Below are 57,671 nucleotides of genomic sequence, written 5' to 3' on the forward strand. Positions count from 1 at the left end.
CGAAATCTGTGTAGAAAAGAGAGGGGATTTTCAATGTTGACGAAGTCTAGGCTTCTGCGTATATAATAACCTTACTCCTCTCTTTTGTCTTTTCTGTTTATTTATCTAATTTAATGAATTGTAAACTTAAGACGTATATAATTTATTGCTTGGTTCTCGCCAGCTTACGAAAATCCTCGCGGATTTTCTATTCGGTTTTTATTTGCTAAATTAAGTGCTTAAACCACCCAACTAACCATTCACAAAACCGATAAGCTAACCTGCCAAAATTCCTTCAAAATAAAATTCGGAAACCAATAAGCGAAGCATTACTTTTGCCAAATGGTTTTAAGCGACTACACTAAAGAATTTAAATACAACTGGACACTAGCTGCTCCTGTAATGTTAGGCATGCTTGGTCACACTTTTGTGAGCTTTGTAGATAATATTATGGTTGGTCAATTGGGTACAGCAGAATTAGCTGCTGTCTCTCTAGGAAACAGTTTTATGTTTATTGCGATGTCGCTTGGTATTGGTTTTAGTACAGCAATTACTCCTTTGGTTGCAGAGGCAGATGGTGCAAATAACTTTAAAGAAGGCAAGTCGGCTTTTAAACATGGTTTGTTTTTATGTTCGGTTTTAGGTGTACTCTTATTTTTGCTCGTTTTTTTTGCCAAACCTTTAATGTACTTTATGAAACAACCTGTTGAGGTTGTAGAATTAGCCATTCCGTATTTAGATTTAGTAGCATTTTCGTTAATTCCATTGGTTATATTTCAAGGTTTTAAACAATTTAGTGATGGCTTATCGCTAACTAAATATCCTATGTATTCCACTTTACTCGCAAACGTGGTGAACGTGGTTTTAAACTATATTTTAATTTTTGGGAAATTTGGTTTCCCAGAATTAGGAATTGTTGGTGCAGCCTATGGTACATTAATTTCCAGAGTTATAATGGTAGGTCATTTGTGGTGGTTGCTAAAAGGTAGAGAAAAATCGAAAGCCTACGTTACCAATATTAAGTTTTTTGAGCTTAGTAAAGCGATGCTTAATAAAATAATAAATTTAGGTGCTCCAAGTGCCATGCAAATGTTTTTTGAAGTCGCCATATTTACAGCAGCTATATGGTTAAGTGGTTTGTTAGGTAAAAATCCGCAAGCAGCCAATCAAATTGCTTTAAACCTAAGCTCAATGACTTTTATGGTTGCCATGGGAATTGGTGTAGCATCTATGATTAGAGTAGGAAACCAAAAGGGATTAAAACAGTATTTTGAGTTAAGACGTATTGCCTTTTCGCTCTTTTTTATGGGTTTTATTTTTGCTGTAGTTTTTGCGCTTCTGTTTTTAATATTTAATAATTATTTGCCACGAGTGTATGTCGATTTTGACGATGTTGTAAATTTTGACGATAATATGGAAGTGGTCAGTATTGCTTCAAAATTATTGTTAGCAGCTGCTATTTTTCAAATTAGCGATAGCATACAAGTTATAGTTTTAGGTGCTTTACGTGGTTTGCAAGACGTTAAAATCCCAACAGTAATTACATTTATTTCCTATTGGTTAATAGGTTTTCCAATTAGCTGGTTTTTAGGTAAGGAAGACGCTTATGGCAGTTTTGGTATTTGGCTTGGACTACTTGCTGGCTTATCTGCAGCTGCTATATTGTTGTATATCAGATTTAATTATTTAACTAAAAAGTTGATTTTACAAAAAGAGACTAAATAGTATCTGGTTGAGCGCAGTCAAAATCTAAAATGTATTTAAATACTATTTATTTTTGGGTTTAGCAGCAATTAAGTTGAGTTGTCCTTAAGAGGCAACACCGAAGCATCTCTATATTTTTAGATTCTTCACTTCGTACCTTATTCTGAATAACATATTATTTATATTTGTAAAAAGTAAACTAAAATGACACTCCCAAAATTTATATTAGGCGACAATACCGATTTTCCAAACGCTATTTTCATAATCCATACAGAATTTCCAATGTTTATTATTAATTTGGAAGATGATGAGGTAGAATGGTTAGAAGAATTTGACCAACACGATCAAAAAGAGTTAGAAATGGAAACCGAAAATTTAATTGAAGAAGCTACTGCTTTTTACGATAGAGAAGTGTCGCGTTACGACGATTAATAAATAATTATTAAATGCTAGAACAATTAATAGAATTAGATAAAGAATTATTTTTATATCTCAATGGGTTGGGAACAACAAATTGGGATGCTTTTTGGCTATTTTATACAGATAAACTGCATTGGATTCCCTTATATGCAGTGCTTATGTATTTAATGTATAAGCGCTTAAATACTAAAATGTTTATACTCACTTTAGTTGTTATTGCTTTAATGATTACGTTTACAGACCAAGTGACTAATTTGTTTAAAAATGTAATAGCAAAACGTCCAAGACCATGTCACGAAGACGAGTTAGTACAAGTTATGCGCTTGCTTAAATCCTGGTGTGGTGGTAAATATGGGTATTTCTCTGGACATTCTAGCAACTCCATGGCTGTTGCTATTTTTTGTGGCACATTATTACGCTACAAATACAAATATTTAATATACATACTTATAGTTTGGTCACTTGCTATGGCTTACAGTCGTATTTATATTGGAGTACATTATCCTTTAGATATTTTAAGCGGAATGCTATTTGGTGCATTATCTGGTTTTCTATTTTACAAATTAGATAAATACTTGCAATCCAGATTTCAGTTAAAATAATTTACTTTTTAGTCAGTAAATAGTAGTTGCTAAACAATCTCGAATTGTATTGTTTAGAGTCTTTACTCGCTTGGTTTAAATCGTAAGCTCTTAACTTTTTAATGGTATAATGTTGTTTTAAATAGGCTTGGTCTTCAGGATTAATACCGTTTGCAAGCATTCCAAATTCTTCATCTAAAGGAAGCTGTAATGTCTTACCTACGCGTTGTATTGCAGGAATCTTATCACCATATTGCCAAATCGTTTCTGGAGCAATATAATTCAAACCATAGATGTTAATGCCTTTTTGAGTGTTATACTCTGCTAAAGCATCAATTGGTTTATAATTGTCACTAGTTAACGTTTTATAAATAGGTAAACCAAACAAAAACACACTCATAAAAAAAGCAATAGTTAGAAAAAACACATGTTTTATATGCTTTTTTTTCAGTTTAATTAAAATAAAAACACCCAAAGTAAATAAAACTATAGATAGTAGTAAGAATTGAAAGCTATGTGCTGAAAATTCATTTTTAAACATAAAATACAGAACTAAAGGAGCAGCAATACCAATACTTGCAATAAGTCCAAAGTTGAAATATACTGGCCAAGTTTCGCGTTTATCTTTTAAATTTTTAAATTTTCGGAAGAGATAATTAATGTAAAAACCAATAGTAATGGCTAAAGGAATTAATACTGGCATTAAATATCTCGATTTTTTTTCAGGAATAATAGATAATAAAACCACAGCAATTATCGTCCATAAAATAGCAAGTCTGTAGCCTTTGTAGTGATTTACTCTTCGTTTTAAATAAGGATACATTAAACTTATAAACGCAGGAATAGTCCAAATACCACTTTGTGTAAAAAAGCTCCAATAGTAGTAAAAGGGTCTTGTGTTGTAGCTTGTCCAGTTGCCAGTTTCTTTACTTGTAATGGCTTCAAAAGTTGCAGGATCTTCAATCCTAACATATAAATACCACCAACCACCAAGTACCAATGCAATTAGTAATGTTATGAGTACAGGAAGCCTTTTAGGTTTAAAATCTCTGTAGCCATAAGCAATGCCATAAGCTATTAAAAACGGAAGTAATAAGGCATAAATAGATACTGGACCTTTACTTAAAATAGAACAACCAATGGCTAAACCAGCAAAAAGGCTGTGTTTCCAAAGTTGTTTATTGGTTTTAAAGAGTTTAAATAAATGGAACACACCAATCATCATAAAACCATGAGTGTAAATATCCCAAGGTGCTTCTGCAGTAATACCAACCACATAAAACGAAGTAATTAATATTAAAGCATTTACCATACTTTGCGCTCTACTTTTTACCATTGCTCTAGAAAACTCATACGTGTAAGAGGCTAAAACCATTAGCATTAATATAGCTGGTAATCGCATGGCGAATACACTTTTAACACCAAAAACTAATCCAGAAAGAGCAGAAAGCCAACTTGGTAAAGGTGGTTTTTGGTAACGTGCTTCGCCATTCATGGTGGTTAATAACCAGTTATCATGCAGAATCATTTCTCTGGCAGTAATAAAATTTCTGGCTTCCATTATAGTAACCTGTAATGTGTCTAAATTTGGTAAAAGCATTAGTGCAATTAGCAAACATAGGCTTAATAAAGGGTAGTTTTTAATAGATTCAGGCATTTTGTTTTTTTAATAAAATAAGGTTTCTAACATAAATAATGGCACCTAAAGTATGACCAACCAATAAAACAGGATCTTGCCTTAATACTGCATAAGTAAGTATTAGTAGTGACCCTATTAAACTTAAAGCCCAAAACCCAAACGGTAAAGAGGACGATTTATTTTTCTCAGAATACAGCCATTGGTACACAAAACGTAAAGTAAATACGAGTTGCGAAACAATGCCAAGTAGTAATAACCACAACGGAATAGCTTCGTTTTTAAACAGCTTATTCACATCAATTTCGTTATTATTAAAATAGAAAATAGTTACAAACAAAGGCATAAGTAATAATATCCATCGTACACTTACGTAAAATTTTTGCCATTGGTTTTGTAGCTGTAAATTTCTAATATAAATATAATAGGTAAGACCTTGACCTAGCATAATTGCAAAATCGTCTCTAAAATAACCATATATAAAAAGTAGGAAAGACGCCATTAAACTCAGCGTCCAGAATAGAGTAGGAGTTACTACGCGTTTATGTTTTTCGCTTGTAATCCATTGGATTACTAATCGCGAAGAAAACAGAATTTGCGCTAAAAATCCAATGCTATATACTATCCAGTCGCTCATTATTTGCGTTTAGCAACTTCGTAGTTAATGTATTTTTTTTTCATCCATAAATAAGCGAAACAATCCATTAAAGGACCTAAAAGCCTATTCCAAACACCAAATTTAGCTTCGCCAGCAACTCTTGGAAAATGTTGCACAGGAATTTGCTTAATTTTACCGTTTTGCAATAAAATCATCGCAGGTAAAAAACGATGTAACCCTTTAAACATAGGAATGCGTTTGGCATATTCTGTTTTAATAACTTTAAGAGGACAACCAGTATCGTCCATACCATCGTGTGTAAAACTTCTACGAATACCATTTGCGATTTTGGAGCTCATATTTTTTACAAAACTATCCTTACGGTTGGCACGAACTCCAGTCACTAACTCGTGCGTGCCTATATGATCTAAAAGTAAATTAAAATCTTGTGGAGCAGTTTGCAAATCGGAATCTATGTAACCAACCAATTCGGTTTCAGTATAATCAAAACCAGCTTTAATAGCAGCACTTAAGCCTCTGTTTTCTTTAAATAAGATATAATCGAAAGCATCGTGTCTGCTACAAATCTCTTCAATTAAATGTTGGCTATTATCTTTAGAACCATCATTTACAAACAAAATTTTAGTGGTTTTTGAAGCTATTTTGGTATAAGCCAAAAGCTCTTTTTCAACACGTAAAAGATTATCTTCCTCATTGTAAACAGGAACAACAATGGTAAATTGGTATGTCATAATTGGCTTTTAATGCATTACAAATGTATTGTTTTTTATAGAATTGAAATTAGTATCGAAAAAAAATATGTTTCTTTGTAAAACAGAATCACATTTATGAAGATATTAGTAACTGGAGCATCAGGTTTTATTGGCTCTCACACAGCAGAGCGTTTAGCAAGTTTAGGGCACGAGGTTATAGGTTTAGATAATTTTAATGATTACTACAGTTTAGCACTTAAACAATTAAACCAAAAGGCTTTAGCCGAAAAAGGAATTGCAATTTTAAAACACGATTTAAGAGATGCTAATTTAGCGGAAGCATTGCCAAAGGATATAAATTATATTTTTCATTTTGCTGCACAACCAGGTATATCATCGACTTCTACTTTTGAGGATTACTTTACAAATAACATACTAGCCACAAAAAATTTAATAGATTATGCCTTAACACTTAGTGATTTAAAGCTATTTGTAAATATAGGAACCTCTTCCATTTATGGATTAGAGGCTACTTTTCCAGAAAGTATAGCTCCAAAACCAGCATCGCATTATGGTGTGACTAAATTGGCTGCAGAGCAGTTAGTGCTTCAAAAAAGTAGAGAACAACTCTTTAAAGCGTGTTCTTTACGTTTGTATTCTGTAATTGGACCTCGCGAACGTCCAGAAAAAATGTACACCAAATTAATTGCTTGTGCTTTTAATGATAAAGCATTTCCTTTATACCAAGGTAGTGCGAGCCACTTGCGTAGTTTTACTTATGTTGGCGATATTGTAGATGGTATTGTAAGTGTAATTACTAATGAAGCAAAAGTAGATGGCGAAATTATAAATCTTGGAACAGAAGTAGAGCATACTACACAAGATGGTATTGAAGCTGTTGAGCAGGTAATTGGTAAAACAATACACCTAGATCATGTTGCAGCTAGAGCAGGAGATCAATTGCGTACTAAGGCGAATATAGATAAAGCTAAAAAACTTTTAAATTATAATCCACAAACCACTCTTTTAGAAGGTGTTAAAGCGCAAGTAGAGTGGTATAAAGCTAATTTTTTGTAGTTGGGTTTTGTGAGTTTTTGGAGTTCGTTTAACGGTCTCGGCTATGAGTAGTTGCGTGTTTAGTGGTTAATTTAGTTGAAAATTACTATTTTAAAAATCTGTCAAGAATTTCTAGACAAACCCACGCTCCGTAATTGCTTATAGCCAGTATTGGCTTTAGTTTTTTATAGGTTGACCATCAATTTCGTTCAGTTTATCAAAAGATTTTTTAAGTCTTGTTGTCAGTTTGTCTAAATCAGATGTTTTTCCAGTTAATTTCATCTCAAAGTTGTTAACGCGAACTTTCGATTTATCAATTTCAGAATTGTTTACGTATGCAAACGCAAGAGTGATTTCTTGTTCAGCATCATTTTCTGCAAACATTTCTTCAACCATATTCCAGTCAAAGTTTTTCAATTCTTCAAAATTTTCCGTTTTCACTTTTAATTCAGTCACGGCAGTCTTTGTTTCTGTTTTTTCACTCCTTTCAGTCTGCGCATAAGTTACAAAAGTCATTAGAGAAAAAATTCCGAGTAAAATGTTTTTTGTTTTCATAATTTTCGTTTTTATGTTTAAATTGATACCAATACACTCTTAATATCAAACGTTTTAATGTTTAATATCAGTCGTTAAACGAAGCTAGTAATTTTTAAGTTTAGAAGCAAACCAACTTATTGGTCGTTATCATTAAATAAACTCTTTTATAAAAGGTATCTGAATTTTGTGGATTTTATAAAAAAAATAATTAAAGAAGTATAGCGAAATTGTTATAAGACTCCTAAAAACTCAAAAGACCTCTCCATTTTAAAACATACAATATAAGTGTTGTAATTGCACCACTTATCATTATAACAAAGTGCCAATAATACATTCTTGATCCCCAACTTTTTCGAGCTTTAGTACTATATTCTCTTTTGTAAATACTATTAAAAACTTTTCTTACAATAAAAGTAGTTAGTATAAATAATACTATGGCTAGTGTTATAATTTTCCACATCTGTTATTTGTTTTTTTAGTATTGTAGCTTAGTAATGTTATTAAACGAAACTAACGATTATTTGTGGTTATTACAAAAGCGAAAATTATATTAGCAGTCTTGTGTTAATTACGCTAATCCTAACAAATACTCTGCAGCCACAAAAGGTGTAGTTTCATTATTTTCAATTAAATTCAATTGCTTTTTAAGTTCTGTTTTAATTTTAGGAGTATTGAAAAAATCACTTTTTAGTTGCGCTTCAATAGTTTGTATTAACCAAAACTTATTCTGTTCTCTGCGCTTTTTGTCAAAATAGGAGTTTTTGGAAGTCAGTGATAAATACTCTTTTATTATAGTGTAGATTTTATCAATCCCTTCGTTATTAATTGCGCTACAAGTAGTAACTTTAGGTTGCCAGCCTGTTGCTTTTTCAGGATATAAATGTAAGGCTCTATTAAATTCTACTTTTGCGAGTTTGGCAGCTTTACTATTTTCGCCATCGGCTTTATTAATAGCAATAGCATCTGCCATTTCAATAATACCACGTTTTATACCTTGTAATTCGTCTCCAGCTCCTGCGAGTTTAAGTAATAAAAAGAAATCGACCATACTGTGAACAGCAGTTTCGCTTTGTCCAACTCCAACAGTTTCAATTAGTATAGCGTTGAAACCTGCAGCTTCGCAAAGAATAATGGTTTCGCGAGTTTTGCGAGCCACACCACCAAGCGATTCTCCAGAAGGCGAAGGCCTAATAAACGCATTTTCGTTTTTAACCAAATCTTCCATTCGGGTTTTATCGCCTAAAATACTTCCTTTGGTTAAGGTACTACTTGGGTCAACAGCAAGTACAGCCACTTTTTTACCAATTGTGGTTAAATAAGTGCCAAACGCTTCAATAAAAGTACTTTTACCTACACCTGGAACTCCAGTAATACCAATTCTAAAAGAGCTATTGGCATGTGGTAAACAGGCTTTTATAATGGCATTTGCTTTTTCAAGATGTTTTGGGTTTTTACTTTCTACTAAAGTTATGGCTTGACTTAAAGCTGTAATGTTTCCTTTTAAAATAGAAGCTATTAACGCTTTTGTGGTGAGCTGTTTTTTTCTGCTTTTTTTAATTTTGGAAATAGCGCTAGCACTTGTTATTTCCTGTGAGGAAACACCTTTTTTTTCTTCTAAAGCAGATTTGTTTTTCTTTGCCACAAATAAGAGATTGTTACTCTAAGGTAAGACTATTTTTTTAATGCTTGTAATTTACTGGCTTGTTGTAATGGCACTTCTATTTTGGTATTGTCCCAAGCCATAGTGAGTTTTAGGTTATCTGTGGAGTTATCAAAAGCGATTGTAAATTGCTCTACAGTAGTGTTTATCGCTTGAGTTTCGACTTCAATTTCAACCACATCAAAGTTTGGATCCCACATTGGTTCCATTTTTTCGTTAACGCCCCATTTATAGTGTTTGGAGTTAAACATTACTTTCCAAGATTTTTCTCCAGGAACTGTCCAAACTGTATATTTTCCTTTTTCTAATCGCATGTTGTTAATCACCAAATCCTTATTAGTTTCAAAAGTAGTGGCTTCATTTGCTCCTGTTCTCCATACTCTATCATAAGGCACTAAAGCACCAAAAACCTGACGCTCGCGTTTGGATGGTCTGTTGTAAAACACTTCAACTTCTAAATCCTCAACTTTAAAACTTACTGTTTTTTTAGGACTCAATGGTTTATTAAAAATGCCATCGTTAAAATAAGAATAGCAAAAAACACTAATGGCAACTGCAAATAATGCAAGCATAAGCCATTTTAAAAATTTATTCATAAGGTTAATTATTAACTGTGTAAAGATACTGTAAATAGACTAATTTAATAATCCAGAAACGTACATTTATAATGCCAAATTATATGTCAAATATATTTTTTTTGTTTTTTTTTAAAAACTTTAAACACATCATTGACTTTGCAGCGAGTACAAATCAAAAGCTAAATAGTAAAAATTGTAGTTCTAAATAAGAGAGAATGGTGTAAACAAAACGATTATGACTAATGCAAAATATAGCAATACCATTACGCAATAATTAATTACATTTGAGTTTAATTTTTTATTAAAATGAATGCTTCTTTTTTAACATCTCTTTTATCCGAAATTCCTTCCGAAGGCGTAACAGTAATAGATGCTACAATTAGCAAAAAGGATTATGTTGCGATAGATTTATCCAAAAATAACACAGATTTAAACCAGTTTGATATTGCATCGTCCAAAGCTTGGGAACAGTATATCAATTCCTATTTGCAACATAAAAATGCAAAAGTCGCTTTTGGTGGCTATTTAGAGCATAGAAACCTATACACTCGTAGCGCATATTTTACCAAGCAAGAGCCAGAACACCAACGTAAAATCCATTTAGGTTTAGACTTGTGGTGTGAAGCAGGAACAACTGTTTTAGCTGCATTTAATGGCAGAATTCATAGTTTTAAAAACAACACTAATTTTGGAGATTATGGACCAACAATTATTGTAGAGCATAAAATTAAAGGAACTATTTTTTATACATTGTATGGTCATTTGAGTTTAGAATCGCTATCTAATTTAAAAATAGGACAAGATATTAAACAAGGCGAAACAATAGCTACTTTGGGAAAAGCTGAAGTTAATGGCGATTATGCGCCACATTTACATTTTCAAATTATTAAAGATTTACAAGGTAATTTGGGTGATTATCCTGGAGTTTGTAGTGCTAATGATTTAGCGTTTTATACAGAGAATACTGTTAATCCTGAGTTAGTTTTGAGTTTGGTTTAATATTGAAAGTATTTGTTTTTTAAATTTGTTTTGTTCATCAACATAAAACACTATAGTTTTAAAGTGGCGTTGAATACCATATAACCCAATAAGTGTGTACTGTTTTTTTAAATGAAGGATACAATTATGGCTTTCTAATTCTCCTAAAATTGAAAGTTTTCGAGTGTCATTGTTAAGCACAATATCTTTAGTATTAAGCTCTAGACTATCAATATCTTCAATGTTTATGGTTACTTCGTTCATTATGCCGTAGTTGAGAACTAATGCTTTAGTATTAATAACAATTGGTCTTTTAAGCATTGATTTTAAAAACCCAAAAAGTTGTATTCCAGAATAGAGACTTAAAAAGGTAAAACTCCAAGCAGCAATTACACTCCATTTAGATAGTAATGGATGTAACACAACAGTTTCTACAGCTATAATAATAATTAAAGCAACAAGTAAGCTAAGGGTTCCGCTATTTTTATGATAAGAGAACTCATTGACTTTTAGCTCTCTTTTTTTCCAATATATAAACCCATAATAAAAAACAGCAATTTCAGTAACTATTGGCATCACAATACCTTTAGGAAATATATCGGAACAGGTATGTTTTAAAGTCGTAAAAAAATCTGAAGTCGTGTCTTTTTTAAGCTTGTATGTACGTAAAGCTTTTCTAACTTTATAAATTACAAACGTAACAACCGATAACTCAACAATTGGTAGCATCCAAGTTTTAAAAAGTGATAAATAGTATTGGTTCTCTTTAGGTAATATTACAGTACAAATAATTACACCTAATATTAAAAATGGAACAACTGTAGTTTTGGGAATACTCGTTTTTCTAATAAGTAAATAATAAATAAAAGGGACTATTAATAAAAGATCGAAAGTGATACCAATAGCTAGTTTATCAGGATTTGTCTTAAAAATTGATGACTTTGCAATAATAGCCATTAGACCAATAATTAATAATGGAATTCCAAAAATTAAAAGTTGTCTTTGTAAGCGGATTGCTTTTTTCATTGGTTTTAGCTTGTAGTGTTTTTTATTAGGGTTCGTTTAATGGTTTTGTGTATGATTTCGTTGCGTGTTTAAGTACCTAATTTAGCAAATAAAAACCGAATAGAAAATCCGCGAGGATTTTCGTAAGTAGGCTAGAACCAAGCAATAAATTATATAAGGTGTTGTGTTTAGTTATTTAATTCAGTTAATATTTTTTCTTTGTCTTTATTCCAAATCGTATATGTAAATGTTCTTTTATTATGGAAAAACATTTCATCTTCTAATATTGTCGTACTTGATAATACATAAAAAACTATACTGAAAAGCTGAAGTAAATTTTTTATGAAAGAAGTCAAAAATGATGGATTTTCTCCAAAGTCATCAATTACTCTCATTCCGAAAATATATTTTCCAAATGTTCTGCCAGTCAAGGATTCGAATATCGGATTTATAATAAATAAAGCTAAAAATGCTAACACGTATGGATATATACTTTTTTCGATTAAAATTCTGTCAATCAAATAAAATATTCCTAAATAAAAACCATAGTCAAATACTTTGGCAAATAATCTTATCCAAAATTCGTCTAAATTCGGATTAAACGGAAATTCATATTCAAAATTTTCTCCTCGTCTTGTGACCGTTTTATAAGTTTTAGCATTAGATATTCTTTTCGTTTTTTTCTTTTGTAGTTCGTATTTGATTATGAATTTGGATAAATAGTACAGAGTAAAATATGTAAGTATTAATACTCCAATAGCCATTAATTCAAATGTAAAGTCGTTCGTCATAATTAAACACAAAGTATTCTTGCTATCAAACGTTTTATATTTAATACCATTCGATAAACGAAGCTATCATTTTTTAAGTTTAGAAACAAACTAAACTAAAGTTTCAAATCACCTTATTCTGCGCCAAAGATTTACCAAATAAAAACCCAATAAGTACTCCTAATCCATCGCAAATGGTGTACCAAATAGGAGAGGGAATCATTATTAACATAGCTACAGTAGCCAGTAGCATTACACCTCCAACTACATAAGCTGGTATCATTGAGGTTTTAGAGATTAAACCTGCAACAAACATTCCAACCACAATGCCAACTCCATGCGCTATTATAACACTAACCATTGCGCCTTTTGGTATTAAATTGGTGTTGTTTTTTAACCATTCCATATCTTGTGGTTGTGCACCTTCTGGATAAGGGAATAGCATAATGCCTAATTTTTCGATTATAGTAATGGTAAGGCTTGCTGCAACTAAACCTATTATGGTTGCTAGTATATTTCTAAGCATGATTTATAGTTTTTGTTGTATTAAAACTACGAAATAAAAATGAATATGTCTTTGCATGTAGTAACAACGAAACGACGTGGCACTCTTTTTATTAGCTTTTAAAAGCACGTACATAATCCTTATTGTGCTTATATATTATGGTACAAAAAAAATCCCGAAGCGATTAACTTCGGGATTTTATAGGTGTAAGATTCCTGTTTTAAACAGGAATAAGTGTTACTCCACTAAAACCCATTCGCCTTTAGCAATTAAAGGTTCTGCTTGTTTATATTTTACTGTTTTGTTTTCACCACTCATAACATGTTTAATAGTTACTTTGTCGTTACGTCCAATTTTTGGAGCATCGCGTACAATAGTTTCTACAACTTGTCTTTGTTGTTGTGTGTTTCCTGCAGCTCTGTTTTGTGCAGAACGCTCGTCTAAATTAGGGATTTCGTCTTTTTGAGTTTTTAAATTCTCTTTTTTACGCACTTCCCTAGCTTCAGAAATAGCATCTGTAGTTTCTGTTGGTAATTCGCCTTTAAATAAGAAGGAGATTACCTCTTTGTTTACATTATCTATCGTTGATTTAAATAACTCGAAAGATTCAAATTTATAAATTAATAAAGGATCTTTTTGCTCGTGGACTGCTAATTGTACAGATTGCTTTAACTCATCCATTTTACGTAAATGGGTTTTCCAAGCATCATCTACAATAGCCAAGGTAATATTTTTCTCAAAATCGTGGATTAGTTGTTTTCCGTTAGTTTTATAAGCAGTTTCTAATTCGGTAACCACTTGTAACGTTTTTACACCATCTGTAAAAGGAACCACAATGCGCTTAAACTTATCGCCTTGGTTTTCGTAAACATCTTTAATTACTGGAAAAGCAATTTCTGCATTACGCTCCATTTTTGCTTTGTAATGATCAAATGCTGCTTTGTAAATTCTGTTTGAAATCTCTTGAACAGATAATTTGTTAAACTCTGTAGCATCAATAGGCGAACTCATTGAGAAATAACGAATTAATTCAAATTCGAAATTTTTAAAATCACTCGCATTTTTATTAGTTTCAGTAATGTTTTCCGACGTATCATAAATCATATTGGCTAAATCTACACGAAGTCGTTCACCATTTAAGGCGTTATAACGACGCTTGTAAACTACCTCACGTTGCGAGTTCATTACATCATCATATTCTAACAAACGCTTACGAACACCAAATTGGTTTTCTTCTACTTTTTTCTGTGCACGCTCAATAGATTTTGAAATCATAGAATGCTGAATTACTTCGCCTTCTTTTAATCCCATTTTATCCATCATTTTAGCAATACGCTCAGAACCAAACAAACGCATTAAATTATCTTCTAAACTCACATAAAACTGCGAGCTTCCTGGATCTCCTTGACGACCAGCACGACCACGTAACTGCCTATCTACACGACGCGAATCGTGACGCTCTGTACCAACAATGGCTAAACCACCAGCAGCTTTTACCTCGTCACTTAATTTAATATCTGTACCACGACCAGCCATATTGGTTGCAATAGTTACTTGTCCTGGATTACCAGCATCTGCAACAATATCTGCTTCCTTTTTGTGGAGCTTTGCGTTTAATACATTGTGAGGGACTTTTCTAATCGATAACATTTTACCTAACAACTCACTAATTTCTACATTGGTTGTACCAATTAATACAGGACGGCCAGCTTTAGATAAACGTGTTACCTCATCAATTACTGCATTGTATTTTTCGCGTTTCGTTTTAAACACTAAATCCTCTCTATCGTCTCGTGCAATGGGTCTGTTTGTTGGAATTTCTACCACATCTAATTTGTAGATTTCCCAAAATTCGCCAGCTTCTGTTACAGCAGTACCTGTCATACCAGACAGTTTACGATACATTCTGAAATAATTTTGAAGCGTTATCGTTGCAAAAGTTTGTGTCGCATCTTCAATTTTTACATTTTCTTTAGCTTCAATCGCTTGGTGTAATCCATCGCTATAACGACGACCATCCATAATACGACCTGTTTGCTCATCTACAATCATTACTTTATTGTCCATAACCACATATTGGTTATCTTTTTCGAATAAAGCATAAGCTTTTAGTAATTGGTTTAACGTATGAATACGCTCCGATTTAATACCAAATTCTCTAAATAAATCTTCTTTTTCTTCTGCTTCTTGCTCTTTTGATAAACCTTTAGCTTCAATTTTTGCAACTTCTAAACCAATTTCTGGCATCACAAAAAATTCTGGATTATCCTTACCAGATATATGCTCAACACCTTTATCTGTTAATTCTATTTGATTGTTTTTTTCTTCAATAACATAGTATAACTCAGCATCAACCTTTGGCATCTCACGATTGTTATCTGCCATATACGTATTTTCTGTTTTTTGAAGTAATTGCTTTATACCTTCTTCACTTAAAAACTTAATTAAAGCTTTGTTTTTTGGGATACCTCTATAAACTCTTAATAGTAAAAAGCCACCTTCTTTAGTATCTCCTTGAGCAATTAATTTCTTTGCTTCGGCTAAAACACCAACTAAATATTTACGTTGAATACTTACAATATCTTCAACTTTAGGTTTTAATTCTGTAAACTCATGCTCGTCACCTTTTGGGATTGGACCAGAAATAATTAATGGTGTTCTGGCATCATCTATTAAAACAGAATCCACCTCATCTACAATCGCATAATGGTGTGGACGTTGTACTAAATCGCCTGGAGCATTTGCCATATTATCGCGTAAATAATCGAAACCAAATTCGTTATTTGTACCATAAGTAACATCTGCATTGTAGGCTTTACGTCGTGCATCGGAGTTTGGTTTGTGGTAATCTATACAATCTACAGTCATACCATGAAACTCAAAAATAGGAGCCATCCACGCACTATCTCGCTTTGCTAAGTAGTCGTTTACGGTAACCAAGTGAACACCTTTGCCTGCTAAGGCATTTAGGTAAACAGGTAAAGTTGCGACAAGGGTTTTACCTTCTCCTGTTTGCATTTCGGCAATTTTACCTTGGTGAAGTGCAATACCTCCAATAAGCTGCACATCGTAATGAATCATGTCCCAAGTAATTGGTTTACCTGCTGCATCCCAAGAATTTGCCCAAATGGCTTTGTCACCATCTAGCGTAACATACGCTTTTTCTCCAGAGAATGTTCTATCAGATTCGTTTGCAGTTACTGTAATTTCTGTATTGTGTGTAAAACGTTTTGCAGTTTCTTTAACTACTGCAAAGGCTTCAGGTAGGATTGTATTTAAAACGTCTTCTGTAGCTGTGTACGATTCGTCTTTAATACCATCAATTTCTTGATAGATGTCTTCGCGCTTATCAATATCTTCAGTCGCATCTGCTTCTGCTAATAAATTGTCTATACGTTCTTGGAAAGGCGCTCTTGCTTTTGCGATTTCTGCTTTAAATTGAGCTGTTTTTGCTCTTAACTCGTCGTGAGATAAGGCTTCAATAGCTTTTTCAAAGGTTTTGATTTCGTTTACTAATGGTGTTATGGCTTTAACGTCTTGCTTAGACTTATCGCCAACAAACACTTTTAGTACAGAATTTAAAAAACTCATGTGTTGTATGTTTTATAGTTATTGAAACCTTTGGTTTGTAATTAGGTGTCAATAATTTTTGATTGTTATTTGTATTTATAAAACCTTATAAAAAGGTTCTCAAAGATACGTTTTGTTGTTGTTTTATATCGAATTAAAACACAAAAAAAGCCTCTAATTGAGACTTTTTTAATGCAATAGTTTATTTTTTAATACTCATCCTCGTTCCAGAGGTAGTCTTCATCTGTTGGATAATCAGGCCAAATCTCTTCGATAGAGTCGTATGAGTCTCCTTCATCTTCTATAGATTGTAGGTTTTCAACAACTTCTAAAGGAGCTCCTGTTCTAATTGCGTAATCAATTAGTTCATCTTTAGTTGCTGGCCAAGGTGCATCACTTAAATACGATGCTAATTCTAATGTCCAATACATTTCTTTGTGCGTTTAATTTTTGCAAAAATAAATTTTTAGTTTAAATAGTCAAGAAAAAAGTGAATTATTTTTTCAATAAGTTGAAAGAACGTTTCTTTTCACTGAAACTACTTGATAATAAAGTGTTTTGCAGTGTTAATAAATCACAGATTAAAATAGTTTTTTTTAAAGGATTACGTTTTTTGCGGAATCCATTTTACCTCATCTGCTTGCAAATCATAAGACAATTTTCGTGCCAACACAAAAAGATAGTCTGATAAACGATTTAAATAGGTAAGAGCTTCTGGTAAAAAAGGTTCTAACTCATTAAGTGCAGAAGCCAAACGCTCTGCTCTACGGCAAACACAACGTGCAATGTGACAGAATGACACTGTTTGATGTCCTCCTGGTAATACGAAATGCGTCATTTGAGGCAAGCTTTCGTTCATTGTATCCATTTCCTGTTCTAATAGCGCAATGTCTTCCGCAGAAATTTTTGGAATATTTAAACGTTCTTTCCCGCTTTTTAATGTTGCTTTTTCAGGATCTGTGGCTAAAATTGCGCCAACAGTAAACAGCTTATTCTGTATGGTTATTAAACTATTTTTATAGTCTTGGTTAATGTTTTGATCGCGAATAAGACCTAAATGAGAATTCAATTCATCTACAGTGCCATAGCTATCTATACGAATGTGGTGTTTAGGAACGCGTGTGCCACCAAAAAGTGCTGTAGTGCCTTTATCTCCTGTTTTTGTGTAAATTTTCATAGTATTAAAATTATAAAGCTCATTTTCGTTTCGATAAAATTCGTCAATTCGAGTGAATTTTAGGATTGAAAATGAATAAATTTTAGAAAGTAAATGCGATTTGTTTGTTTAAAGGGTTCTCGATACAATTTTTCGTGCCTCAAAATCACTCGAAATGACGCGTATTATTTTTGCTTTTTATTGTTTAAAATCACAAATATATAGCCAAGTACTAAAGCAATAAGTATCCAATAGAATCCCATGTTATACTCTAATTGTAAAATGCTCTTTGGCTTGTTCTTTTCTAAAAAAGACTATTCCCCAAAAAAAGGTATCAATAGTTACGGTTACTTTTGGATGTTGTTTTATAGTTTCCCAAGCTTCGGTCATGCCTTTAGACCAATAAATATCGTCGAAAATAAAAACCGAATCGTTATGCGCTGTTTTTAAAAGGGTATTAAAATAGTTAAGCGTAGCTTCTTTTTGGTGATTGCCATCAAAATACACCAAATCGTAAGTGTTTGAAGCTAGTGTTTTTGTAACTTCATTAAAATCACCTGTTGTAATGGTTATATTTTTAAGCTGAAACCTCTCGAAAGTTTGCGCTGTAAATGCTGAAATATTTGGACACCCTTCTACAGTAGTAATTTGTGCTTCAGGATTACCAAGATGCATAGCATGAGTGGCAATTCCCATTGAGGTGCCTAATTCTAAAATAGTTTCAAATTTAAAATACTTAACAACTCTAAAAAATAATTTTGCTCTGTGAGAAGTTGTTCCTGCACTTTTAGCAATATTAGAAACAATTCTGGTATTACTTTTCATCACTTGCGAGCCTACTCCTAAATCTGTAACTTCTATAGAAGTGTCATTGTTTAACAAGTCCGTTTTGTAGTTTGCTAACTGTTTATAAGTATCGTATTTAGTTTTATCATAAAAACATTGCGTCACAAAATCATATACAAAAGGCGATTGTACGCCATGTTGGTTTTTAGACTTTAACCAAAATTTTATGTATGCAGATATTAGTTTTCGCATTTAATTGTCCATTTTTTCTGAGAGTTCTAACCAGCGCATTTCTTTTTCTTCAATACTATCTATAATAGTTTGAAGCTTTAGTGAAAGTTCTTGGATTTTGTCTTGCTCTAGTTCTGGATTGTTAAACTTAGCTTCCAATTCTTTTTTATCGTACTCTAAGGCTTTTATTTTACTCTCTAGATTATTAAATTCTTTTTGCTCGTTATACGATAAACTAACGTTGCTATCTTTTTTCCAGTTTTGCTTTTCTTTTTTGTCTTCTGCGTGTTCAGGTTCTACAGATTTGCTATCGTCGTAAGCTCTAAAATCACTGTAATTTCCTGGAAAATCTTCAACAACACCTTCGCCTCTAAACACAAATAAGTGATCTACAATTTTATCCATAAAATAACGGTCGTGAGAAACAACAAGTAAACAGCCAGGGAAATCTAAGAGGAAGCTTTCTAAAACATTTAGCGTTACAATATCTAAATCGTTTGTAGGTTCATCTAAAATTAAAAAATTTGGGTTTTGAATAAGGACTGTGCATAAATAGAGACGTTTGCGTTCTCCACCACTAAGTTTTTCTACAAAATCGTATTGTTTTTTTCTATCGAATAAAAAGCGTTCTAAAAGTTGTTGTGCACTAATCTGACGTCCCTTTTTTAAAGGAATATAATCTCCAAAGTCTCTAACCACATCAATTACTTTTTGTTGTGGTTTTGGTGTAATTCCTGCTTGTGTGTAATAACCAAATTTAACCGTTTCTCCTTTGGTAATTTTGCCAGAATCAGGTTGGTCTGTTCCTGTTAATATGTTTAGAAACGTTGTTTTGCCTGTTCCGTTTTTGCCAATAATACCAACACGTTCTCCTTTTTGAAAGGTATAATCAAACTTATTTAAAATCACCTTGTCTTTATAGGCTTTGGAGACTTTATGGAGTTCTAAAATTTTGCTACCTAATCGCTCCATATTTAGCTCTAGTTGCACTTGATGGTCTTTTCTGCGTTGGTGAGCTTTGTGTTTAATTTCTGTAAAATCGTCTATCCTAGATTTAGATTTTGTGGTTCTTGCTTTAGGCTGCTTACGCATCCAATCTAATTCTTTTTTATAAAGTTGTTTTGCTTTACCAGTTTCTACAGTTTCTTGTTCTATTCTAGCTTCCTTTTTTTCTAGGTAATACGAGTAGTTTCCTTTATAACTATATAATTTTCCATGATCTAGTTCTATAATTTCATTACAAACACGCTCTAAAAAGTAGCGATCGTGTGTGACCATAAACAGTGTAATGTTTTCTTTTGCAAAAAAAGATTCTAACCATTCTATCATTTCTAAATCTAAATGGTTTGTAGGCTCATCTAAAATTAAAAGGTCTGGTTTATTAATAAGTGCATTGGCTAAAGAGAGCCGTTTTTTTTGTCCACCAGACAAACTACTTACTTTTTGTTGTAAATTATCTAATTTAAGTTTAGAGAGAATTTGCTTGTATTGCGTCTCAAAATCCCAAGCGTTATTAACATCCATAAGCTCAAAAGCTGTTTGGTAAGCTTCTGTATCTTCTGGGTGTTGTAATGCATCTTCGTACTGCTTAATAATATCTAAAACAGGGTTGTCTGCATTAAAAATAGTAGCCTCAACTGTAAGGTTTTGATCTAATACAGGTTCTTGAGGTAAAAAAGAAACCTTTACGTCTTTTCTAAAAATAACATTACCAGCATCAGGTTGGTCTAGTTTGGCTAATATATTAAGTATAGATGTTTTGCCAGTCCCATTTTTAGCCACAAAGGCAATTTTTTGATCTTTATGGATACTAAACGAGATGTCTTTAAAGAGTGTTAACTCTCCATAAGACTTGGCAATATTTTCAACAGTTAAATAATTCAAGTGTTCAATTTTTTCACAAATAACGGATAAAAAACCAAAAAATCCGATAAAAGTTTTGTTATTCACGATGAAAGGCTATATTTGTGATCAAACTGTGACCCAAAAATGAGACAATTAATCTTTTGTATTGCTATAGTAATCAGTATCTTAAGTTCCTCTTGTATTACTAACAAAGATGTTGTGTATCTTCAGGATAAAGGAACTGTTGTTAGTGACTCACTATTATTAAAGGAATTATCTAAGCCTTATCGTGTTCAAATTAACGATATTTTGAGCATTAATGTTAAAGCTTTAGATAAAGAATTAACAGAAATATTTAATCCTGTTGAAAATCAAGGTACTGGTAGAGGACAAGAAAGCTTATATTTTAATGGCTTTACTGTGGATTTACATGGAAATATTGAGTTTCCTATTCTTGGCGAAATTAATGTATTAGGATTTACTATTGAAGAAATTGAAGAAAAAGTAAAAGCCGAGTTATTAGCACAATATTTTAAAGAAACTGCTCAAATTTTTGTCACTGTAAAACTTGCAGGATTACGTTATACAGTTACAGGAGAAGTTGGTAGTACTGGTGTTTTAACGCTATATCAAGACCGAGTAAATATAATTGAAGCCTTAGCAAATTCTGGAGATATAAAGCCTACAGGAGATCGAACAGATGTTCTAATTATACGTCAATATCCTCAAGGACAAAAAATACACCATATAGATTTAACAGATATTGCCGCTTTAAAATCGCCTTATTATTACATACAACCTAACGATATTATTTTGGTAAAGCCTCTAAAACGTAAAGCGTTAGGAGCAGGAGAAACGGCTACACAAACATTAACTACAATAGCCTCGATATTTTCTGTATTAGTATCTACCTATTTCTTAGTAAAAAACCTATAAACATTTCATTATGAATGACGAATTTGAAAGTTTAGAGTCTAAAACGGCATTCGATGTTAAGTCGTTTCTGTTTAGAAGTTTAAGTTACTGGAAGTTTTTCTTAATCTGTATTGGAATAGGTGTTTTTATTGTGTATCAACAAAATATCAGACAGCAAAAAAAATATAAACTTGGGACTCAAATTTCTATAGAAGACGATAAAAACCCATTGTTTACTTCAAATACCAGTTTAATTTTTAATTATGGAGGTGTTTCGGCTAAAGTAAAAACAATGATAAATACTTTAAAATCGAGATCTCACCACGAAAAAGTAGTAGATAGGCTTCAGTTTTATGTCACCTATTTAAAACAATCTCGATTTAGAAAAGACGATATTTATACAGCAGCACCTTTTAGGCTGTATCCCGAAAAGGATTTTCAGCAGGTTTTAAACACACCTTTAAAAGTCACTTTTTTAGATGATGAAAGCTATAAATTATCTGCCACTTTTACCGAAAATTTAGTCTCAACTCAAAATTTTTTAACCAAAAAGAAATCTACTTTAGATATTACACCTGGAGAATTTGAGCAAACATTTAAGCTAGGCGACACTATTAGATTGCCATTTTTAAAAGGAGTAATTGATTTAGCCGAAAAAAGAAAGGCTATTCCTGGAGCAGAATATTTTGTTCAGTTTAACGCTTTTAATACTGTGGCTAGTAAGTACAAATCTAGCCTAGTAGTAAACAACCCTAAAAATTCACCTATTCTAAACCTTAGTATGGTGGATTATAATAAAGCGAAGATTGTAGATTATTTAAACACAACAGTTACTATTTTAAGTGAAGACCAACTAGATCGAAAAAACCAGTTTGCAACAAATACAATTAAGTTTATTGACGACCAATTGCAACGTGTTAAAGACCAATTAACCGAAAATTCAGACGAGTTAAACGATTATAGAAAGAAAAATAAAATTTTTAATATCGATGAAGAAAGTGTGAAGTTAACCGAAAAACTTTCGAATTACGATATAGAAAAAGAAGATATAAACCGAAAGCTAGCGTATTATGCCACTTTAAAAAGATACTTAGAAACAAGTAACACCTTTACAGATGTTCCTGCACCTTCTATAGCAGGAATCGATGATGGAAATATTTTAGGTAATGTTTCAAAAATTAATCAGCTTTCTGTACAAAAAGCAAAATACGAATCGACAGTAAGAAGTAATGCTTCGATTTTTGACGATTTAAATAGGCAAATAGAAAGTTTAAAAACAGTATTATTAGAGAATATTAGCTCGTCAACCAATGGATTAAGGCAAGAATTAAAAAGTATAAACTCTAAATTATCTAAAGCAGAGTACCAGTTTAGTAGGCTTCCAGAAGACCAACAAAAACTATTAAATATAGAACGTCAATACTCCATTAGCGAGCAACAATATAATGTGTTTTTGGCAAAACGTGCAGAAGCAGACATTATTAAGGCTTCTAACGTGTCAGACATTATAGTTGTAGATCCAGCAAAGGATACTGGAGGAGGAGCAACAGGACCAAATTTAAATTCAAGATATGTTTTTGCAGTATTTGGTGGTATGATTTTACCATTACTACTTGCGTTTGTAATGACGTATTTGGATAATAACTTACACAGTCCGTTAGAAATTGAAAAACTGTCTAATATTCCAATTTTAGGAGTTGTAGGTAAAAACACAACACCTAATAATTTAGCAGTACATACTAAGCCAAAATCTGCAGTAGCAGAGTCGTTTAGAGCCATTCGATCGAGTTTGCAGTACATGTACAAAAAACACAATAAAGAAGGTTCTAAAACTGTAATGGTAACCTCGTCTATTAGTGGAGAAGGAAAAACGTTTTGCTCCATAAATATTGCAACGGTTTTCGCTTTAAGCGGAAAGAAAACGATACTAGTTGGATTAGATTTAAGAAAGCCAAAGATTTTTGGGGATTTTGAAATTAAGAATGATATTGGAGCAGTAAACTATTTAATTGGACAAAAAACTATAGAAGAAGTTACTCAAAAAACACTAGTCGATAATTTAGATGTTATAACTTCTGGTCCAATACCACCAAATCCTTCCGAGCTCTTAATTAGTGAACGAATGGATGTGCTAATAGAGACCTTAAAACAAACTTACGATTATATTGTTTTAGATACTCCACCTGTTGGTTTAGTGGCAGATGCTATGGAATTGTTAGAATATGCAGATGCTTCAATTTATGTGGTGAGACAAGATTATACTAAAAAGGCAATGCTTAATCTAATTAACGATAAGCATAAGAAAAATGAAGTTAAAAATATTAGTTTCATTTATAACTATTATGACCAGAAAGCAAAATATGGCTATGGTTACGGTTATGGCTATGGTTATGGCTATGGTTATGGATCGTATGCTAATGGTTATCATGAAGATGCTAAAAAGAAAAAACCATTTTTGGATCGCGTAAGAAAGATATTTAGAATATAATTAGGAGTGGAAAATAGCTAATGATTTTAAAAGATAAAATAACAGTAATAGGATTAGGTTATGTTGGTTTGCCGCTCGCAGTTGAGTTTGCAAAACAATATTGCGTTGTTGGTTTTGATATTAATGCTGAAAGAATAAAGGCTCTGCAATCTGGTATTGATACTACTTTAGAAGTGGAAGAAAGTGAATTAAAAGCAGTTTTAGTTTCTGATTTTAATGAAGCAGAAACAGGACTTTTAATTTCTAATAATCCAGAAGATATTGCAGACTCTAACATTTACATCGTTACAGTTCCCACACCAACAGATGCCTCAAATAAACCTATTTTTACACCTTTACTAAAAGCAAGTGAATCTGTAGGAAGCTATTTAAAGAAAAATGATATTGTTATTTACGAATCTACTGTATATCCAGGTGTTACCGAAGAAATTTGTGTACCAGTTTTGGAGCAACATTCGGGTTTAGAATTTAATACTCACTTTTTTGCAGGTTACTCTCCAGAACGTATAAATCCAGGAGATAAAAAGCATACCATTACTAAAATATTAAAAGTGACTTCTGGCTCAACACCAGAAATTGCAGAACGAGTAGATAAACTATACCAATCTATAATTACTGCAGGAACACATAAAGCACCATCGATAAAAGTTGCCGAAGCTGCAAAAGTGATAGAAAATTCGCAACGCGATATAAATATTGCTTTTGTTAACGAGTTATCTAAAATTTTCAGACTCTTAGATATTGATACCAAAGCGGTTTTAGAAGCTGCAGGTACAAAGTGGAATTTCATCAACTTTACTCCAGGATTAGTAGGAGGACATTGTATTGGTGTAGATCCTTATTATTTAGCTGAAAAAGCCATACAAAGTGGTTATAATCCAGAAATTATTTTGGCAGGACGTAAGATGAATGATAGTATGGGAGCTTACGTAGCTCAGGAAACTGTAAAATTAATGATTAAAAAAGGGACAGCAATAAACACCTCTAGAGCATTAATTTTAGGTGTCACTTTTAAAGAAAATTGTCCTGATATTAGAAACTCTAGAGTAATCGATATTATTGAAGAATTAAAAACCTTTAATGTAGCCATTGATATATACGATCCTTGGGCTTCTAAAACTGAAGTAGAAAAAGCCTATAACTTGCCATTAATTACTTCAGAAAAAGCTTTAAACAAAAACTATGACGCTATTATTTTAGCAGTAGCACACCAACAGTTTTTAGAATTAGATATTTCGGCTTTAAAGTCCAAAAACACTGTTGTTTTTGATGTTAAAAGCCTTTTAGATAAAAATTTAGTAGACGGAAGATTATAATGTATAGCAACAAATACCATAACAAACCACTATCAAATCTAAACTTTCTGGTTACAGGAGGCGCAGGATTTATAGGCAGTAACATAGTAGAGTATTTATTAAAAAATGAAGCAAAAACCGTCCGTGTTTTAGACGATTTTTCAAATGGACATAGAGAAAATATAGCTTCCTTTTTATCACATCCAAATTTTGAGTTAATTGAAGGTGATATTAGAGATTTGCAAACATGTAAAACCGCAATGGAAGGTATAGACTACGTAACGCATCAAGCAGCATTAGGTTCTGTACCACGATCAATTAACGATCCTGCAACGTCCAATGCAGTTAACGTGTCTGGTTTTTTAAATATGATGATTGCTCTAAAAGACAGTAAAACCGTAAAACGCATGGTCTATGCCGCTTCAAGCTCAACCTATGGAGACAGCAAAGCTTTGCCAAAAGTAGAAGACACAATTGGGAAACCATTATCGCCTTATGCTGTTACTAAATATGTCAATGAATTGTATGCAGATGTTTTTGGAAAAACGTACAATACAGATGTTATAGGATTACGATATTTTAATATTTTTGGACCAAAACAAAGTCCGAAAGGTGCTTATGCAGCAGTAATTCCATTATTTATGCAAGCGATAAAAGATAATACTCCTGCAACCATAAATGGAGATGGAGAGCAAACACGAGATTTTACTTTTGTAGAAAACGCAGTGCAAGCAAACATAAAAGGGTTTTTTGCTTCAAAAGAAGCAGGAAATGAAGTCTATAATATTGCCTGTCACGAGCGTATAAGCGTTAATTATTTATGGAAAGTTTTAAACGAAGCTGCCAATAAAACTATTAAAGCCAATTACGGACCAAATAGACCTGGAGACGTAAGAGATTCGTTGGCAGATATTACAAAAGCGAAACAAAATTTAGGCTATCAACCAGAATTTACCGTTAGAGAAGGATTAAAAATAACTTGGGATTATTTCAACAAATAAGTGAATAAACAAACACTACAAAAGGATTGGTTATATACCATTTCGCCAAAACACAAACTAGTAGATCTAAATTTTAAAGAAATTTGGCGCTATCGCGATTTGCTCTTCTTATTTGTAAAGCGAGACGTAATAACTATGTATAAACAAACCATTTTAGGACCTTTATGGTACTTTATACAACCACTTTTTACGTCGGTAATTTTTACATTGGTCTTTAATAATATAGCCAATATTGATGTTGGAGATGGCGTACCAGCATTCCTATTCAATTTAGCAGGAATTACCTGTTGGAATTACTTTTCTACCTGTTTAACAGGAACTAGTGATACCTTCAAAAAAAACCAAAACATTTTTGGTAAGGTGTATTTTCCAAGAGTAATTATGCCAATGTCAACTGTAGTGTCAAACATGTTAAAATTCGGCATCCAATTATTAGTATTTATCTTTTTCTATCTGTATTTCGCTTTCTTTTCAAATAAGGCAGGTAGTGCAATGCCACAAATAGAATTGCTTTTATTTCCATTAATTGTAGTGCTTATGGCATTGTTAGGCTTAGGTTTTGGAATGGTAATTTCATCCATGACTACAAAATATAGAGATTTAGGATTCTTAGTTGGATTTGGAGTACAACTCGTTATGTATGGCTCTGCAGTAATGTATCCATTATCATTAATTAAAACCAAAGTGGCAGAAGGTAAAATACCTGAATTCGCAGGTTATTTAATAGAGTACAACCCTATGACAACCATTATTGAGTGGTTTAGATACATGACCTTAGGTGTTGGAGATTTTTCAACTTCAAAATTAATATATGCAACTATAATTAGTGTGGTTATATTTTTAATAGGATTAATGGTTTTTAATAAAACTGAAAAAAGCTTCATCGATACAATATGATCAATAGAAAAAAGAAAATTTATTTATTTTGGTGGTCATCAGTTAAATTTGAAAATAGACCTAAAGAAAATTTTGGAGATATATTATCTAAATATTTAGTTGAAAAAATTTCAAAAAAAACTGTAGTATGGAAACAACCAAAAAAAGTAATCTTCGGAATTTTTAAGCAACCAATTTATGTAGTTATTGGAAGCATATTAGCTCATGTTAACGAAAATTGTATTGTTTGGGGAAGTGGTATTATTTCTAAAAAGGATAAGGTGAAAAACGCTAAATTTTTAGCTGTAAGAGGACCTGAGACTTATAAATACTTAAAAAACAAAGGTTTTGATGTTAAACCAGTATTTGGAGATCCTGCAATATTACTTCCAAGGTATTTTAATCCTAAAACTATATCAAAATATGAATTTGGAATAATACCACATTATATAGATTTTGAAAATGTCAATTCAATATATTCTACATCTTCAGAAATTAAAGTTATAAATTTATTAAATAATAATGTAGAGGAAGTAGTAAAAGAAATTTTAGAGTGTAAAAAAATAATATCGTCCTCCTTACATGGAATCATAGTATCACATACATATAATATTCCATGTATTTGGGTAGAATTTTCTAATAACCTTTCTGGAGATGGAATTAAGTTTATTGACTATTTTAAATCTGTTGGTTTAAATACATACAAAGGGAAATATCTGAGAGAAAAATTAAATTCTAAAGAGATAAATGAACTTTTTTATGATTTTCCTTATTTACCAGCTCCTGATGTAATTAATAAATTAGGTAAAAAACTATTATTAAATTGTCCTTTTAACAATGAGTAAAAAAGTAATTTTAAGACTTACCGATATTTCCAAACAATATAGATTAGGGCTAATTGGTACAGGTACAATAAGTCATGATCTTAATCGTTGGTGGCATAAAGTACGAGGCAAAGAAGATCCTTATTTAAAAATAGGTGAGTCAAATGATAGAAGCACTAAAGGAAAATCTGATTATGTTTGGGCTTTAAAAGACATTAATTTTGAAGTTAAACAAGGCGAAGTTTTGGGTATTATAGGTAAAAATGGAGCAGGAAAATCGACGCTTTTAAAAATACTATCTAAAGTTACAGGTCCAACAACTGGCGAAATTAAAACACGAGGACGAATAGCTTCACTTTTAGAGGTCGGAACGGGTTTTCATGGTGAAATGACAGGTCGTGAAAATATATACTTAAATGGAGCGATTCTGGGCATGACGAAATCCGAAATCACTACAAAATTAGACCAAATTATTGCTTTTTCAGGCTGCGAACGCTATGTAGATACACCAGTTAAACGTTATTCTTCTGGTATGACAGTGCGTTTGGCATTTGCAGTTGCTGCTTTTTTAGAACCAGAAATTTTAGTGATTGATGAAGTTTTAGCGGTTGGAGATGCTGAATTCCAGAAAAAAGCTGTAGGTAAAATGCAGGATATATCCAGAGGAGACGGAAGAACAGTACTGTTTGTAAGTCATAATATGGCATCAATCCAAAATTTGTGTACAAGAACTATAGTAATTGAGAATGGAACTATAATTTTCGATGGAGATACTTCAGACGCAATAAATTTTTATTATAAGAGAAGTCAACATTATTTTAATAATATTAACTTAAATGAAGTTAGAAGACCAAAAGATCTAGGTAATGAACTACGAATTACAGATGTAATATGTAATATGGATAAATCTAAACAAAATTCAGATGCAGTTACCGGAAAACCTTATTACTTTAATTTTGTATTAAAAAATTTAACAGGTTTAAAATACAACGAAATTTCTTTAACAGCATCAGTATATAATCGTAAAGGGAATTTTTTATTTTCATGTAGAAGCGATAGTATTAATAAAACGTTTTCTCTAAAAAAAGGAGAAGATACTTATATTTGTTGTATTCCAAAATTACCTCTAAATAGTGGCGAATACTATTTAAATGTTAATTGCTCTATAGGGCACAGTATGTTTGATTATATAGAAGAAAGCATTAATTTTAATGTGCATGGAGGTGATTTTTATGGTACTGGTAAATTGCCTGCCAAAAAGAGAAAAGGAGTGTTTATTGATTATAATTGGCTGTAGAACCTCATTAATTTATGTTTAAATCAATCGTTAAATATTTTCTAGGTCAATTTTTATTTTTTTTTAAAAATTTATTACAACCAAGTAATTTTTCTAAAAAAAGTATAAAAACTATTATATACACTTCAAGAATTAATTTAGATAGAATTAATCAAATAAAAAAAAAAGGATTTAAAAATTATATATTTATTTTTAACAATAGTGCTTTCAAAAGTAACAAAGAGAAAAGGATTTTATTTAATGAGAATAATATTTTACCAAATTCTAATGCTGAACTACTTATTATTGATAGTATTTCAATAAATCCAATTATAGTTTCTAATAATAAACCCAATTACGTTTTTGTTTCTTTATTCACATTATTGAATAACCCTTTAATACTTATTAAATATTTTTATAAGAATAAATACTTTTTTACTTCAATAAAAACATGGTGTAACTTAGGTTTTGTTTATGAAAAGAAAATTAAATCTAAGGATTTAACTTCAAGACGATATATACCATTTGAATTCACTAGAATAGAGTTTTTAAGAATGCTTAAAAATACTACTATAGATTATGTTGTACTAAGATGGTTTGATGAAATTGAAAACATTAAGGATCTTAATGAGGATATAGATATTTTAATATCCGATTCAAGTATTCCTATTTTTTCAGAGTTGATTGATGGTAATGTAGGTGTATTACCATTAGATGTTTATTCAAGCTCGGGAGAAGACACTACTAGTTACGCTGGCTTACCATATTATCCTCGAGAAATTGCTTATAGTATTTTAGAAAATAAAGTTTTACACAACAATGATTTTTACGTGCCTGATAATAAACATCATTTATTATCATTGACATATCATGTTGTTTTTCATAAGTCTTTGAGAAGTGGACTAAATATTTCTAATAAAGGAAAATTAAATAAATATTCAAGTAAGAGAAATTATGAAAGTGTTTTAAATCAATTGTTTGAAATTAATAAGTTATCAATAAAAGAAGTAGATTTAAAATCTCTTTACGTATTTCTCAAAAAAAACAATTTTTTACCTGAATATGATTTATTATTAAAATTAAAAAATTTAAGAAATGATACTTTTTACGGCTTTTTAGTTAATGATTTTCGTAACGATTATTTAATTGAATATAATTATATAGAAGGGTTATCTGTTTTTTTGTTAAGAGATTTAGCAAATACAAATAATAATATTAAAAAAATAATAAAATATTTTGATGAGTATGGCTTTGATTTGATTTTTCATTCTTTAATACCAGAAAAATTTTTAGAAAACGCACAAAAGAATATTAGAGGCGGTAAATGGGACAAGGGTGATTTTAAAATTAATGCAGGTAAGCCAGTTTACTATTTTATAATTTTCGATGAATTATCCATTAGACCAAAAGGAAAATACAAAACATTATACCCAAATTTAGAAAATGTAAAAGCCACAAAACTTAAAATAGCTTTAAGAAACTCAATAAACAAAGAGTCAGATAAGTCATTAAATGCATTACATTCGTCTGATGATTTTTTTGAAAGTGTTTTCTATTTAAAACAATTAGGTTTTAGTGAAAAACATATAAAGTACTTAAATTTAGAGCTTTTTAATAAAAAAAAGCAAATAGAAACTAATTATGTAGTTGTAAAGGATTTGTCAAGACACGGTTCCAGAGCAAAAGTAGAACTCATAAAATATAAAAATTCTTTAGCTGTAAAAAAAACATTTAAAAAAACAAAATTAGACTTTTTGAATCGAGAAATTTGGTTTTTAAAAATAATGGCACAATACAATTTTACACCAAAATTATTAGATTATTCTGTTAATTATTTAATTACTGAATTTATTGATAATGATAGAAATCAAGATAAAATTGAGTTTAGCATAAAAAATATTATACAATTTCGATCTTTTTTTGAAATTTTATACAAGAAAAACATTACAATACTAGATGTGAACGAATCAAATATAATAATAGATAAATTTGGTAATTTGAAGATTATTGATTTTGAATTTGCACAGAAATATAAAAAGAAACCTAAAAGTATTTGTGAAATATACGAGTTAGGTAAAATACCAATTAAAGAAGTTGAAGTTTTTCCTTTTGGCCATGAACTATATAAAAACGCATATAATTTATTTTGGAAAAATAAAATATTGTTAACTAAGCGTCAATTTTTTAAAATTAAACAACCAAACTTAATCAAAGTTTTACGTCCAATAAATAAATTGCTTTTTAATATTAATGACCTTAATTTTAAAATATTTAAAAAACTTAAAAAGAAATGCAAAACTTATTTTTAAGTTTTTATAATATTAATTATTACTCAAAAACTGTCCATTCGCAACATGAGAAAAGGAGATAATGTAACACGAGATAAACTATTAGAGCTCGAAGCCTGTTCGCATCGTGTGATTATTCCGTTGTACATTCCTAATGAAAAAGACTATTACGAGAATGCCTTTAACATTTTTAAAATGTGTGTGCTTTCGGTTCAAAAAACAGCACAATCGCCTTTAAAAATTTCAGTAATTAGTAATGGGAGTTGTGATAGTGTACATGAAAAACTCTTCGGTTTACAACAACAAAACCATATACACGAACTTATTATTGTTAAAGAAAACATTGGTAAAATAAATAGTATTTTAAAAGCATTACGTACTGCAAACGAGCGTCTTATTACCATTACAGATGGAGATGTATTGTTTGTTAACGGTTGGGAGCAAGCTGTTGTAAATGTGTTTAAAGCGTTCCCAAAAGCAGGTATGGTAAGTCCAGTTCCTGTTTTTAGAACACAGTTACGTTTAACTAGTAATATTTGGAGACGTTATCTGTTTTCGAGTCAGTTAAAATTTAGACCAGTAAAAAATGTAGAAGCCTTAACACGATTTGCAAATAGTATTGGTTGGAGACGATTAAACGCTAATTATAAAGATGTTTTTGCTACTTTAAAAGCCAAAGACGATACGATTGCAGTAATCGGAAACTCACACTTTGTTGGCACTTACAAACAAGAAGTTTTTAGTAAATTACCAAAAGAGCAAAGCGCTTATAAATTGGGCGGAAATAGCGAAGAATTATACACAGACACACCAGTTTTAAAATTTGGAGGTTACAGATTAGCCACTTACGATAATTACGCTTACCACTTAGGAAACCTTTTAGAGCCTTGGATGGAAGAGCAGTTTAAAAGTTTAAAAACAGAACCAAAAGTATTTAACGATTATCAAATGCTTAACACTTTAAAACCCAATAGTTGGAGCTATTTTGTGTCGGAACGTGTGTTTAAAAAACTATTTCGTTTACAGGGATTTAAAACCTTTGTTTTTAAAAGAAAAGGATTAAATAAAGAACAAATTAAAAGCCTATCGTGATTACCATAATCCTCACATATCGCAACAGAGCATTGCACATTGTAAAAAATAGTTTAGAGGCTTTAGCCCAACAAACCAACACTAATTTTAAGGTGTTGTTAGTCGATTATGGAAGCTTGCCAGAGTACAAAAATGGTCTAGCAGAATTAACAGCCAACTACGAGTTTGTAACGCGTATTACTTGCGACACGCAACAGCAATTATGGTGTAAATGCAGAGCTATAAATATTGCCTTAAAACAGGTGCAAACGCCTTATGTTTTTGTTGGTGATATGGATATGATTTACCATCCAGAATGTGTGGATTATTTTTTTAAACTGAAAAGTAACACCAAAGTCACCTACTTTCAAGTTGGATTTTTAAACGAAAAAGAATCTACTCAAAGTAAAGCTTTTGCAGATTATACAATAGAATTTAAATCTCAAAAAGAAGCCACAGGAATGACTTTGTTTCCAACTGAAGCTTTAGAGTCCATAAATGGCTACGACGAGTTTTATAATGGTTGGGGAAGTGAAGATACAGACGTCCACGTACGACTACAAAACGCTAATATTCCCGTAGAATTTTATACTGAAACTATTTTAATGCTACACCAATGGCATCCAAAAAACTACAGAACTAAAAACGATGTTACGCCTTTTCACACAAATTTAGAGCAAATTAATCAGGAGTATTTAAAGCTAACAGCATCTACAAAAAAAGTAAAAGCAAATACTAATTTTGACTACGGAAGCTATAACCCATCCAATTACGAAGCCTTAAGCAAAGTCGCTTCAACGTTTAAACTCACAAACAAAGAAGCCGAAGTCAAAGCCTTTATAAATAACGTGTTGCTAACGGTTAAAAATGAGGTAATTCAGTTTCAAATAAAAGAACATTCAGGCTATAAATCGATTAAACAGAGTGCCAAATTAATGTTAGGAAAAAAAACCATTTCGTTTTTAGATTTACAAACTATAAATAATATGCTGTTAGAGGTTATTATTTCTAATTTACGAGATAAAGCCTATCAGTTTTTTTACAATACAAAAAACCAAACCATTATAGTAACCATAAAGTTATAAATTAACAAAGAATGAAAATCCTCATGGTATCCATGCCTTCATTACATTTTTTCAGGTGGACAGAACAGCTTGAGGATTCTGGGCATGAGGTATTTTGGTTCGATATTTTAGATAGTGGTGGATCTTCGCGTTTACATTGGGTAACACAATTTACCAACTGGAAACTTAAATATCCTAAATTAAAAGGACGCCATTTTGTTAAAAAACACGTGCCAAAACTGTATAAATCAATACGTACAATTACCGAAAATAATGCTGCAGACGCTTTCGAAAAAGTGCTTTTAGAAGTGCAACCAGATTGTGTACACAGTTTTGTGCTTCAAATTAGTGGTTTGCCTATTTTGGAGGTCATGAAAACACACAAACATATCCCTTGGATTTATTCATCTTGGGGAAGTGATTTGTTTAATAAAGCCAATAAACCTAATTACGAAGCAGATTTAAATTCAGTGTTAAACAACACTAATTTTTTGTTTACCGATAATTTAAGAGATTATAACATTGCTAAACATTATGGGTTTAAGGGTAAATTTCTTGGCGCATTTCCTGGAGGAGGAGGTTTTAAAGTAGAAAACACCGATTGGATTACACCAATAGCAGAGCGAAACACCATTTTAATTAAAGGCTATCAAGGTGCTTTAGGTAGAAGTATTGAAGTTTTAAAAGCGATAGCTTCAATTGAAAACGTAATAAAAAAATATAAGATTGTAGTTTTTGGATCAGATGATGAGGTTGTGAATTTTATTAATCAAACCGAAGTATTTTCAACATTAAACATCGAAATACATAATAAACAAAACTTTTTAGCTCACGATGCTATTTTGCAACTTATGGGTAAATCGCTAATTTATATTGGTAATAGCGTAAGTGATGGTATGCCAAACACCTTGTTGGAAGCTATTACAATGGGCGCATTCCCTATCCAATCTAATCCTGGAGGAGTGACTAAAGAGGTAATCACACACCAAAAAAACGGATTGCTAATCGAAAATTGTGAGGCTGTCCACGAGATAAGTCAGCAAATAAAGACAGCGTTGACAAATCCAGAATTAATAAAGTCTGCATTTACAATCAATCAAAATAATATAAAACCTAAATTTGAATATCAATTAATAAAAAACAAGGTATTACAAGCATATAATAGCATTGCTCAATAAAATGATAATTTACCAACCAGAAATAACGACTACAGAAACACACTGTATCCTAAACACCACTTTTGAGAGCTTAGGCAAAACAGAAACGCTTTGGTATAAAACAACTTTAGAGTATCAGTCGTTTTTAGTAACCGAAACTGCAGATGCTGCGTTGGTTGGTTTGTTGGTTTTGGCAATGAAAAATGGTGAGGATATTAAAATTAAAGCAAAGGTTTCAGCCAAATTGCTGTACACATTAAATACGTACTTGATTCCTGCATTTGCGTTGTCTAATCCAGAATATCAACCAATAAAAATTACTTCGGAAACAGTAAGTCATGCTATGTATGTCACTAATAAAGTGGCAGCTACTGGGATTTCTTGTGGTATCGATTCGTTTTCAACACTGGCAACACATTTAGACAATACTTCTGGACACGCAGTACAATATCTTACCCATTTTAATGCTGGTTCTCATGGTTTATTTGGTGGTGAAATTGCCGAGCGTATTTATAAGGAACGTTTAAATAGAATTAAAGATTTTGCTAAACGAGCAAATTTACCATTAATAGAAGTTGATTCTAATGTTTTAGATGTTGTTGGTGAAGACTTCCAGAAACTACACAGTATTTACCATTTGTCTTGCGTTTTGGCATTGCAAAAAGGCATATCTGTTTATTTTTATGCTTCGGCATTTAGGTTTGATTATTTTAAACTCAACAAAAACGACACAAGCGATTGGGATACTTTTTTACTTAAAATGATTGAAACCGAAACCTTGAGTTTCTATTCATCTATGGCACAATATTCTCGTTTTGAGCGCACAGAAATTGTTTCAAAATATAAACCATCATATCAATTTTTAGATGTGTGTATTGCACCAATTCATGCAGAAAAAACAAACTGTTCGAAATGCGAAAAATGCTTACGTACACAAGTGACTTTAGAACTTTTAGGCCAATTAGAACTCTATAAAGACGTGTTTGATTTAGAAGTGTACAAAGCACATAAAAACCAATATATAAGTAGGTTAATTGCCAATAAAGATGCCAATCAAATTAATAAAGATATTTATTTAAAGCTGAAAGAAAACAACGAAATTACCTCAAAACATTACGTTTTGAATTGTATTCCTGCTCTTAAAAAGACGCTTTATAAACTTAAAAAGAAACTAAGGTAATACATGTTTAGTATTGTTATAAGAAATAAAAATGAAGCAGAATACCTTGAGAAGGTACTAAACACCTTGCGCACTATTTATAAGGAAGATATTGATGAGATTATTTTGGTGGATAACAACTCTACAGACCAAAGCCTAGAAGTTGCTAAACGCTACAATTGTAAAATCGTAACTATTACTAATTTTAGTTATGGCAGAGCGATTAATATGGGAATTGAAGCTGCTAAAAATAACTATGTGTTGCTTTTAAGTTCGCATAGCGTTCCTGTTGGCACCTACTTTTTTAAATCTACTTTAGCGTTTTTAAATAGTAAACCCAATGTTGCTGGTTTACGTTATATAAACTCTTATCAGAATTACGAACGCGCTTTACAAAACAATTTTTTAGTAAAAGAACCCTTAAAATTTGGCTTAATGGCTGCATGTGCTGTAGTCGTAAAAAGCGTTTGGGAACAGCATAAATTTAATGAAGAATTAGGTTTTAGTGAAGATAAAGAATGGTCACAACGCGTTACTAATGCTGGCTTTAATATTTTTAATATGAATGAAACCTTCTTTTATTTTATAAAACGAAATAAAGCAGGTTTGGTTAATAGATTTAAAAGTGAAACCTTAGCCTATCATCAACTTTTTAATGTAAAATCACCAAGTAAGTTAAAAATTATTGGCTCGTTTTTTAAAAAGGCACTCATAACCAATACAAAGACTTATTTTGGACAGCTTATAACAGATTTTAAAAAGGCTAAAGCGAAATTAGAAATTCATAAAAAATTAAAATAGAAGACTATTTTGGATTCAACAAAAAACAAATATTTACATACTACTAAAATTCACAATATGTCTGCGCCAAGACACATAGTCGAGGTGTGCTCAAAATTTATTACACCAGATAGTGTGGTCGATTTTGGCTGTGGATTAGGAACTTTTTTAAGAGCATTTAAAGAAAAAGGAGCGACTACAATTTATGGTTTGGATGGCAAATGGACTAATACAGAGTTATTGTCTAAAAATATTGACTTATCCGAATTTAAAATGGTCGATTTAGAGCAAGAGATTATTTTAAATAAACAATACGATTTAGCCATTTCATTAGAGGTTGCAGAACATTTAAGTCCAGAAAGCGCTTCTGTTTTTGTAAAAAATTTAGTGCATGCTAGTGATGTGGTTTTGTTTTCGGCAGCCATCCCAAATCAAGGTGGTCAAAACCATATAAACGAGCAATGGGTTAACTATTGGCAAGAAAAATTTGCAGTGCATAATTACGTGTTTTTAGATGTACTTAGACCTTTGCTTTGGGAAGAAGAAGAGGTAAATTGGTGGTACAAACAAAATATGTTTTTTGTAGTTAAAGCCTCTGCTTTAGCTAGTTTTGAAACAGTTGAAAACAGTAAAAAGATTTTAAATTTAATTCATCCAGACCATTATTTAGAGAAATATAAAGCGCATATAGATTTTCGTTTAGGTAAAGGGAGAACAAAGCTATATTTAAAACTGTTTTTAAAATCTATTTTATATAAACTGAAGCTTATTAAATAGTGTTATGAAACACGTCGATAACCAAGAAGGTATTAAAAACACCATTATAACTTTGGAACAGCAATTTCCTGTTAGCCAATGGAAAGTTAGTGGTATCCATATTTGGCCTTACGTTAGGATTATTATTTATATGCATTTGCTTACGCGCGAAAAACAGTCTGAAAACACTACTGTTTCAGCTGAAAAAATAGTTACTAACCCTGTATTCTTCAGAAAAATAAAACTACCATTTCAGCTTATAAAAGCTTTAATTAATCAGAAGCTATTCTTCTCAAAATTAAAGCAAAAGAAATTATTGTTTTTTGGGTCTCACATTCATCGTGTGCAACAAGATGGTCTTTATTTTAATCGGTTTTACGATGCTATAGTCGAAGAGTATCAACTTCACGACGCTGTTTATATGTTAGAATATCAACGTGTTTATGCAAACAATTATAATAAAAAAGCAATAATTCCATTAGCTACAAACTTAAACGATTATAAGCTGTTATTAAAATTAAAAGGAAAGCCTAAAGTAGACCCAAATACAATACAATTAGAGGAGTATGATGCATTTGTTTCAGCTTTAAAAAGGTTGGCTATTAATGCAAATCAATTAAAAATAACTCAACAACATATTTTAAAATGGGTTCAAAAAATTGTGACTTTAAAACCCTTTTTTAAATCTTTTTACAATAAAACAGAACCTCAAAAAGTAGTGTTTTTAGGCTACTATGGATTGGACGATTTGTATGCAGCACTAATTACTGCAAATGAAATGGGAATTACAACGGTCGATTTTCAACATGGTCCACAAACCAACGTCCACATGGCTTACGCACATTGGCTAAACGTGCCAGAAAATGGGTTTAATACCATGCCAAGCCAATTTTGGAATTGGGATCAACCCTCTAAAACTAATATTGAAAGTTGGTCTAAAAACACCAAAACAGTTAAAAGTGTATTATTTGGACAGCCTTATATTAACTACTGGCTAAAACAGTCTGAAGGTGCTAAAACTAACGAAAAACTTATTTTTTATAGCATGCAAACGTCTCCTTTAGATTTGTTTACAGACGTTTTAATTGAAGCCATTAAAAGCTCCAATTATAAATGGATATTGCGCATGCATCCAAGAAACAAAACCACTTTAGAGGAGTTTGAAGTGTTTTTGAAAACAAAAGGGATTTGGGATAAAACAGAACTTCAAGATGCGTTTTCAACACCATTACCAGAAACGCTAAGTCGTTGTGCTTTGCACGTTACCAATTATTCTGGCTGTGTTATCGAAGCACGAATGATGGGAATACCAACATTATTAGTACACACAATTGGACTAGAAATGTTTGAGAGTTATTTAGATAACGAAACTGTGGTGTATTTAGATCAAAAAAAATCGGCATTTGTTTCAACATTTCAAGAATTAACCACTCAACTCATTGAGCGTAAAAACACAACTCAAATTGTTCCTATGGCTAATCCTTTAGCATAACTTATGTATTTTAATTCCATAGATTTCGCGATTTTTTTACCAATAGTCTTTGGATTATATTGGTTAGTAAACAAGAATTTAAAGTCACAAAATATAGTATTAATAATTGCTAGTTACATTTTTTATGGCTGGTGGGATTGGCGATTTTTATCTTTAATATTATTTAGTTCGTTACTTGACTATACTATAGGTTTACGGTTAAAAAAAGAAAAACAGCAAGCTAACCGAAAGCTATTATTATGGATTAGTATTTTTGTTAATATTGGATTTTTAGGGTTTTTTAAATATTATGATTTTTTTGTAGATAATTTTATTGACGCTTTTTCTTTTTTCGGAAATAAAATACAGCCAAATACCTTAAATATAATACTGCCAGTTGGTATTAGTTTTTATACATTTCAAACGCTAAGTTACACCATTGATGTTTACCGAAAAAAGTTAACTCCAACTTCTAGTTTGTTTTCTTTTTTAGCATTTGTAAGTTTCTTTCCTCAATTAGTTGCAGGACCAATAGAGCGTGCAACAAACCTTTTGCCACAATTCTATAAAACAAGAAAATTTAATTATAATGTGGCTGTTGATGGATGTAGGCAAATTCTTTGGGGATTTTTTAAAAAAGTTGTGATTGCAGATAATTGTGCAGAGTATGCAAATCAGATATTTAATAATTCTGAAGATTACTCAGGAAGCACATTGCTAATAGGCGCTTTGTTTTTTACTTTTCAAATCTATGGTGATTTTTCTGGATATTCAGATATTGCTATTGGAACATCAAGATTGTTTGGTATTAATTTAAAACAAAATTTTGCATTTCCTTATTTTTCAAGAGATATTGCAGAGTTTTGGAGACGTTGGCACATTTCACTTTCATCATGGTTTAAGGACTATTTGTATATTCCTTTAGGCGGAAGTAGAGGAGGTACTTTATTAAAAATTCGAAATACTTTTATAATTTTTTTAGTCAGTGGATTTTGGCATGGAGCTAATTGGACTTTTGTTTTTTGGGGTTTACTAAATGCACTGTATTTTCTTCCAATATTACTTGCAAATCGTAATAGGTCTCATTTAGATGTGGTTGCCAAAAATACTATTTTACCAAGTGTAAAGGAAGCTATTAATATGATGCTAACTTTTTATTTAACCGTTATTGCTTGGGTGTTTTTTAGAGCAGAAAATTTAAACCACGCATGGTCGTATTTAAAAGGAATGTGTGATAAAAGTTTATTTTTTTTACCAACCATTAGACCAACTAATTTAATACTATTAATACTATTTTTTCTAATAGTTGAGTGGTTTGGAAGACATCAATTATATGCTATAGAAAACGTATTGATTAAAAAAAGCAGACCAATCCGTTGGACGTTTTACATGCTTTTAATAGTACTAATATTTGTATTTAGTGCAGAGTCTAAACCCGAATTTATATATTTTCAGTTTTAAAATGAAGCGTTTTATAATAAACTTAATTGTATTTTTTATTAGCTTTTTTGTTATAGAAAAAGTGAGTTGGTTTTTTATATACAATATGGCAAATATTGAGTATGACAAACGATTAGAAAATGTTATTGAAGGTAATTTTGATAAAGATTTAATTATTATTGGTTCCTCAAGAGGAGCAAATAATATTTTAGCAAGCCAATTAGAGCAAGAAACAGATTTAAAAAGCTATAACCTTTCTTTTGAAGGCTCTAATATAGTATTTCATGAATTTATTTTAAAAACGTATATAAAACATAATACAGCACCTAAACGCTTGTTGCTTTGCTTAGACCATAAACATACTTTCTCAAAATATAAATCATTAAATTTTAGATACGATCGTTTATTTCCATTATCAAAATACTCATACATAAACAACAAATTAATTGAAGATGGTAAAAGAAATGTTGCTTCTAAAGCATTTGGTTTTTTGCGATTAGATAGAAATGATTTTAGTTTTAAAAAAAAGAAGGCTAAATATAATACTACTATTACTACGCATGGTTCTATACCTAAAGTAGCTTTAGATACTATTACTGTTGAATATTCTAATATTTTACAAACTTATGATGATTTAAATGAGAGGACAGATTATTTAAACGCTTTTAAAAACATACAAGATATTTGTAAAAGTAATAATATAGAATTGGTATATGTGTTTACACCAAATTTATATCCTTTTAATTTAAGTTTTTATAAGCGCTTCCAAAAATTAACCAATTCAAATAATAAAATATTTGTTTTTGATTCATTAAATACTGATTATAAAAACAATGCCTATTTTAATGATAAAAATCATCTAAATAGTAATGGAGCAAAAATTTTCACATCAGATTTAAGTGCTTTTTTGAATAAAAATTAGTTTGCCATAAAACGCACCTCTTTCATAATTAAAACACCTTTTATCCTATATTTTTGTTGTTTCATCCGAAAAAAAGTGTATTTTAGCGATTATTCTGAATAATATATTTTAAAATTCAAATGAAAAAAATAGGCTGTATTCCGCTAAGGCAAGGTTCTAAAGGTATTCCTGGAAAAAACAAACGTAAAATGGTTGGACGTCCATTATTTACTTGGGTTTTAGGAGAAGCTGTTTTTTCAGATCTTGATGAGGTTTATGTCTTTACAGACGATGAGGATATTATTGATTTTATTACCAAAGAATACCAATGGACCACTAAGGTAAAAGCCGTTAAGCGCAGTGCAGAAAGTGCAAGCGATACAGCATCTACCGAAATGGCAATGCTAGAATTATGCGACATACTTAAATACGACTTTGATGTGTTTTGCCTATTACAAGCCACATCACCTTTTACTAAACGCGAAGACATTAATAACTGTTTAAACGCTTTAGATGCCAAGCATGATTCTGCATTAACAGTTGTAAATACACATCGGTTTTTATGGAACGACAACGGAACTCCAATAAATTATAACCCATTAAAACGACCACGTCGTCAGGATTTTGAAGGTTTACTTATAGAGAATGGAGCGGTTTATACGTGTAAAAAATCTGTGCTTTTAAAGCATAAAAACAGATTAGGCGAACAAGTTGCAGTGGTTAAAATGCATGAAGATTCTTTATTAGAAATAGATTCGGAAAGCGATTGGATTGCTGTTGAAAGTTTATTGATTGAACGACAAAAAAGAGAAAAACAATCTAAAAAAATAACACATATTGTGTTAGATGTCGATGGCGTTTTTACAGATGGTTGTATTACCTATAGTAAAGATGGCGAACTTTCTAAGGTTTTTGATATGCGAGATGGTATGGGACTAGAAATCTTAAGACAGTTTAATGTAGAGGTTATTGTTATGACGTCTGAGCAATCGGAATTAGTAGCAAAACGCATGCAAAAATTAAAAATAAAACAGGTGTATTTAGGCGTAAAAGACAAATACACTTTGTTAAATAAAATAGCACAAGAGCAAAACGTAACGTTAAGTAATATGGCTTACGTTGGAGACGATGTTAACGATTTAACCAATATCTGTAGTGTTGGTTGGTCTTTAGCACCAAATAATGCAACAGCTATAGTTAAACAACATGCAGATATTGTGTTGTCCAGAAACTCGGCAGATGGAGCTATTCGCGAAGCCTGCCAATTTATAATGAATTATAACAAAAGATATTAATACCCAAAATACAATGAATACTTATAAAAAACCATACGTAATCGCCGAAATTGGATGTAACCATAAGGGTGAAATGGAATTAGCGAAAGAACTTATTAAAGTGGCTAAAATATTCTGTAATGTAGATGCTGTAAAGTTTCAAAAAAGAAACAATAAAGAGCTTCTTACCGAAAAGCAATATAACGATCCACACCCAAATCCTGTAAATTCTTATGGAGATACTTATGGAGCACATAGAGAGTATTTAGAGTTTGATGTGAAACAACACCAAGAATTAAAAGACTATTGCGAAGATATTGGGATTACCTATTCTACTTCGGTTTGGGATGTGACTTCTGCTAAAGAAATAGCGTCTTTAAATCCAGAGTTTATTAAAATACCTTCGGCTTGTAATAACAATGTTGCCATGTTAGAGTGGTTGTGCGAAAATTACAAAGGCGAAATTCATATCTCAACAGGTATGACGACTAAAGAGGAGATTGAAGATCTTGTAAATCTATTTAAAAAACACAACAGAAATAAGGATTTAGTTTTGTACAACTGTACATCTGGTTATCCAGTGCCTTTTGAAGATGTGTGCTTATTAGACATTAATTTATTAAATGAAAAATATAAAGACGATGTAAAACACATTGGGTTTTCTGGTCATCATTTAGGGATTGCTACAGATATCGCAGCATATACTTTAGGAGCAAACATTATTGAGCGTCATTACACTATAGATAGAACTTGGAAAGGGACAGACCACGCAGCCTCTTTAGAGCCAATGGGTTTACGTAAATTATCGAGAGATTTACGTGCTGTTCATCAGGCATTATCGTTTAAAAAAACAGATATATTACCAATAGAACAAGTACAACGCGATAAGTTGAAAAATCAAAAAGGATAAAATTTATTTAAGAATTACGATTTTAGAATTACGCTATGTTAATTCTGTGGCTTTAATTCTGAATTTTGAAACATGAAGAAAAAAGTTTTTGTTTTTTTTCCGGATGGCGTAGGATTAAGAAATTTTGCGTTTACCAATTTTAAAAGTATTGGTGAGCAAATGGGTTTTGATATTACTTATTGGAATAATACAGTATTCTCTTTAAAAGATAATTTAGGGTTTCAGGAAGTTACTATCGAAGACCATTCGCAACATCCACTAACTGCACTATATTCTAGAGTTAGAAAACGTATAGAGCTTAATGTGTCTCGCGATAAATTTAATGATGATGTCTATCCAACATATAAATTTCCTTTAAATTATAAAGGCTTAAAAAACGCTTTAAAAAGCAGCTATATTTCGCTATTAATAGGATTACATTCTTCCGAAAAAGGGGTAAAAACAATTCGTAAAAAGATAAATACTTTAGAGCGTTCCACGTCAAAATATGCCTATTGTAAAGCACAATTACTGGAACATAAACCTGATTTAATATTTTGTACCACACAGCGTGCTACACAATCTATAAGTGCATTGTTAGCTGCCAAAGATTTAGGAATTCCTACAGTTGCCTTTGTGTATTCTTGGGATAATGTACCCAAAGCCATGCAAGTAGTCGAAACCGATTTTTATGTCGTGTGGAGCGAACACATGAAGCGCGAAGTACTGCAATATTACCCTTTTGTAAAAGAAGAACAGATATTTGTAACAGGAACACCACAGTTTGAACCACATTATTACGACGAATTAAAGGAGTCTCGCGAAGACTTTTTTAAAGCACATAATTTAGATATAAATAAAAAATACATTTGCTATTCTGGAGACGATGAAACGACGTCGCCTTTAGATCAATATTATTTAGAAGATTTAGCAAATGCTGTACGAAGTTTAAATACTAAAGGCAAAAATTTAGGAATTATTTATAGAAAATGTCCTGTAGATTTTACTCCAAGATATAATGCTATACTTGAAGCGAACAAGGACGTTATAACTGTTTTAGACCCTATTTGGAAACCAATAGGAAGCCAATGGAATCAGGTATTACCAGAAAAAGAAGATTTTAAAATGCTGTATAACGTTTGCGAGCATACCGAAATGGTAACCAATGTATGTTCCTCTACAGTATTCGATTTTGTAGCACATAACAAACCTTGCATTTATTATAATTACGAACAACCACAGCTTAAAAAAGGCATTCGCGATATTGGTCAGAATTACAAGTACGTACACTTTAGAAGCATGCCAAGTAAAGAAGCTGCTGTATTTTGCGAAGATAAAAAAGATTTAGAAGGCTTAGTGAAACACATATTAGAGGGTAAATTATCTAATGTAGAAGAAGGCAAAAAATGGTACGAAATTATAGTTGGAAAAACACCAACACAAGCGTCGAAAAATATTTGGAAAGCTATTGAAACTATTTTAAATACTAGAAATTAGATGCGGTTTTTAGGATTTATAAACAGACTATACAACAAGAAAATTAGTTCTAAAGGCTTAGCAGTGTTTAGAATTTGTTTTGCACTAAATCTGTTTTTTGAAGTCTTTAGAATATTTAGGTACAGACAACTGTATTTTGATCCTATTCCTTTTATAGAAGAGTCTAATTTTAATTATGCTATTCCATTAGTGTTGTGGATGGTAGTGCTTTTACTATTAGTATTTGGTGTGTTTACCAGATGGATTGCTATTGCAAACTATGGTTTTGCTTTTTTTATGCTTAATGGCTTAAATAGTTTTTCTTATCACATGGATTATGCCTATTTAGGGATTTCATTTTTATTGATTTTTATTCCAGTTTCCAAATCTATTTCTATTGATAATTTAAGGGAAAAACTCAAATATTCTAATACTAAACAGCTGCATAACCCAATCGAAAAGACATCGGTTTTAAATTATTTTCTAATCATATTTGCAGGAGTAGCAATTGTGTATTTCGATTCTATTTTTACAAAAATTAAATGCGACACATGGATAAATGGTTTGGGTATGTGGTTACCAGCATCTTTACCGCAAATAACTATTTTAAATAACCAATGGTTATTAAATCAGGAGATTTTAATTAAAGGGTTAGGGTATTTAACCTTTGCCTTCGAAATAATTTTCCCATTCACTTTTTTTATTAAACGCTTTAGAGTGCTTTTTCTATGTATTGGTTTAGGTTTACATTTAGGTATTTTACTGGAGTTTCCTATTCCTTTTTTTGCATTAGGAGTTGCAGCTATTTATATGTTGATGGTTCCTGTTAAATGGTGGGAAAAACTAACTAAGGCTATTCAATTAAAATCACCTAAGCTTCAATTTTTTTACGATGCAGTTTGTCCACTTTGTGTAAAAACTAAAATTGTAGTGTCGCATTTTGATGTGTTTAAAGCAATTCAATTTAAAAGTGTACAAGAACATGCGCAAACCACTCAAGCACTTCAAGGGATTCCTACAGAAGTCTTATTAAGCGATATATATAGTGTAGATAAAACAAATACAGTGTTTTCTGGTGTTGACACTTACAAAAGAGTAAGTCGATTAGTGCCATTATTTTACCCAATTGCGCTATTGTTTTTTATTCCAGGAGTTAATTATATAGCGAATAAAATATACAATACGATAGCTAAAAACAGAAAAACCGAACGTTGTACAGAGGTCAGTTGTGGTATCCCGATTTTGGTAAAAACTCCTCAAAACTCAAAATATGATAGCTTCAACATTATAGGAGTAAAGGTATTGTTTGTGGCTTTTTTATTCCTTCAATTAAACACATCTTTTAATTTTCCAATTAGCAAACCTATTGTTACTTACGCAAATAAAAATTTTGATAATTCAGAAGCTATAACTTCTAAAGTTGCTTATATAAAAGGTGTTTTAATGCTTTTTTCTGGCAAATTTTTGGGAGTTGTAACACATGGTGTTTTTGTAGATTCTCATTTTAAAGGCTATGAAACAGTATTTACCTTAAAACATAACGGTAAGTTGTTGCCTTTGTTTGATGAAAACGGAATGCCAGACACATACCTAAAAAGTGGGACTTGGCTTAATTTTACCTTTAGATCTAACAACTCCCAAGTTTTAGATAATTTAGGTAAATTAGAAAAAGGATTAATAAAATTTTCAGCATTTTATGCTTATAAAAATAAAGTGGATTTAAAAGACTCCAACTTCCAAATAGTAAAAAGAAATGTAAAAAGTACCTTTAAATGGGAAAAGGACTTATTAAAAAATAATAGAGCGATGCCTTGGGAAGCTGTAGGAACGCTAATTTGGAAAAATAACACACCTGAAATCGTTTTAAATTTAGAAGAATAAAAATGACAGTGTCTATATTACAATCAAACTACATTCCATGGAAAGGCTATTTCGATATAATAGCCAAATCTGATGTGTTTGTAATATACGACGAGGTACAATACACTAAAAACGACTGGAGAAACAGGAATTTAATAAAAACACCTAATGGATTACAATGGCTAACCATTGCTGTAAGGCAATTAGCTTTAGAGCAAAAAATTAGTGAAACCGAAGTGTTTAAAACCAATTGGACCAAAAAGCATATAGGAACACTGCAAGCAAATTATGCTAAAGCACCTTATTTTAATGATTATAAAACCGATATTTTTGAGATTTATAATCAAGTGCCTTCTAATTTAAGTGAAATTAATACACTTTTTATTACAGCAATTTGTAAGATTTTAAAGATTGAAACCAAGATAATAGACTCAAAGTCATTACATTTAAAAGGCGATAAACAAGAGCGCTTAATACAAGCTTGTAAAAGTTTAAAGGCTTCGACCTATTTAAGTGGTCCAGCAGCAAAAAGCTATATAAATGAAGCTAGTTTTAAAGACCAAAATATTAAAGTAGAATGGATGGATTATTCTAATTATGAAGAATATAATCAGTTATTTCCACCTTTTGAACATGGCGTAAGTATTTTAGATTTATTATTTAACCAAGGTCCAAACGCAAGAACATTTTTAAAATATTAATATAATTTTAAAAGAAAAATGAAACTATCTGTTGTTACTACATTATACAAATCCAAACCCTTTTTGGAGACTTTTCTTTTGGAAATAGAAAAGGCAATACAGCAGTTACAAATTGAAGATTACGAACTCATATTTGTAAACGATGGTTCACCAGACGACTCTTTAGACTATTTAATACAACAAAAAGAAACACATCCTAAGATTAAATTAATAGACTTGTCTCGTAATTTTGGTCATCATTATGCCATTCAAACAGGATTAGGATTTGCAAAAGGAGAACACGTATTTTTAGTAGATAATGATTTAGAAACACCACCAAGTGCATTAATAGATTTTTATAAAGAAATTAATAAAGACGCTAGTTTAGATGTTGTTTATGGATACCAAGAACAACGTAAAGGCAATTTTTTAGAAAAGTACTTAGGAAGTATTTTTTGGGTATTGATTAATAAATTATCAGACACTAAAATCCCACATAATATTTTAACCGAAAGATTAATGAGTAAGCAATATGTAAAAGCATTGCTTAGTCTTAACGATGCGAATCTGTTTCTTGGAGGCATGATGCATTGGGTAGGTTTTAATCAAAAAGGAATTGCAATAAAAAAAGGGCAACGCGAAGGCGCAAGTACCTATTCATTAAGGAGACGCGCAGATTTAATGTTGCAAGCAGTGACTTCTTTTTCTGGTAAACCCTTAGTGTATTTGTTTTATTTTGGATTATTCATTTCGTTTTTTAGCATTCTATTTATAGTGTATTTAATCATTAAGAAATTAATGTTTATGGACGAAGTGCAAATAGGTTGGACATCTACAATCGCAGTTAGCGTTCTAATTTTAGGTATTATATCCACCTTTTTAGGCATTATAGGCATCTATATGTATAAAATTTTTAGGCAAGTACAAGGAAGACCAAATAGCATAGTGAGAAAAATTTACGACTAATAAGTAATGGATTTAAAAAACATAAAAAAATACTATCAAGATAAGTTTAAGTCTTTTGGAGCTACAGCAGAAGGTATGGATTGGAAGGACGAAGCGTCTCAGTATTTAAGATTCGAAATTATTGCAAAATATATCGATTTTAAAAATAATCCATCAATTTTAGATGTTGGTTGTGGTAGTAGTGAATTCCTCAATTTTTGCAAAAAGAAGAATTTAGAATGCGATTATCGAGGTTTAGATATCATGAAAGAAATGGTAGAGGCTTCTAACCAGAATTATGGAGAAAACACAGCAATTTTAGGCGATTTAAATACAATAGATAAAGCTTTAAAATTTGATTATGTGATCGCTTCAGGAACGTTTAATGCTAAATTAGAAGCAAATGCATCAGATTGGAAAACATTCTTTTACAACAATCTAGTGAGTATGTACGAAAAGAGTAATAATGGCATTGTTTTTAATTGTATGACTGAGCATGTAGATTGGACTTACGACCGTTTATACTATCCTTCATTGTCTGATTTAACTGCGTTTATAACAAAGAATATGTCAAGAAATTTTATTGTCGATCATAATTATGACCTTTATGAAATGACAATTTATATTAATAAGTAATATGAAAAAACTTTTAATTATTGGTACTGGAGATTATGCGCAAATGGCATATTATTATCTGTCTAATCAATACGATATCATTGGTTTTGCAGAAGAAGCTGCGTATAGAGTTTTAAGAGATTTTAATGAGTTGCCAATATTTAATTTTGAAGATATAAAGGGTAAATTTAATCCAGAAGAAGTAAGTGTACTTGTGGCGGTTGGACCTAATCAAATTAACACAATTAGAGAACGGTTATTTCTCGAAATAAAAAAAATGGAATTTACCTGTATTACATATATTCATCCTTCTGCTCAGGTATGGAATCAAGACCATATTGGCGAAAATTCATTTATTTTTCCAAATGCCATTGTAGAGCCTTACGCTACAGTTGGGAGTAATTGTGTACTATGGAGTAATGCTATACTTTCTCATCATTCAACAGTAAACGATCATTGTTTTATGGCTCCAGGCTCTAGTGTTTCTGGTAGAGCCACTATAAAAAAGAATTGTTTTCTTGGCATTAATTCAACTGTAAGAGATAATATTATTGTTGAGGAGAATTGTATTGTTGGAGCAGGAGCAATTATCAAAAAAAATACAGTAAAAAATGGAGTGTATTCTCCCAAAGGAACAGAATTATATAACGTAAATAGTAAAAACACAAACGTTTAAGAAATTAGTACATGATTCCATTTAACAAACCATACCTTACAGGAAAAGAAACTCAATACATTGAGGATGCGGTTAAACGTGGACAAATTTCAGGAAATGGAGATTATACTAAAAAATGCCATACGTATTTTGAGCAGACATTTGGGTTTAAAAAAGCTTTGCTTACCACATCCTGTACAGATGCTTTAGAAATGTGTGCGATTTTAGCAGATATTAAACCTGGTGACGAGGTTATAATACCAAGTTACACTTTTGTATCTACAGCATTAGCTTTTATACGTCAAGGTGCAAAAGTAGTTTTTGCAGATTCTTATCGCAATAACCCAAATATAGATGCGTCTAAAATAGAAGCCTTAATAACAGCAAAAACAAAGGCGATTGTGCCAGTGCATTATGCAGGTATTGCTTGCAATATGGATGCAATTATGCAATTAGCAAATAAACACAACCTTATAGTAATTGAAGATGCTGCACAAGCCATTTGCTCTAAATACAACGGAAAACCTTTAGGTAGCATTGGTCACATGGCTGCGTTTTCGTTCCATGAAACTAAAAATATTATTTCTGGCGAAGGTGGTTTGCTAGCTATAAACGATGAGCGTTTTGTTGGCAGAGCCGAAATAATCTGGGAAAAAGGAACCAACAGAGCAGAGTTTTTTAGAGGAGAAGTTAATAAATATGGTTGGGTAGATACTGGTTCGTCCTTTTTGCCTTCAGAAATTATTGCAGCGTTTTTATATGCGCAAATTGAAAATATTGAAACTATTCAAAATAAAAGATTAGAACATTGGCATTACTATTTCAACCATTTACAAGAGTGGTCTAAAAATAATAACATCCAACTTATGCAAAAGCCAAAGGATGAAACTAATAATGCACACATGTTTTATTTAGTTTGCCAATCTGAAACGCAACGTGCAAAATTAATTGCACATTTAAAAGCCAATAAAGTGCATGCTGTATTCCATTATTTAAGCTTACATGCAAGTGCTTATTATAAAGATAAACATGATGGTAGAGCGTTACCAAATAGTGATACATTTACACAATGTTTGTTAAGATTACCTATGTATATTGAGTTAAACCCAGAACATGTTGTAAAAAATTTAGTCTTGTTTAATGAATAAAGCGCAACAACTATTAAAATGGATATTTGGTATTGGTGTAATTAGTTATGCTATAATTACTGCTATCTATATTTTTAATATTCCTCCAGGACGAGGCGATGAGCTATTGTTTATAAACGATTTAGAGCTTATAAAAACCAAAGGGTGGAGTTTTGCAATTATTAAAAACATATCCATTCCGTATTTACTATTGGCTTATCCATTAAGTTTACTATTCAAAAATTATATCGCATTACGTTTAACGAGTTTGTTTTTAACTATTGGTTTAGCGTATTATTTATATAGGAGAAATAAAGCGTCATTATCATTTTATAGCTATTTTTTATTTTATTTAAGTACCACGATTTTCTTTTTTTATGGCACTAATGACACCTTATTTAACGTAGGATTAATAGTGTTTTTTAATGAAGTGTTTCAATTATACACTAATAAATCCTTCAACAGCAATCTGGCTTTTTCGGCTTTATTAATTGCGTTTTTTACAAGAGCACTAACTCTAGTGTATTTACCAGTAATTGTAATTGCACTATTTATAATTTATAAACACAGAGCCTATTTTCAGTTTAAATGGAAAATAGCTGGTTTAACACTAGTGGTTTTATTAGGTTTTAATATGCCTTCATTACAAGCCAATAAACACTTATCCTACGATTTAAAAGCACCTCCAAAAGCCTTAAACGTAACTTGGGGACAACGACAGTATTTAGCTCAATTACTGGTTAATGAAGGAGCTATTGAAAATGGTGGGCATCCAAGTTGGAAAGAAACACAAGCATATATTGATAAAAATGGCACTGACGCTTTGCCTGTTGGGATTTTAAATGGGATGTTGTTTAATGTAAAGCTCACAGCTAAAGAGTTTTTTAAAGACCTTCTTTATTCCTCTAAAGCAACATTTCGTCAAATAGGATTTATTTTTGTGTTGTTATTAGTCCTTCCGTTAAGACAATTTTTAAAACACAGAAGAGTAGAGTACGAGCTATTTGTTCCAGCAGCTTTAGTTATAATGCTTTGTATTTTTTCGCTAATTATTATCTCTTATGTAGAGTTGCGTTGGTTTGCACCAGTTTTTGTAATGACATTAATATGGTATCATAATAAAGAGAAAAACAATCTCATACCACAACAATTATTCCTAGTAAATTACATAGTTTTTATAGCCTTAGTTGGTTATGGAAGTTTTAGAATGTTTGATAAAATAGTATAAATGAAAGTTGGTTACATCACACCCGAATATCCACATGCCAGAGTAAATTATGCTGCTGGTATTGCTACGAGCATTAAAAACTTGGCAATCACTTTAGTCAAAAAAGGCGTTGAGGTTACAGTTTTTGTGTACAATCAAAATGAAGATGCTATTTTTTTAGATCAAGGTGTAACCATTCATTTAATTAAAAAGAAACGGTTTACATTGTTTACATGGTATTTTTATAGAAAACACATTCAGAACTATGTTAAGCAGATAGTAAAAGAGAGTAAAATAGATCTATTAGAAGCGCCAGACTGGACAGGAATCACAGCGTTTATGCGTTTTAAAATCCCTTTAGTGATTAGATTTCATGGTAGTGATGCCTATTTTTGTAAGTTAGATAATCGCCAACAAAAGTTTAAAAATTTCGTGTTTGAAAAATCGGCTTTACTAAAAGCAGCCGCTTACATCGCTCCAACAACTTACGCAGGAGAGCAAACACAAGCTATTTTTGGACTAAAAAAAGAGAAGATTAAAACCATACATTATGGTTTGCAATTAGAAAATTTTATAAATGAAACACCTAATACTTACAATAGAAACACAATACTTTATATTGGAACATTAATAAGAAAAAAAGGCGTTTTAGAGCTAGCGGAAATTTTTAATACCATTGTTAAAGCGAATCCAAAAGCACAACTAATTTTAATTGGAGGTGATGCTCCAGATTTAAAAACAGGAGAAACCTCTACATATAATCTGATGCAAAATTTGTTTTCTGCGGAAGCTAAAGCAAACCACAAGTATTTAGGAAAAATACCGTATTCCGATGTGCAACAGCACATGAAACAAGCGCACGTGTGTACATTTCCTTCTTTTGCCGAAACTTTAGGGATGGTAACCATTGAGTCTATGGCTTTACAAAAGCCAGTAGTAAATACTAGTATTGGTTGGGCTAAAGAATTAATAGACGATGGAATAAATGGCTATTTAGTACATCCTACAAAAATTAGTGAGTTTGCCTCACGTATTTTGGAGTTGTTAAACAATGAAACCTTGTGCTCAACTATTGGAAAAGCTGCAAGAACAAAAGTGGAAACACTGTTTGATATTGAGAAAAATGCAGAAATTAATATAGCCTATTATAAAGCGATAGTAAATAAATGATTCTTTTAGTACACCATTCCAATCGTGTTGTTGAAGTATTAGATTTACAATCCAATACGCAACTACAGGTAATTGCAACCTCACCACTATTGGCTTTGTTTGAATTGGCAAATCTGTATGCAGAACGTATTTTAGTGTGGTGCAATCAAGAGGTTAAAGATGACGTAAATGTCGATGCTATTTCTAAATCATTTCTACTAAAAAATACGATGTTGTCTTTTAGTGAACATAACTACTTACAAGCACAAATTGGCTATGTGGAAGATTCCCCTTTCCTAAAAGTAAACAAAAACGTAACCTATCCAACGTGGTTAATGAGTAGTATTGTTGGTGCTATTTATGGTTCGCAACTTATTCAATTTAAAAAGCATATTGATTTTAACAACAGTTTTGAATATAATTTAAATAGCATTGCTAAATTAGGAATGCCTCAAGGCTTGTTTTGTTATTCGGTACCTAGCCTTTTAAACAATAAAAGCCTAAAGTCTAAACAATACGCATCAAAAAATGAATTATTTAAGTTTGTAAAGCAACATTATAAAGGCGTTTGGTCGTTTATGTTATTGGTTAATTTTGTGGTTTACGATAGTAAATTCCCACTGTTTTCCTTTTTAAATACTCTCTTTAGAAAACAGAAAAAAGCCAAATTATCTTTTGATTTAGAGCCTTTAACACCAGCAACTATAGAGAACAAAACGATTGATGTTATTATTCCAACATTAGGACGTAAAACCTACGTACATCAAGTACTAAAAGATTTGGCCAATCAAACGCTGTTACCTAAACAGGTTATTGTTATTGAGCAAAATGATGAAATTGGTAGCGCATCGGAATTAGATTTTATTACAACCCAAACTTGGCCTTTTAAAATTATACATCAGTTTATACACCAAACTGGTGCTTGTAATGCTCGAAATTTGGCTTTACAAAAAGTAACTTCGGATTATGTGTATTTAGCAGACGATGATAATAAGTTTGGAAATGATTTGCTAGAGAAAGTGATACATACAATGCAAAAGTTGAGTTTGAGTGCTGTAACAATGAGTTATCTTCAAAAAAACGAAACCGAATACTATACAAAACCAGTACAATGGACCACATTTGGAGCAGGAAGTAGCGTCATTGCCTCTAAGTACTTAAAGCAAGTACAATTTAATATGGCTTTAGAGTTTGGTTATGGCGAAGACGTAGATTTTGGAATGCAATTACGTAATAAAGGCGCAGATATTATTTACTGTCCAGAACTTCAAATTTTGCATTTAAAAGCACCAATTGGAGGCTTTAGAACAGCATTTGTTCATCCTTGGGAAGCAGAGGAAACTCAACCAAAACCCTCGCCAACAGTAATGCTTAATAGAATCACAAACAGTACTAAAGAGCAGGTTTTAGGATATAAAACAAAGCTGTTTTTTCAATATTATAAATTACAAAAAACTAAAAATCCATTTCGTTATTTAAAACAATTTAAAAAGCAATGGCACCAAAGTGAACTTTGGGCTAAAAAAATACAGGAACGTTAAGCGTATGCAGTTTTCATTAATAATATGTACTTATATGAGACCACAACCAATCGTTGATTTGTTGAAGTCTGTGGCATTGCAAACGCTGTACCCAAATGAAATTATTATTGTCGATGGCTCTACAAATACCGAAACGGAAGCGGTTTTAAAAACGAATACGTTTGCAAATTTAAAATATTTTAAAGTTAACGATGAACAACGCGGATTAACTAAACAACGAAATTTTGGCATTGAGCGCGTGCAAAATCAGTCTGAAATCATTTGTTTTTTAGATGATGATATTGTACTAAAACCAGATTATTTTGAGCAATTAATACAAAGCTATAAGCTAAAACCAGAAGCATTAGCGATTGGTGGCTATATTGTAAATGAAGTGAATTGGGAACAAGCAGATGCTACAAAAAATAGCAGTAAATTTTATTTTGATGGTTGGATGCGAAACGAACCTTCACGTTTTAAAGTAAGACGTTGGTTTGGTTTGTTGCCAGATACCAAACCTGGTTTTTTGCCAACATTTGCGCATGGACGTTCGGTTGGTTTTTTACCACCTTCTGGGAAATTATACGAAGTAGAACAAATAATGGGAGGCGTTTCGTCCTATAAAAAAATGGTATTCGACAGTTTAAGTTTCTCTAATTATTTTGAAGGTTATGGCTTGTATGAAGATGCAGATTTTGCTTTGCGCATTGCAAAGCAAGGCAAACTTTATGTGAATACAAATGCGCAATTATACCATTACCACAACGATTCTGGGAGACCAAATCAATTTAAATATGGTAAAATGGTAATGCGAAATGGTTGGTATGTTTGGCGTGTAAAATATCCAAAACCTACTTTTAATGCAAAACTAAAATGGCATGCCACAGCTATTGTGTTAACTAAAATACGAATGACTAATATTCTCACCTCCAAAAAACGAAAAGCTGCGTTTACAGAAAGCTTAGGAAGAGTAGTAGGTTGGTGGTCACTAATTTTTAATAAACCCAAAGTGAATTAATGCGATTTTTAATCATTTCACATACCTTACATAAACAGCAAAATGGTTTGCTGTATGCTTACGCACCTTATGTTCGCGAAATGAATTTATGGTTAAATCATGTCGATGAGGTTGAAATCGTTGCACCTAAAATAGAAGATGAAGTTACAGCGATTAATATGGCGTATAAGCACGATTCAATTGTGTTAAACAAAATCCCTTCTATTGCATTTACTAGTTTTAAAAAGGCATTAATATCTTTGTTTTCAATACCTTTTATTCTTTTTAAAATTTTTGCGGCTTGCAGTCGTGCAGATCATATTCATTTACGCTGTCCTGGAAATATTGGACTGTTAGGATGTGTTGCGCAAGTTTTTTTTCCTAAGAAAATAAAAACAGCGAAATATGCTGGAAATTGGGATCCTAAAAGTAAGCAACCTCTAAGTTATAGACTGCAAAAAAAGATATTGAGTAGTACGTTTTGGACTAAAAACATGTCTGTTTTAGTCTATGGACAATGGAAAAATCAATCTAAAAATATTAAACCATTTTTTACGGCAACGTTTAAAAACTCTGAAATTGAAACCATAGCTCCAAAAGAGTATTCTGGTGAATTAAAATTTGTGTTTGTAGGTAGTTTGGTTAAAGGTAAGCGTCCTTTATTAACCATTAAAATTATTGAACAGCTTCATAAATTAGGGAAACAAGTACGATTAGACCTTTTTGGCGATGGTGTTTTAAGAGAAGAATTACAAGCGTATATTACAAACAATAAGCTAGAACATTGTGTGAAGTTACATGGAAACCAAGATAAAGAAGTCATTAAAACACATTTAAAATTGGCACATTTCTCAATATTAGCTTCTAAATCCGAAGGTTGGCCTAAAGCCATTGCAGAAGCTATGTTTTTTGGTGTCATTCCAATAGCAACAGCAATATCTTGTGTGCCTTATATGTTGGATTATGGACAAAGAGGTATTTTAATAACACCTAATTTAGACGAAGCAGTAGAAACCATAACAAACCAATTAGAAACTATAGAACAGTTAAAACAGATGTCGCAATTAGCAACAGAATGGTCTCAAAATTATACTTTAGATACTTTTGAAAAGGAGTTGGTTAAATTGTTGAGTAGTGAGTAGTGAAGAGTGAATAGTGAAAAGTGAAAAGTGAAAAGTGAAAAGTGAAAAGTGAAAAGTTAAAAGTTAAAAGTGAAGAGTGAAAAATGATAACTAACAACGGATAATTGATAATTGATAATAATGAGAGTTTTACAATTAATAGATAGTTTACAAACAGGAGGAGCAGAGCGCGTAGCAGTGAATATTGCTAACGGCTTAGTGCCTTATGTTGAGGCTTCTTTTTTATGTGCAACCAGACAGGAAGGCTTATTAAAAAATAGCTTGGATACATCTGTTGGCTATTTGTTATTAAATAAAACTAAAACATTAGATTTTAAAGCTATTAAAAAGCTAAATCAATTTATAAAAGCAAATAAAATTACAGTAATTCATGCACATTCAACCTCTTTCTTTTTAGCTACTATTATAAAACTTCAAAATAAAAAAATAAAGTTAGTATGGCACGATCACTATGGGAAGAGTGAGTTTTTAGATCAAAGAAACCATAAAATATTAAAAAAATGTGCATCGTATTTTTCTCATATTTTTTCAGTAAATACAACTTTAGAAGTTTGGGCAAAGCAAAAGCTTAAAGCAAAAAGTGTAAGTTATTTACCCAATTTTGCAGTGCCAGACACTACTAAGCCACAAACCAATTTAAAGGGTAAAGCAGAAAAACGAATTCTTCATTTGGCAAATTTGCGACCTCAAAAAGATCATTTTACGTTACTAGAAGCTTTCAAAAAAATCACAAAAAAACATCCTGATTGGTCGTTGCATTGTGTTGGTAAAAATTTTGAAGATGATTATGCTAAAGCAGTACAATTAAAAGTTGAAGAGTTGAAGCTTGCAAATCAGGTGTTTTTTTACGGAAGCCAACCAGATATCACATATATTATCAAACAATGTAATATTGCAGTGTTATCCTCTAAATCCGAAGGGTTACCAATAGCATTACTAGAATATGGGTTAAATAAAATGCCAGTTGTAGCAACTAACGTTGGCAATTGTAAAGAGGTTATACCAACTAAAAAAGAAGGGTTTTTAATTGAAGCAGAAAGTATTGAAGCATTATCTAATGCAATT

Annotated in this window: 51 protein-coding genes (1 of these 51 running past the window's edge); 37 read left to right on the forward strand and 14 right to left on the reverse strand. The window is 31.5% G+C overall.

Translation table 11 applies throughout. The features are described from left to right. Positions 1–321 precede the first annotated feature (321 nt). From ACVC5O_RS04850 to ACVC5O_RS04860, 3 genes are all read left to right on the forward strand, one after another. Complete coding sequence (locus ACVC5O_RS04850) at positions 322–1,704, forward strand: MATE family efflux transporter (RefSeq protein WP_452220343.1); 1,383 nt, start codon at positions 322–324, stop codon at positions 1,702–1,704. A gap of 183 nt (positions 1,705–1,887) precedes the next feature. Next, positions 1,888–2,115, forward strand: a complete 228-nt coding sequence (locus ACVC5O_RS04855) for a hypothetical protein (protein WP_452220344.1) — start codon at positions 1,888–1,890, stop codon at positions 2,113–2,115. Positions 2,116–2,129: 14 nt separating this feature from the next. Further along, positions 2,130–2,705, forward strand: coding sequence for a phosphatase PAP2 family protein (locus tag ACVC5O_RS04860; RefSeq protein WP_452220345.1), 576 nt, complete (start codon positions 2,130–2,132; stop codon positions 2,703–2,705). 1 nt (position 2,706) lies between these two features. Here the strand turns inward: ACVC5O_RS04860 and ACVC5O_RS04865 are convergent, their stop codons facing one another. From ACVC5O_RS04865 to ACVC5O_RS04875, 3 genes are read right to left on the reverse strand one after another with little or no spacing between them, the layout of a single operon-like run. Continuing rightward, positions 2,707–4,341 carry an ArnT family glycosyltransferase gene (locus ACVC5O_RS04865; protein WP_452220346.1) on the reverse strand — a complete coding sequence of 545 codons (1,635 nt, stop codon included), beginning with the start codon at positions 4,339–4,341 and terminating at the stop codon, positions 2,707–2,709. Continuing rightward, a complete protein-coding gene (locus ACVC5O_RS04870) occupies positions 4,334–4,957 on the reverse strand; it encodes a lipid-A-disaccharide synthase N-terminal domain-containing protein (protein WP_452220347.1) in 624 nt (207 codons plus the stop codon). Before ACVC5O_RS04870 ends, ACVC5O_RS04865 begins: the two co-directional genes overlap by 8 nt. After that, entirely contained in the window at positions 4,957–5,670 is a 714-nt protein-coding gene (locus ACVC5O_RS04875; RefSeq protein ID WP_452220348.1) for a glycosyltransferase family 2 protein, read from the reverse strand. Before ACVC5O_RS04875 ends, ACVC5O_RS04870 begins: the two co-directional genes overlap by 1 nt. Before the next feature lie 96 nt (positions 5,671–5,766). Here ACVC5O_RS04875 and ACVC5O_RS04880 point away from each other — a divergent pair, with 96 nt between their 5' ends. Further along, on the forward strand, positions 5,767–6,708 hold the full coding sequence (locus ACVC5O_RS04880) for an NAD-dependent epimerase/dehydratase family protein (protein ID WP_452220349.1): 942 nt from the start codon (positions 5,767–5,769) through the stop codon (positions 6,706–6,708). Between the two features lie 156 nt (positions 6,709–6,864). On the opposite strand, the gene ACVC5O_RS04885 is transcribed toward ACVC5O_RS04880, so the two are convergent. From ACVC5O_RS04885 to ACVC5O_RS04895, 3 genes are all read right to left on the reverse strand, one after another. Then, positions 6,865–7,242, reverse strand: coding sequence for a hypothetical protein (locus tag ACVC5O_RS04885; protein ID WP_452220350.1), 378 nt, complete (start codon positions 7,240–7,242; stop codon positions 6,865–6,867). 550 nt (positions 7,243–7,792) lie between these two features. Further along, on the reverse strand, positions 7,793–8,866 hold the full coding sequence (gene meaB / locus ACVC5O_RS04890; RefSeq protein WP_452220351.1) for a methylmalonyl Co-A mutase-associated GTPase MeaB: 1,074 nt from the start codon (positions 8,864–8,866) through the stop codon (positions 7,793–7,795). Between the two features lie 29 nt (positions 8,867–8,895). Then, the gene (locus ACVC5O_RS04895) at positions 8,896–9,480 is read right to left on the reverse strand and encodes a DUF2911 domain-containing protein (protein WP_452220352.1); all 585 of its coding nucleotides are present in this window, start codon (positions 9,478–9,480) and stop codon (positions 8,896–8,898) included. A 288-nt stretch (positions 9,481–9,768) separates the two neighbouring features. Between ACVC5O_RS04895 and ACVC5O_RS04900 the strand changes: the two genes are divergently transcribed. Then, the gene (locus ACVC5O_RS04900; protein WP_452220353.1) at positions 9,769–10,461 is read left to right on the forward strand and encodes a peptidoglycan DD-metalloendopeptidase family protein; all 693 of its coding nucleotides are present in this window, start codon (positions 9,769–9,771) and stop codon (positions 10,459–10,461) included. On the opposite strand, the gene ACVC5O_RS04905 is transcribed toward ACVC5O_RS04900, so the two are convergent. The 8 genes from ACVC5O_RS04905 to ACVC5O_RS04940 form a co-directional block, all read right to left on the reverse strand. Then, on the reverse strand, positions 10,441–11,466 hold the full coding sequence (locus ACVC5O_RS04905) for a hypothetical protein (protein WP_452220354.1): 1,026 nt from the start codon (positions 11,464–11,466) through the stop codon (positions 10,441–10,443). The two genes, ACVC5O_RS04900 and ACVC5O_RS04905, sit on opposite strands and share 21 nt — an antisense overlap. A 167-nt stretch (positions 11,467–11,633) precedes the next feature. Continuing rightward, complete coding sequence (locus ACVC5O_RS04910) at positions 11,634–12,209, reverse strand: RDD family protein (RefSeq protein WP_452220355.1); 576 nt, start codon at positions 12,207–12,209, stop codon at positions 11,634–11,636. 130 nt (positions 12,210–12,339) lie between these two features. Further along, a complete protein-coding gene (locus ACVC5O_RS04915) occupies positions 12,340–12,741 on the reverse strand; it encodes a hypothetical protein (protein ID WP_452220356.1) in 402 nt (133 codons plus the stop codon). A 216-nt stretch (positions 12,742–12,957) separates the two neighbouring features. Continuing rightward, on the reverse strand, positions 12,958–16,311 hold the full coding sequence (gene secA, locus ACVC5O_RS04920) for a preprotein translocase subunit SecA (protein WP_452220357.1): 3,354 nt from the start codon (positions 16,309–16,311) through the stop codon (positions 12,958–12,960). A gap of 188 nt (positions 16,312–16,499) precedes the next feature. Beyond that, positions 16,500–16,721: a DUF2795 domain-containing protein gene (locus ACVC5O_RS04925; protein WP_006989959.1), complete on the reverse strand. Its 222-nt coding sequence runs from the start codon at positions 16,719–16,721 to the stop codon at positions 16,500–16,502. A gap of 173 nt (positions 16,722–16,894) precedes the next feature. Further along, positions 16,895–17,467: a cob(I)yrinic acid a,c-diamide adenosyltransferase gene (locus ACVC5O_RS04930; RefSeq protein ID WP_452220358.1), complete on the reverse strand. Its 573-nt coding sequence runs from the start codon at positions 17,465–17,467 to the stop codon at positions 16,895–16,897. Positions 17,468–17,710: 243 nt separating this feature from the next. Continuing rightward, on the reverse strand, positions 17,711–18,484 hold the full coding sequence (locus ACVC5O_RS04935) for an O-methyltransferase (protein ID WP_452220359.1): 774 nt from the start codon (positions 18,482–18,484) through the stop codon (positions 17,711–17,713). Next, entirely contained in the window at positions 18,485–20,347 is a 1,863-nt protein-coding gene (locus ACVC5O_RS04940) for an ABC-F family ATP-binding cassette domain-containing protein (protein WP_452220360.1), read from the reverse strand. Between the two features lie 105 nt (positions 20,348–20,452). Between ACVC5O_RS04940 and ACVC5O_RS04945 the strand changes: the two genes are divergently transcribed. The 32 genes from ACVC5O_RS04945 to ACVC5O_RS05100 form a co-directional block, all read left to right on the forward strand. Further along, positions 20,453–21,244 carry a polysaccharide biosynthesis/export family protein gene (locus ACVC5O_RS04945; protein ID WP_452220361.1) on the forward strand — a complete coding sequence of 264 codons (792 nt, stop codon included), beginning with the start codon at positions 20,453–20,455 and terminating at the stop codon, positions 21,242–21,244. 10 nt (positions 21,245–21,254) lie between these two features. Beyond that, entirely contained in the window at positions 21,255–23,711 is a 2,457-nt protein-coding gene (locus tag ACVC5O_RS04950; RefSeq protein ID WP_452220362.1) for a GumC family protein, read from the forward strand. A gap of 20 nt (positions 23,712–23,731) precedes the next feature. Further along, complete coding sequence (locus ACVC5O_RS04955; RefSeq protein WP_452220363.1) at positions 23,732–25,027, forward strand: nucleotide sugar dehydrogenase; 1,296 nt, start codon at positions 23,732–23,734, stop codon at positions 25,025–25,027. Continuing rightward, on the forward strand, positions 25,027–26,007 hold the full coding sequence (locus tag ACVC5O_RS04960; protein WP_452220364.1) for an SDR family oxidoreductase: 981 nt from the start codon (positions 25,027–25,029) through the stop codon (positions 26,005–26,007). The genes ACVC5O_RS04955 and ACVC5O_RS04960 overlap by 1 nt, the downstream gene beginning before the upstream one ends. After that, on the forward strand, positions 26,008–26,904 hold the full coding sequence (locus ACVC5O_RS04965; RefSeq protein ID WP_452220365.1) for an ABC transporter permease: 897 nt from the start codon (positions 26,008–26,010) through the stop codon (positions 26,902–26,904). It begins immediately after the preceding gene. Next, positions 26,901–27,728 carry a polysaccharide pyruvyl transferase family protein gene (locus ACVC5O_RS04970; protein WP_452220366.1) on the forward strand — a complete coding sequence of 276 codons (828 nt, stop codon included), beginning with the start codon at positions 26,901–26,903 and terminating at the stop codon, positions 27,726–27,728. Before ACVC5O_RS04965 ends, ACVC5O_RS04970 begins: the two co-directional genes overlap by 4 nt. Then, positions 27,721–29,004 (forward strand): ABC transporter ATP-binding protein, encoded by a 1,284-nt coding sequence (locus ACVC5O_RS04975; RefSeq protein ID WP_452220367.1) that lies wholly within the window; start codon positions 27,721–27,723, stop codon positions 29,002–29,004. Before ACVC5O_RS04970 ends, ACVC5O_RS04975 begins: the two co-directional genes overlap by 8 nt. 533 nt (positions 29,005–29,537) lie before the next feature. Further along, positions 29,538–31,292, forward strand: coding sequence for a hypothetical protein (locus ACVC5O_RS04980; RefSeq protein WP_452220368.1), 1,755 nt, complete (start codon positions 29,538–29,540; stop codon positions 31,290–31,292). Positions 31,293–31,337: 45 nt separating this feature from the next. Next, positions 31,338–32,363 carry a glycosyltransferase gene (locus ACVC5O_RS04985; protein ID WP_452220369.1) on the forward strand — a complete coding sequence of 342 codons (1,026 nt, stop codon included), beginning with the start codon at positions 31,338–31,340 and terminating at the stop codon, positions 32,361–32,363. Further along, complete coding sequence (locus tag ACVC5O_RS04990; RefSeq protein WP_452220370.1) at positions 32,360–33,427, forward strand: glycosyltransferase family 2 protein; 1,068 nt, start codon at positions 32,360–32,362, stop codon at positions 33,425–33,427. Before ACVC5O_RS04985 ends, ACVC5O_RS04990 begins: the two co-directional genes overlap by 4 nt. Positions 33,428–33,438: 11 nt before the next feature. Next, complete coding sequence (locus ACVC5O_RS04995) at positions 33,439–34,584, forward strand: glycosyltransferase (RefSeq protein ID WP_452220371.1); 1,146 nt, start codon at positions 33,439–33,441, stop codon at positions 34,582–34,584. 1 nt (position 34,585) lies between these two features. Further along, positions 34,586–35,743, forward strand: a complete 1,158-nt coding sequence (locus ACVC5O_RS05000) for a hypothetical protein (protein WP_452220372.1) — start codon at positions 34,586–34,588, stop codon at positions 35,741–35,743. Between the two features lie 3 nt (positions 35,744–35,746). Continuing rightward, positions 35,747–36,523 (forward strand): glycosyltransferase family 2 protein, encoded by a 777-nt coding sequence (locus ACVC5O_RS05005; RefSeq protein WP_452220373.1) that lies wholly within the window; start codon positions 35,747–35,749, stop codon positions 36,521–36,523. A gap of 57 nt (positions 36,524–36,580) precedes the next feature. Continuing rightward, positions 36,581–37,279 carry a class I SAM-dependent methyltransferase gene (locus tag ACVC5O_RS05010; RefSeq protein ID WP_452220374.1) on the forward strand — a complete coding sequence of 233 codons (699 nt, stop codon included), beginning with the start codon at positions 36,581–36,583 and terminating at the stop codon, positions 37,277–37,279. 4 nt (positions 37,280–37,283) lie between these two features. Continuing rightward, the gene (locus ACVC5O_RS05015) at positions 37,284–38,750 is read left to right on the forward strand and encodes a hypothetical protein (RefSeq protein WP_452220375.1); all 1,467 of its coding nucleotides are present in this window, start codon (positions 37,284–37,286) and stop codon (positions 38,748–38,750) included. A gap of 3 nt (positions 38,751–38,753) precedes the next feature. After that, a complete protein-coding gene (locus tag ACVC5O_RS05020) occupies positions 38,754–40,190 on the forward strand; it encodes an MBOAT family O-acyltransferase (protein WP_452220376.1) in 1,437 nt (478 codons plus the stop codon). A gap of 85 nt (positions 40,191–40,275) precedes the next feature. Further along, complete coding sequence (locus ACVC5O_RS05025) at positions 40,276–41,091, forward strand: hypothetical protein (RefSeq protein ID WP_452220377.1); 816 nt, start codon at positions 40,276–40,278, stop codon at positions 41,089–41,091. Positions 41,092–41,210: 119 nt separating this feature from the next. Continuing rightward, positions 41,211–42,365, forward strand: coding sequence for a cytidylyltransferase domain-containing protein (locus ACVC5O_RS05030; protein ID WP_452220378.1), 1,155 nt, complete (start codon positions 41,211–41,213; stop codon positions 42,363–42,365). 13 nt (positions 42,366–42,378) lie between these two features. Continuing rightward, positions 42,379–43,254 (forward strand): N-acetylneuraminate synthase family protein, encoded by an 876-nt coding sequence (locus ACVC5O_RS05035; RefSeq protein WP_452220379.1) that lies wholly within the window; start codon positions 42,379–42,381, stop codon positions 43,252–43,254. Positions 43,255–43,326: 72 nt separating this feature from the next. Continuing rightward, complete coding sequence (locus ACVC5O_RS05040) at positions 43,327–44,730, forward strand: CDP-glycerol glycerophosphotransferase family protein (protein WP_452220380.1); 1,404 nt, start codon at positions 43,327–43,329, stop codon at positions 44,728–44,730. Further along, on the forward strand, positions 44,731–46,590 hold the full coding sequence (locus ACVC5O_RS05045) for a DCC1-like thiol-disulfide oxidoreductase family protein (protein WP_452220381.1): 1,860 nt from the start codon (positions 44,731–44,733) through the stop codon (positions 46,588–46,590). A gap of 2 nt (positions 46,591–46,592) precedes the next feature. Further along, a complete protein-coding gene (locus tag ACVC5O_RS05050) occupies positions 46,593–47,270 on the forward strand; it encodes a WbqC family protein (protein ID WP_452220382.1) in 678 nt (225 codons plus the stop codon). Between the two features lie 18 nt (positions 47,271–47,288). Continuing rightward, positions 47,289–48,215 (forward strand): glycosyltransferase family 2 protein, encoded by a 927-nt coding sequence (locus ACVC5O_RS05055; RefSeq protein ID WP_452220383.1) that lies wholly within the window; start codon positions 47,289–47,291, stop codon positions 48,213–48,215. Between the two features lie 6 nt (positions 48,216–48,221). After that, a complete protein-coding gene (locus ACVC5O_RS05060) occupies positions 48,222–48,830 on the forward strand; it encodes a class I SAM-dependent methyltransferase (RefSeq protein WP_452220384.1) in 609 nt (202 codons plus the stop codon). A gap of 1 nt (position 48,831) precedes the next feature. Next, positions 48,832–49,485, forward strand: a complete 654-nt coding sequence (locus ACVC5O_RS05065; RefSeq protein WP_452220385.1) for a NeuD/PglB/VioB family sugar acetyltransferase — start codon at positions 48,832–48,834, stop codon at positions 49,483–49,485. Positions 49,486–49,496: 11 nt separating this feature from the next. Next, entirely contained in the window at positions 49,497–50,612 is a 1,116-nt protein-coding gene (gene rffA / locus ACVC5O_RS05070) for a dTDP-4-amino-4,6-dideoxygalactose transaminase (protein ID WP_452220386.1), read from the forward strand. Continuing rightward, positions 50,605–51,819, forward strand: coding sequence for a hypothetical protein (locus tag ACVC5O_RS05075; protein WP_452220387.1), 1,215 nt, complete (start codon positions 50,605–50,607; stop codon positions 51,817–51,819). Before rffA ends, ACVC5O_RS05075 begins: the two co-directional genes overlap by 8 nt. Further along, positions 51,820–52,968: a glycosyltransferase family 4 protein gene (locus ACVC5O_RS05080; protein WP_452220388.1), complete on the forward strand. Its 1,149-nt coding sequence runs from the start codon at positions 51,820–51,822 to the stop codon at positions 52,966–52,968. It abuts the gene before it with no gap. Continuing rightward, entirely contained in the window at positions 52,965–54,488 is a 1,524-nt protein-coding gene (locus tag ACVC5O_RS05085; protein WP_452220389.1) for a glycosyltransferase family 2 protein, read from the forward strand. Before ACVC5O_RS05080 ends, ACVC5O_RS05085 begins: the two co-directional genes overlap by 4 nt. A 4-nt stretch (positions 54,489–54,492) precedes the next feature. Further along, complete coding sequence (locus tag ACVC5O_RS05090) at positions 54,493–55,485, forward strand: glycosyltransferase family 2 protein (protein WP_452220390.1); 993 nt, start codon at positions 54,493–54,495, stop codon at positions 55,483–55,485. Further along, positions 55,485–56,606, forward strand: coding sequence for a glycosyltransferase (locus ACVC5O_RS05095; RefSeq protein WP_452220391.1), 1,122 nt, complete (start codon positions 55,485–55,487; stop codon positions 56,604–56,606). Before ACVC5O_RS05090 ends, ACVC5O_RS05095 begins: the two co-directional genes overlap by 1 nt. Positions 56,607–56,726: 120 nt before the next feature. Beyond that, positions 56,727–57,671 carry the 5' portion of a glycosyltransferase family 4 protein gene (locus ACVC5O_RS05100; RefSeq protein WP_452220392.1) on the forward strand. Its footprint extends 126 nt past the window's final position, so only the first 945 of its 1,071 coding nucleotides appear in the window; it begins with the start codon at positions 56,727–56,729; the stop codon falls past the right edge of the window.

Source organism: Lacinutrix salivirga, from assembly GCF_053604675.1.

Excerpts from the sequence above, each read along its gene's own strand:
- ACVC5O_RS04900 (WP_452220353.1), top strand. The coding sequence starts at position 9,769 with ATGAATGCTTCTTTTTTAACATCTCTTTTATCCGAAATTCCTTCCGAA.
- ACVC5O_RS04970 (WP_452220366.1), top strand. The coding sequence starts at position 26,901 with ATGATCAATAGAAAAAAGAAAATTTATTTATTTTGGTGGTCATCAGTT.
- ACVC5O_RS04855 (WP_452220344.1), top strand. The coding sequence starts at position 1,888 with ATGACACTCCCAAAATTTATATTAGGCGACAATACCGATTTTCCAAAC.
- ACVC5O_RS04995 (WP_452220371.1), top strand. The coding sequence starts at position 33,439 with ATGAAAATCCTCATGGTATCCATGCCTTCATTACATTTTTTCAGGTGG.
- ACVC5O_RS04875 (WP_452220348.1), bottom strand. The coding sequence starts at position 5,670 with ATGACATACCAATTTACCATTGTTGTTCCTGTTTACAATGAGGAAGAT.
- ACVC5O_RS05025 (WP_452220377.1), top strand. The coding sequence starts at position 40,276 with ATGGCAAATATTGAGTATGACAAACGATTAGAAAATGTTATTGAAGGT.
- ACVC5O_RS05090 (WP_452220390.1), top strand. The coding sequence starts at position 54,493 with ATGCAGTTTTCATTAATAATATGTACTTATATGAGACCACAACCAATC.
- ACVC5O_RS05095 (WP_452220391.1), top strand. The coding sequence starts at position 55,485 with ATGCGATTTTTAATCATTTCACATACCTTACATAAACAGCAAAATGGT.
- ACVC5O_RS04895 (WP_452220352.1), bottom strand. The coding sequence starts at position 9,480 with ATGAATAAATTTTTAAAATGGCTTATGCTTGCATTATTTGCAGTTGCC.
- ACVC5O_RS05055 (WP_452220383.1), top strand. The coding sequence starts at position 47,289 with ATGAAACTATCTGTTGTTACTACATTATACAAATCCAAACCCTTTTTG.
- ACVC5O_RS05010 (WP_452220374.1), top strand. The coding sequence starts at position 36,581 with ATGTCTGCGCCAAGACACATAGTCGAGGTGTGCTCAAAATTTATTACA.
- ACVC5O_RS04885 (WP_452220350.1), bottom strand. The coding sequence starts at position 7,242 with ATGAAAACAAAAAACATTTTACTCGGAATTTTTTCTCTAATGACTTTT.
- ACVC5O_RS04980 (WP_452220368.1), top strand. The coding sequence starts at position 29,538 with ATGCTTAAAAATACTACTATAGATTATGTTGTACTAAGATGGTTTGAT.
- ACVC5O_RS05045 (WP_452220381.1), top strand. The coding sequence starts at position 44,731 with ATGCGGTTTTTAGGATTTATAAACAGACTATACAACAAGAAAATTAGT.
- ACVC5O_RS04880 (WP_452220349.1), top strand. The coding sequence starts at position 5,767 with ATGAAGATATTAGTAACTGGAGCATCAGGTTTTATTGGCTCTCACACA.
- ACVC5O_RS05000 (WP_452220372.1), top strand. The coding sequence starts at position 34,586 with ATGATAATTTACCAACCAGAAATAACGACTACAGAAACACACTGTATC.
- ACVC5O_RS04910 (WP_452220355.1), bottom strand. The coding sequence starts at position 12,209 with ATGGCTATTGGAGTATTAATACTTACATATTTTACTCTGTACTATTTA.
- ACVC5O_RS04850 (WP_452220343.1), top strand. The coding sequence starts at position 322 with ATGGTTTTAAGCGACTACACTAAAGAATTTAAATACAACTGGACACTA.
- ACVC5O_RS05040 (WP_452220380.1), top strand. The coding sequence starts at position 43,327 with ATGAAGAAAAAAGTTTTTGTTTTTTTTCCGGATGGCGTAGGATTAAGA.
- ACVC5O_RS04930 (WP_452220358.1), bottom strand. The coding sequence starts at position 17,467 with ATGAAAATTTACACAAAAACAGGAGATAAAGGCACTACAGCACTTTTT.
- ACVC5O_RS05075 (WP_452220387.1), top strand. The coding sequence starts at position 50,605 with ATGAATAAAGCGCAACAACTATTAAAATGGATATTTGGTATTGGTGTA.
- ACVC5O_RS04860 (WP_452220345.1), top strand. The coding sequence starts at position 2,130 with ATGCTAGAACAATTAATAGAATTAGATAAAGAATTATTTTTATATCTC.
- ACVC5O_RS04925 (WP_006989959.1), bottom strand. The coding sequence starts at position 16,721 with ATGTATTGGACATTAGAATTAGCATCGTATTTAAGTGATGCACCTTGG.
- ACVC5O_RS04905 (WP_452220354.1), bottom strand. The coding sequence starts at position 11,466 with ATGAAAAAAGCAATCCGCTTACAAAGACAACTTTTAATTTTTGGAATT.
- ACVC5O_RS04955 (WP_452220363.1), top strand. The coding sequence starts at position 23,732 with ATGATTTTAAAAGATAAAATAACAGTAATAGGATTAGGTTATGTTGGT.
- ACVC5O_RS05035 (WP_452220379.1), top strand. The coding sequence starts at position 42,379 with ATGAATACTTATAAAAAACCATACGTAATCGCCGAAATTGGATGTAAC.
- ACVC5O_RS05015 (WP_452220375.1), top strand. The coding sequence starts at position 37,284 with ATGAAACACGTCGATAACCAAGAAGGTATTAAAAACACCATTATAACT.
- ACVC5O_RS05060 (WP_452220384.1), top strand. The coding sequence starts at position 48,222 with ATGGATTTAAAAAACATAAAAAAATACTATCAAGATAAGTTTAAGTCT.
- ACVC5O_RS04870 (WP_452220347.1), bottom strand. The coding sequence starts at position 4,957 with ATGAGCGACTGGATAGTATATAGCATTGGATTTTTAGCGCAAATTCTG.
- ACVC5O_RS05030 (WP_452220378.1), top strand. The coding sequence starts at position 41,211 with ATGAAAAAAATAGGCTGTATTCCGCTAAGGCAAGGTTCTAAAGGTATT.
- ACVC5O_RS04950 (WP_452220362.1), top strand. The coding sequence starts at position 21,255 with ATGAATGACGAATTTGAAAGTTTAGAGTCTAAAACGGCATTCGATGTT.
- ACVC5O_RS05065 (WP_452220385.1), top strand. The coding sequence starts at position 48,832 with ATGAAAAAACTTTTAATTATTGGTACTGGAGATTATGCGCAAATGGCA.
- ACVC5O_RS04985 (WP_452220369.1), top strand. The coding sequence starts at position 31,338 with ATGAGAAAAGGAGATAATGTAACACGAGATAAACTATTAGAGCTCGAA.
- ACVC5O_RS04865 (WP_452220346.1), bottom strand. The coding sequence starts at position 4,341 with ATGCCTGAATCTATTAAAAACTACCCTTTATTAAGCCTATGTTTGCTA.
- ACVC5O_RS04975 (WP_452220367.1), top strand. The coding sequence starts at position 27,721 with ATGAGTAAAAAAGTAATTTTAAGACTTACCGATATTTCCAAACAATAT.
- ACVC5O_RS05050 (WP_452220382.1), top strand. The coding sequence starts at position 46,593 with ATGACAGTGTCTATATTACAATCAAACTACATTCCATGGAAAGGCTAT.
- ACVC5O_RS05005 (WP_452220373.1), top strand. The coding sequence starts at position 35,747 with ATGTTTAGTATTGTTATAAGAAATAAAAATGAAGCAGAATACCTTGAG.
- rffA (WP_452220386.1), top strand. The coding sequence starts at position 49,497 with ATGATTCCATTTAACAAACCATACCTTACAGGAAAAGAAACTCAATAC.
- ACVC5O_RS05080 (WP_452220388.1), top strand. The coding sequence starts at position 51,820 with ATGAAAGTTGGTTACATCACACCCGAATATCCACATGCCAGAGTAAAT.
- ACVC5O_RS04945 (WP_452220361.1), top strand. The coding sequence starts at position 20,453 with ATGAGACAATTAATCTTTTGTATTGCTATAGTAATCAGTATCTTAAGT.
- ACVC5O_RS05020 (WP_452220376.1), top strand. The coding sequence starts at position 38,754 with ATGTATTTTAATTCCATAGATTTCGCGATTTTTTTACCAATAGTCTTT.
- ACVC5O_RS05085 (WP_452220389.1), top strand. The coding sequence starts at position 52,965 with ATGATTCTTTTAGTACACCATTCCAATCGTGTTGTTGAAGTATTAGAT.
- secA (WP_452220357.1), bottom strand. The coding sequence starts at position 16,311 with ATGAGTTTTTTAAATTCTGTACTAAAAGTGTTTGTTGGCGATAAGTCT.
- ACVC5O_RS04935 (WP_452220359.1), bottom strand. The coding sequence starts at position 18,484 with ATGCGAAAACTAATATCTGCATACATAAAATTTTGGTTAAAGTCTAAA.
- ACVC5O_RS04915 (WP_452220356.1), bottom strand. The coding sequence starts at position 12,741 with ATGCTTAGAAATATACTAGCAACCATAATAGGTTTAGTTGCAGCAAGC.
- ACVC5O_RS04960 (WP_452220364.1), top strand. The coding sequence starts at position 25,027 with ATGTATAGCAACAAATACCATAACAAACCACTATCAAATCTAAACTTT.